Source organism: Streptomyces sp. Z423-1 (assembly GCF_013009255.1).
Taxonomy (GTDB): Bacteria; Actinomycetota; Actinomycetes; order Streptomycetales; family Streptomycetaceae; genus Streptomyces; species Streptomyces gossypiisoli.
This window is the reverse complement of the sequence record NZ_CP053109.1, coordinates 2445376-2501534: the sequence shown is the minus strand read 5'-3', so window position 1 is coordinate 2501534 and position 56159 is coordinate 2445376. Positions and strand designations below refer to the sequence as shown.

Here is a 56159-nt window from a genome sequence, read left to right as displayed (position 1 = left end):
AGCACCGCGCCAACCGCCTGCCAGGAACCGACCTTCTTGGGCTTCTTCGCCGTGTGCATGCGTGGACCTTTCCCCCGTACGCAGCAGAACTCCTCGTAGTGAACTCGTAGCAATCAGAACTACGACGTCACTCACTGATGCACGACAGTGACTCGCTGTGACAGTGGCCGCATGAACGCACAATCCCAACACCCCCGTACCCGCGAGGCGTTCTACCGCCGGGACCGCAGATCGGTGCGTCTGGCACGCGAGTTCACCGGCGAGGCGCTCACCGAGTGGGGCGTGACCGAACGCGGCGACGACGTGCTGCTCTGCGTCAGCGAACTTGCCACCAACGCGCTACTGCACGGCGTACCGCCAGGCCGCGGCTTCCTCGTCCGGCTCACCCTGTATCCCGACGGCGTGCTGCGCGTCGACGTCCACGACAGCGGCTCCGGCGAAGTCCGCACCCCCGACTCGTCCCCGGACGCGGAACCGGAACACGGCCGAGGCCTGCTCCTCGTCACCGCCCTCGCGGACAAGTGGGGGGTGGGGGAGCGGGACCCTGGCAAGATCGTGTGGTGCGAGTTCGCGGTGCAACGGTGATCCGGTCAGCAGACGGGTTACCGGCGGGCGCTTCGCTCGTTAGGGAAACGTACTTCCGGGAAATGAACTTCCCTAAACCGTCGCTGGAGCCGCCATGCCCCGTCGCAACCTGCCCAAGCCCCCTGACATGTTCGACCGTGACTGGGAGTGGAGCGAGCTGACCGCCTTCGCGGCCGACGAGGGGCCCGAGGCGGCCATGGCCGTCGTCTCCGGGCGGCGGCGGCAGGGGAAGTCCTTCCTGCTCGACTCGCTCGCCCGGGCCACCGGGGGCTTCTACTTCTGTGCGTACGAGGCCACGGAAGCGGAGTCGCTGCGGCGCTTCGGAGAGGAGCTCGCGCAGTACAGCGGCAGCATCGCCCCCATGCGATTCGACCGCTGGGAGCAGGCGGTCGACGCGCTGCTCGCCTTGGGCAAGGAGCGCCCCGTCCCCGTCGTCATCGATGAGTTCCCGTATCTGGCCAGGGCCACGCCCTCACTGCCCTCCGTCCTGCAAGTCGCTTACGGACCCAGGCGCCCGGAAAGGCTGAGCTCGCGCACCCGCCTGTTGCTCTGCGGAAGCTCCCTCTCCTTCATGGGCAAGCTGCTCAGCGGCACCTCGCCCCTGCGTGGCCGCGCCGGGCTGGAACTCGTCGTGCAGCCGCTGGACTTCCGTCAGGCCGCCGCCTTCTGGGGCATCGAGGATCCGCGCCTCGCGCTCCTCGTGCACAGCGTTGTGGGCGGTACGCCGGCCTACCGCAGGGAGTTCGTGCGCGACGACACCCCCGCCGACCTGGACGACTTCGACGCCTGGGTGTGCCGTACGGCCCTCTCGCCGCGCTCACCGCTCTACCGCGAGGCCCGCTACCTCCTCGCCGACGAGTCGGACCTGCGTGACCGCGCCCTCTACCACTCCGTGCTCGCCGCGCTGGCGTCGGGCAACGCCACGGCGGGACGCATCGCCGGTTGCCTGGAGCGTCCCGTCAGCGACATCACCCACCCCCTCACCGTCCTTCAGGACTGTGGACTGGTCCGCAGAGAGGTGGATGCCTTCCGCAAGAACCGGAGCGTCTACCGCGTCGGTGAGCCCCTCATCGCCTTCGACCACGCCATCTCCCGGCCGAAGCTCGCCCTCCTGGACCGGGGAATGGCGGAACACGTCTGGGAAAGCTCGCGGTCCCGCTTCCTCTCCGCCGTCGTGGGGCCGCACTTCGAGCAGATCTGCCGCGAGTGGGTGGCCCACTTCGCCGCTCCGGAGACCTTCGGTGGCATGCCGATCGATGTGTCGTACGGCACTGTTCCGGATCAGGCCGGGCGCACCAGCCATGAGATCGACGTGGTGGTGCGAGGGGCGGTGGGGCAGGACAACGGGGTGCTGTTGTCGCTGGGCGAGGCCAAGTGGGACCAGGTGATGGGCATCGGCCACCTGGACCGGCTGCGGCATGCGGCGGCGCTGCTCGCCCGGCGCGGGGTCGACACATCGGCCGTGAGGCCGGCCTGCTACAGCGGGGCGGGATTCACGCAGGAGTTGCGTGCTGCCGGGGAGCGGGGGGAAGTGGTGCTCGTGGACCTGGCGCGCCTCTACGAGGGCGATTGACGCCCGTCGTAGCGGCGCGCCGGCGGTGGCCATGACGAAGCTGACCGAGGCGGAACCTTACGCGTTCTTGATCGCCGAGACGTCGAAGACGAGCTTGATCTTGTCGGAGATCAGGAAGCCGCCCGTCTCCAGCGCCGCGTTCCAGGTCAGGCCCCACTCGGAGCGCCGGATCTCGGCCTTGCCCTCGAAGCCGACCCGGTCGTTGCCGAAGGGGTCCTTCGCGGCGCCGTTGAACTCCAGGTCGATGGTGATCGGCTTGGTGACACCGAGGATCGACAGGTCGCCGGTGATGCGGTAGTCGTCGCCGCCGAGCGCCTCCGCCTTCGTGGAGCGGAACGTCATCGTCGGGAACTGCTCCGTCGTGAAGAAGTCCGCGCTCTTCAGGTGGGCGTCCCGGTCGTCGTTGCCCGTGCTGATGCTGTCCATCTTCACGTCGATGGAGGCCGTGGACTTGGACGGGTCCGAGCCGTCCAGGTGCAGCGAGCCGGCGAAGTCGAGGAACTTGCCCTTGACGTTCGTCACCATGGCGTGCCGGGCGACGAAGCCGATCGAGGTGTGCGCGGGGTCGAGGGTGTAGTCGCCGGTCAGGGCGGCCAGCTGCGGGTTGCTGCTCATGACGTGCTCCTTGGGGACGGTGCTGCGGGATCGCCAGCGTGCTGTTGAATGTTCAACGATGCCAACGGGTTCGACCGTAGACCTATTCCGTTCAATTTTCAACATCATGGGTGTGGTGTCGCGATTGGATCATTCGCCGGGGTGGTAACCAGTGATCGTGTCCTCGGTCGCGGTCCTGGTCGAGCTGCTGCGCAGCAGCACGTCAGGCGGTCACGTCAAATGCTGGGAACGGTTCGCGGAGAGCGCCGCCCGGCTGCCCAGCGGTCCGGACGGTCCCGGACTGGACCTCACCGTGTACTTCCTCGGCGAGCGCGAGAGGGTCGAGGAGCTGGCCCCGCACGTACGGCTCGTCATGCTCCGCCCCGTGCTCAGCACCGCCGCGCTGATCTCCGCCGACGGTGCCGAGGACGCCTCCGACCTCACCCCGTATCACCCGCGCCTCGCCGCCCTGCTGCCCCGTCACGACGTCTGGCACCTCACCCACACCTTCGCCTACGCCGCCACCGCCACCCGCCTCGCCCGCAGGGCCGCACCGGCACCCCGTCTGGTGGCCTCCGTCCACACCGACGTCCCCGCCCTCGCCGCCGTCTACAGCCGCTACCTGGCCGAGCGCCGGCTCCCCGGCGCCCACGGCTGGGCGGGTGACTTCCTCGCGAACCGGGTCGAGCGCAGGCTGCGCAGACGGCGGGACCGGCTGCTGAGCGGCTGCGAACGCGTCCTCGTCCCCACCCCGGCCGGACGCGCCGAGCTCGCCCGCACCCTGGGTCCCGACCGTGTCCTGCCGCTTCGTCGCGGCATCGATCATCAGCTCTTCCGCACGGACGCCACCGCCCGGGCCCGCCTCGCTGCGGAGTACGGCGTCCCCACCGACCGGCCCCTCGTCCTGTTCGTCGGCCGGCTCGACGCCACCAAGGGGCTGCCGCTGCTGGCCGAGAGCGTGCGGTTGCTGCGCGGGCGGGGGAGCGGTGTGCATCTGGTGCTCGCGGGTTCCGGTGCGGAGGAGGCGGCGGTACGGCGGTCCTTGGGGGCGGACGTCACCTGCCTCGGGCCGCTCACCCAGGAACGGCTCGCCGCCGTGTACGCGGGCTGCGACATCTTCGCCTTCCCTTCCCGCAGCGAGACCTGCGGCAACGTCGTCGCCGAGGCGATGGCGAGCGGGCTGGCGGTGGTGCTGCCCGAGGGCGCGCGCACCACGCACTGGCTCGGCGCCCCGGGGCAGGACGGGATCGTCGTACGCCATGACGATCCTCGCCACTGGGCGGACGCCCTGGGCGCGCTCGTCGATCAGCCGCACGTCCTGGACGCCGTCCGCAGGCGGGCCGCGGCCACGGCGAGGGGCACCCACCCCTCGTGGGACCGGGTGCTGGAGGAGGACCTGCTGCCGGTGTGGACGCGGGCCGTTCCGGCCGTTCGGGTGGCGTGAGGGCGACGCCGGGGCGGCCTCGGTGAGCCGCCGGGGGCCGCCTCGGTCAAGGGCGCCCAGCACCTCGTACGAACGCACCACCGCGCCGCCCGTGCATGGCCGCCACCACCGGCGACGAGTCCAGGCTCACGATCCCGGCCGCCACCAGGGCCAGCCCGGTCACCGTGACGGCACTGACCGGCCACCCCGTGCGGATCATCTCGCCGAAGACCGTCATGCCCACAGTCACGGCGACCACCGGTTCCGTCGCGTCGATGACCGTCAGGCTCGCGGCCAGCGGACCCTGCTGGAACGCGCTCTGGATGAGCAGCAGGCCGCCCAGGCTGGCGGCGACGAGGGCGTAGGTCTGCCAGGCGGAGAGGGCGGAGCCGAGACCGTGCCGGAGGCGTTCCACGGTGGCGGCGAGCAGGACGGACTGCATGCCCATCACGGCGCCGGCCGCCAGCGCGGTGGCCGAGGCCCGCCAGGGGCCGGAGAGCAGTCGTCCGGTCGTGAGGGCGACGCAGACCAGGGCCGCCGTGGCGCCCAGGATCAGCAGCCAGGACCGCACGCCCGTCTCCGGGTGGCCGCCGTGCGGGCGGGCGGAGACGAGCGCGAGGGCGAGACCGGCGGCCACCGCGAAGGTGCCGAACCACTCCCGGCGGCCGAGGCGCAGCCGGTGCAGGCGCGCGGAGAGCGGTACGGCGAAGACGAGTTCGGTGACGATCAGCGGCTGGACCAGACTGAGCGGGCCGAAGGCGAGGGCCAGGGACTGGAAGCCGTACGCGAGCACCGCCAGCCCGATGCCCGACAGCCACAGCCGGTCCCGTACGAGATGGCGCAGCAGCCTCGGCCTCAGCGCCTCGTCGTCCGGGCGCGCGCCCGCCGCCCACTGCTGGAGCACGCCCGCGACGGCGAAACAGACGCCTGCGGCGAGCGAGGCGAGGACGGCGACCGGCATCGCGGCTAATCGGCGGCGTCCCGACCCGGCGCACCCTGTGTCGCCCCGCGCGTGTGGACGTACAGCTGACGGCGGTCGGCGACGTCGAGGTGCTGGGGGAGGGGGAGTTCGTAGCGGACGGGCCTGCCGTGGTCGGCGATCTGGCGGCGCGGGTTGTACACCTTGTGGAACTTCCAGAGCATGCGGGCGAAGTTCGTCTGCCCGTGCAGCAGGTTGCGGCCGAGGACGCGGGCCGCGCCGAACGCCGTGCGCAGGCCCAGGTGCTTGCGGTTGATGACGGCCTGCGTGCGCACCAGCTCCTCGTAGAAGCGCTCCAGCGGCAGCTTGGTGGGGACCACGGCGTGCTGGATGTCGAAGAGGCGGTAGTCGCGGGTGGTCAGGCGGCGCGACTCGGTGTGCCAGATCTCCGTGCCGGGGTACGGCGTCATCACCGTGAAGTGCACGATCTCCGGTACGGCCAGCGCGAACTCCCGGACGACCCGGAAGCGTTCCTCGTCCCACGCCGGATCGACGATCAGGTTGATCGCGACCTGGATGCCCAGCTTGCGGGCCGTCTGCAGGGCGCGCAGGTTCTCGTCGGGGCTGATCCGCTTGCGGAACAGGTCCAGGCCCTCGGCGTCGATGGCCTCCATGCCGAGGAACATGTAGCGCAGGCCCAGACGGGACCAGCGCTCGAACACCTCGGGGTGGCGCAGGAGTACGTCGCTGCGGGTCTCCAGGTAGTAGCGCTTGCGGATGCCGCGGCGCTCCACCTCGGCGGCGATGGCGTCGCCGTGCTCCGGCCGGATGAAGGCGACGTCGTCGACGATGAAGACGTTCGGCTCGCGGATGCTCGCCAGGTCGGCGGCCGCGGCCTCGGGGGAGGCCTTGCGGTAGCTGCGGCCGTAGAACGTCCACGCCGAGCAGAACGAGCAGTCCCAGGGGCAGCCCCGGGTGAACTCGATGGAGGCGCAGGGGTCGAGTTCGCCGATGAAGTAGCGGCGGCGGTGGCGCATCAGGTCGCGGGCCGGGAGGGGGGCGTCGATGCCGTGCAGCATCAGCGGCGCGGGCCCGCGTCCTTCGGCGGTGACGATGCCGGGTACGTCCGCCAGGTCGCCGCCGTCCCGGACCGCCGCGAGCAGCGGCGCCACCGCCGGCTCGCCCTCGCCGCGGACCACCGCGTCCACCGCGCCGTCCGCCTGCCGGATCACGTCCTCGGCGACGAAGGAGACGCTGTGGCCGCCGAAGAACACGAAACAGCCCGGTACGGTCCGCTTCACCGCGGCGGCCAGCTCGATCGCCTCCGGGATGTTGGCGAGGTAGTTCAGGGAGACGCCGAGGGCCTCCGGGCGGAACGACCGCACCTCCCTGCGCAGCTGCTCCCGGCTCATCACCTGGAGGTCCACCACGCGCACCTCGTGACCGGCGTCTCGGGCCGCGCCCGCCACCCGTTCCAGGCCCAGGGGTTCGAGCCGCAGGAAGATCTCGGAGTACATCAGGGCGCTGGGGTGGACGAGCAGCAATCGCACGGGGACCTCGTCACGGGAGCGGATGGATTCGGAACGGAGGGTTCCGGACTTCCCTTCGTGTCTTCGTATCTTCGTATCCCGGTGAGCCCGTGCCGCGTACCGCCGATACGGCCGCCTGGGTGCACCGCGCGGTCCGCAAGGGTGGTCCGGGGGCCTCGGTTCGGTGGCAGAACTGGCGCCCGGGAGTGCGGAAGCGTGTGCTGGATACGTGCCCGGCACACCGGACCCACAGCGCAGGGAGACCGACTCGTGAACCACACCGGCCCCGGCTCCACGCACACCCCACAGACGGGGCCGACTCCGATGCCGCCTGCGCCCCCTCCGGGCTCGTTCCCCCCGCACGACCCACCGACGAATCCGCCCGCCACCGCCACAGCCACCGACCACACCCCGCCCCCCACCCCGCAGGAATACCCGACCCCCAGCCCCCCGCTCGCCAACCCCGCGTCCGCCGACCCGCGTGCGGAGCCCGCCTCCACCGACCCGCTTGTGAAGCCAACCCCCGCTGCGGCCAACCGCAACCCCGGTCCTCCCCTCCCTCCCGACCGTCCCGTAGCCCTGATCACCGGTGCCTCGTCCGGGATCGGTGCCGCCGTTGCCCGGCGGTTCGCGGCTGGTGGCTGGCAGGTGATCGTCAGTGGCAGGGACCGGCCGAGGCTGGCGGAGACGGCCGCCGGGGCGGCGGCCGCCGTCGTGCTGCCGGCCGATCTCGCCACCCCCGGCGGCCCCCGCCTGCTCGCCGAGTCCGCGCTGCGGGCCGGCGGGCGGATCGACGTGCTGGTCGCCGGGGCCGGGATCGGGTGGGCCGGGCACTTCGTGAGCATGCCGTCCGCCGCCATCGACCGGGTGCTCACCGTGGACCTCAACGCCACCCTCCACCTCGTCCGCGAGGTCCTGCCCGCCATGGTCGCGGCCGGCCGGGGCCGGGTGGTGCTCGTCGGGTCGGTCGCGGGCTGCGTGGGCGTACGGGAGGAGGCGGTCTACTCCGCCGCCAAGGCCGGCCTCGCCGCGTTCGCCGAGGCCCTGCGCCAGGAGCTGCGCGGCACCGGGGTGGGCGTCACCCTCGTCGTGCCCGGCCCCGTCGACACCCGCTTCTTCGCCCGCCGCGGCGCCCCCTACCGGCGCTCCCACCCACGCCCCACGACCCCGGACCGGGTCGCCGGCGCCGTCTGGGACGCGGTCCTGCGCGGCCGGGACGAGTCCTACGTACCGGGCTGGCTCGCCCTGCCGGGGCGGGCGAAGGGACTCGCGCCCGCGGTGTACCGACGCCTGCTGAATCGGTTCGGCTGAGCCCGCGATAGCCTCACGTGTCACTCAAGAGATGGCATGGGCGAGACATGAATCCTGCATGGCTGTCAGCTGACCATTTTGTGTGACCTCTACAACACCGAAGCCCTCTGAGCGTCGGAACGCCTGCATGCCGCCCCGGTTCTGTTCAGTGGCACCAGGAAAACGCGCCGGAGACTGTACGGAGTCGACGGCCCGCTTTCCTTGGTGTCCTTCGTAAGGTCGCTACATGACCGTTTTGGATGAGGCGCCGGGTGAGTCCACGAGCGAGCCGACGGACGCGCGCGGACGAGTGGCCGAACTGCACGAGATCCGCGCCCAGGCGGTGGCCGGCCCCAGCGAGCGGGCGACCGAGGCGCAGCACGCCAAGGGCAAGCTGACCGCCCGCGAGCGGCTCGAACTGCTCCTCGACCCGGGCTCCTTCCGCGAGGTCGAGCAGTTGCGCCGGCACCGGGCGACCGGCTTCGGCCTGGAGACCAGGAAGCCGTACACCGACGGTGTGATCACCGGCTGGGGCACGGTGGAGGGCCGTACGGTCTTCGTCTACGCCCACGACTTCCGCATCTTCGGCGGCGCCCTCGGCGAGGCCCACGCCACGAAGATCCACAAGATCATGGACATGGCCATCGCGGCCGGTGCCCCACTGGTGTCGCTCAACGACGGCGCCGGCGCCCGGATCCAGGAGGGCGTCAGCGCCCTGGCCGGCTACGGCGGCATCTTCCAGCGCAACACCAAGGCGTCCGGCGTCATCCCGCAGATCAGCGTGATGCTCGGCCCGTGCGCCGGCGGCGCGGCCTACAGCCCCGCCCTGACCGACTTCGTCTTCATGGTCCGCGAGACCTCGCAGATGTTCATCACCGGCCCGGACGTGGTCAAGGCGGTGACCGGCGAGGAGATCACCCAGAACGGCCTCGGCGGCGCCGACGTGCACGCCGAGACCTCCGGCGTCTGCCACTTCGCGTACGACGACGAGGAGACCTGCATCGCCGAGGTGCGCTACCTCCTCTCCCTGCTGCCGCAGAACAACCGCGAGAACCCGCCCCGGGTGGAGTGCTCCGACGCCGCCGACCGCCGCTCCGACGTCCTGCTGGACCTGGTCCCGGCGGACGGCAACCGGCCGTACGACATGGCGAAGGTCATCGAGGAGATCGTCGACGACGGCGAGTACCTGGAGGTCCACGAGCGCTGGGCGCGCAACATCATCTGCGCGCTGGCCCGGCTGGACGGCCAGGTGGTCGGCATCATCGCCAACCAGCCGCAGGTGCTGGCGGGCGTCCTGGACATCGAGGCGAGTGAAAAGGCCGCGCGCTTCGTCCAGATGTGCGACGCCTTCAACATCCCGATCATGACGTTCCTGGACGTCCCCGGCTTCCTTCCCGGCGTCGACCAGGAGCACGGCGGAATCATCCGCCACGGGGCCAAGCTGCTGTACGCGTACTGCAACGCCACCGTGCCGCGGATCTCCCTGATCCTGCGCAAGGCCTACGGCGGCGCCTACATCGTCATGGACAGCCAGTCCATCGGCGCGGACCTCACGTACGCCTGGCCGACGAACGAGATCGCCGTGATGGGCGCCGAGGGTGCCGCCAACGTCATCTTCCGCCGCCAGATCGCCGATGCCGAGGATCCCGAGGCCATGCGGCAGAAGATGGTCAAGGAGTACAAGTCCGAGCTCATGCACCCGTACTACGCGGCTGAGCGCGGCCTGGTGGACGACGTCATCGACCCGGCCGAGACCCGCGAGGTGCTCATCCGCTCCCTGGCGATGCTGCACACCAAGCACGCCGACCTGCCGTCGCGCAAGCACGGCAACCCCCCGCAGTAACCCAGCGGACTTTCCGCGGCACCCCCGCGGAAACCTCATCCACGGAGACTGACAGCCATGGACCACCCTGACATCCGCGTCGAGAAGGGCCACGCCGAGCCCGAGGAAGTCGCCGCCATCACGGCCCTCCTCCTGGCCCGCGCGGCCGCCCACACCGCCACGTCGACCCCGGCCCACCGAGCCCGCGCCAAGGCCGGCTGGCGCCGCCTGGAACGCGAGCCGGGGTTCCGAGCCCCGCACAGCTGGCGCTGACACAAAGACAAAAAGAAAAAAAGAAGGGCCCCTCTCCGAGAGAGGGGCCCTTCAACGTCCCTGGACCTACCGCAGGCGCGCCATCAGCGCGTGCTCCACCAACGTGATCAGCGTCGACTTGGCGTCCGCCCGATGACGGGCGTCCGTCGTGATGATCGGGGTGTCCGGGCCGATCTGCAGCGCCTCGCGGACCTCCTCCGGCGCGTACGGCTGGTTGCCGTCGAAGCCGTTGAGGGCGATGACGAACGGCAGGCCGCTGTTCTCGAAGTAGTCGACCGCGGGGAAGCAGTCGGCCAGGCGCCGGGTGTCCACGAGCACCACCGCGCCGATGGCGCCGCGCACCAAGTCGTCCCACATGAACCAGAAGCGGTCCTGGCCGGGCGTACCGAAGAGGTACAGGATCAGGTCCTGGTCCAGGGTGATACGACCGAAGTCCATGGCCACGGTCGTCGTGGTCTTGTCTCCGGTGTGGGTGAGGTCGTCGATGCCTGCCGAAGCAGACGTCATGACGGCCTCCGTGCGCAGCGGGTTGATCTCCGAGACGGCGCCGACGAACGTGGTCTTGCCCACGCCGAAGCCGCCCGCCACCACGATCTTCGCGGAGGTGGTGGAGCGGGAAGGACCGCCGCTAGAGCTTGCGAAGTCCACTGAGCACCCTTTCGAGCAGTGTCACGTCTGGCTGGCCGCCGGCGTTCTCGTCGCCGCCGGGCTGATGGATGGCGACCAGGCCCGCCTCCGCCAAGTCGGCGACGAGGATCCTGGCCACGCCGAGAGGGATCGTCAGCAGCGCCGAGATCTCGGCCACCGACTTGATCTCCCGGCAGAGGTTGCAGATCCGCTGATGCTCGGGCAGCTGACCCTGCATCTGGTGCGGAGCCGCGGTGGTGTGCACCAGCGCCTCGATGGCGAGCTGGTACCGCGGCCTGGTGCGGCCGCCCGTCATCGCGTACGGGCGCACCAGGGGGTTGTTCGACGCCCCGGCGGGCGCCGGCTCAGGGGTGCGGCGCTGCGGCTGCACGGGCTGGATGCGCGGCGCGTTCGGCTGGTCGTACGGCGAGGGCCCGGGACCCTGCGGTGCGTACGGCTGCCGGTGGCTCGGTGCGGAGGGGAAGTTGTACCGGTTCGGGGAACCGTCGTTCTGCCCCTGGCCAGGGCCGTACGACCAGTTGCCTGATGAACCGCTTGGGGGTGTTGCCACTTTCTCCTCCTCCGACTGTGCCGGGCACCCATCGCTGTGGAGCCGCGTCCCGAAACCTTACGGCCACGGGACGCGAAATCGCACCGTCTGTCTCTTAGTTGAGAAGGCTTCCTTGGAGCTCCGCACGAAGATCCGGAGTCAGGACCGTGCCCGCACGGTCGACCAGCAGCGCCATCTCGTACCCAATGAGGCCGATGTCCGCTTCGGGGTGCGCCAGAACCGCGAGTGACGACCCATCGGAAATGGACATGATGAAGAGGAATCCTCGCTCCATCTCCACAACCGTCTGGTTCACGCTGCCGCCCTCGAAGATGCGCGAGGCGCCGGCGGTCAGTGAGGTCAGACCGGAGGCGACGGCCGCGAGCTGGTCGGCGCGGTCGCGGGGGAAGCCTTCGGACATCGCCAGAAGGAGTCCGTCGGCGGAGACCACCACCGTGTGGGACACCCCGGGGGTGTTGTCCACGAAGTTGGTGATCAACCAGTTCAGGTTCTGTGCCGCCTGGCTCATCGGGCTCACACTAACGCTCCTGGTTGTAGGTGCTGTCAGGACCGAAGCCCTGGCCGTTCGTTTCACTTCCTGCGCTGCGTCCCCGCTGGACACCCCGGCGCAGGTTGCTCAGCCTGCCCCGGACGTCCTCGGGAGCGCGGGAGACCTGTGGGCCGCCCTGCGGGGTCGACTCCGCGGCACCCTCGACCAGATTGGCCTTGGGCACCCGCCGCGGCAGGCCGGAGGAGGTAACCCCGCCCGCCTTGGGCTTGCGGAGCTGAGAGGCCTGCTGCCAGCGCTCGTCGTTCGCCGAGCGCCAGCTGTCGTCGGCGTTGCGCTCCGCCGAAGGGGCCGCCGCGTCCCGGTCCACGGGCCGGCCCGCCGCCTGGCCGCCACCGGTGGCTCCCCGGCGGGGAAGCCCGGCGTCGGTCAGCGCGTGCCCTGCGGTGTGGCCCGGTCCCGGACGGTCGAAGCCTACGCGGTCCCGCTCACTCGCGTCAGCGGCCTGCGCAGATTCCGTTTCGGGAGCGTACTGGTCGGAGTACCCGTTCTGGTAGCCGTCGCGCTGCTGCCAGTCGCCCTGGTAGGGCTGCTCGTCGAAGGCCGAGAAGCTCTCCGCCGCCCCGGACGGGACCGCCGCGGGCTCCTCCTGGGACGGCTCCGCATAACCGGGCTCCGGGTAGCCGCCGTTGGTCGCGAAACCATCGCCCTGCGGCATCCCGTTCGACGCGTAGTACTGCTCGTCGTACGACCCCTGCTGCTGGTCCTCGTACGACGTCTGCTCCTGGTACGCCGACTGCTGACCGTAGGCCGCGGCCTGGTCGGGGTAGGCGTTCTGGCCGTTGTCGTAGGGCTGTTGGCCGTTGTCGTAGGCCTGCTGGCCCGGCCGGCCGTCGTAGCCGCCGTCGGCGTACGCCTGCCCCTCGGTGTGCTCCTGACCGGGCTGCTGGCCGTGGGCCTGGGCCTCCAGGGCCGCGCGGCGCTCCTCGCGCATCAGGGAGCGGCCCACCGGGTCCAGCTCGCGGATGTCGTCGGGGACCTCGGTGTAGCGGCTGTCGTCGAAGCCGAGCTCGGCGGCCGTACGCATCGGCTGGTTGAAGCTCTCACCCTGGAACTGCTGCTCCGGGATGATCTGGGAGACGGTGAACTCCTCGCGCTCCGGCGCCTGCTCGCCGCCACCGCCGTGCGTGATGGCGTCGGGGAGCATGACCAGCGAGGTGGTGCCGGCCTGCTCGCCGGAGGGGCGCAGCTGGACGCGGATGCCGTGCCGGTCGGACAGCCGGCCGACCACGAACAGGCCCATGCGCTGGGAGATCGCGGCGTCCACGGTCGGCGGGTTGGCCAGCTTGTGGTTGATGTCCGCGAAGTCCTCGGCCGTGAGGCCGATGCCCTTGTCGTGGATCTCGATCATCACGCGGCCGTCGGGCAGCCGGGTCGCGGTGACGCGGACCTTGGTCTGCGGGGAGGAGAACGTGGTCGCGTTCTCCAGCAGCTCGGCCAGCAGGTGCACGAGGTCGGTCACGGCACGGCCGTGGATGTCGGCCTCCGGCACGCCGGATATCTCGATGCGCTCGTACTGCTCCACCTCGGAGGAGGCGGCGCGCACCACGTCGACCAGCGGGACCGGCTGGTCCCAGCGGCGGCCGGGCTCCTCGCCGGCGAGGACCAGGAGGTTCTCGCCGTTGCGGCGCATACGGGTGGCCAGGTGGTCCAGCCTGAAGAGGTTCTCCAGCTGGTCCGGGTCGGCCTCGTTGTTCTCCAGGTCGGTGATCAGGGTCAGCTGGCCCTCGATCAACGACTGGTTGCGGCGCGAGAGGTTGGTGAAGATCGCGTTGATGTTGCCCCGCAGCAGGGCCTGCTCGGCGGCGAGCCGGACGGCCTCGCGGTGCACCTGGTCGAAGGCCCGGGCGACCTCGCCGATCTCGTCGGTGGAGGAGATCGGGATGGGCGAGACACGGGTGTCGACGCGACCGGGGTCGGTGCGCGAGAGCTGGTCGACCAGCATCGGCAGCCGCTGCTCGGCGATGCCGAAGGCGGCGTTGCGCAGCTGGCGCATCGAGCGGCTCATCTGGCGGGCCACCATGCCGGCCAGGATGAACGCGGCGAGCAGGGCGACCACGACGGCGGCACCGACGATGATGGCGTCGCGCTTGGCTTCGTCGGCGATGCTCGACGCCTCGTTCACCGCGGTGTTGGCCAGATCCGACTCGATCTGGTGGTACGCGTTGTACTTGAGGGTGGTGACCGCCCACCAGTTCTCGGCGGTGATGCCCTGCTGGGCGAGCGCCTCACGGGCGCTGGCGTCGGTGGTGGTGATGCCCGCCACGGCCGCGACCAGCACGGTCGGGTCGGACGGCGGCGCCTTGTACTCCGGGTCCTTGGCCAGGGCTTCCTTGGCCTGCTGCTGGGCGTCCGCCTTGATCTGCTTCTCGGCGTCCTCCAGCTTCTGCGCGTCGGCCTCGGTACCGCCGCCGATGTACTCCTCGACGGCGATGCGCTCGAGGTAGGCGTACGAGGTGAGCGCCACGCGCTGCTTGGCCAGGTCGGTGTCCTTGGGGCCCGGCTTGACCAGCAGGTGCATACCGATGGAGCGCTCCAGCGACAGCGCGCCCTTGGTCAGCGTGATCGCGTAGACGGTCCGGCCGTAGCTGGTGATGTTTCCGGTGCCCAGGCCCAGCTCGTTGGCGAACTCCGTGAGCGGGTGGGCGACCTCGACGTAGCCCTCCTCCGTCTGCACGCCGGTGAGGCGGGAGGTGTAGGCGACCTCGCGCAGCTCCTGGAGCTTGGGCTCCACCTCGCGGAACAGGCTCAGCCGGCGCTCCAGGCCCGGCTTCTGCGGCATGTTCCGGGCGGCCTCGTCGAAGGCGTCGGCGGCCTCGTCGGTCTTCTTGCGGGCCTGCGTGACGGTGGCCTGGTCGCGGCCCAGCAGCAGCGGGGAGGCGGTGACGTCACGCTCGTTGTAGAGGGCGTCCGCGTAGGTCAGGGAGGCCCGGACCAGACGCGCGGTGTTCTCCGCGTCCTCGGCCTCCTGCCAGGTGTCGATCGAGCTCTTCACCTGGAAGCCGCCCATGACCAGGCCGACCAGCACGGGAATGAGCAGGATCGCGTTCAGCCGGGTCGCCACACGCCAGTTGCGCGGGGAGAAACGGCCGCCGCTCGGAGCGGGCGCGGCCACCTGCTCCGAACCGGGCACAGCAGGGGCCGGCGCCGCTCCGCGCGGCGGCGGGGTGAAGTTGCCCCGGGCGGGCGGCTCGGGACCTTTGTTGCTTCGCCTCACTCGACCAACAACCTCTCGGCGGCGGGCACCTACGTCGTGCCGCAGTGTCTCAGAGCCCAGTTCGCCATCGACCACTGAGTACGTCTTTGACCTTTGGGCAGTTCAGGCATTCCAGCACGTCGACCTGCGCTCTTCCAAACATGGGAATGGGCGGATTCCTCGCGAGGTAAGCCCCAGATAAAACGGTCATAAAGAGCGAGCCCCGTCAAAAGACGGGGCTTTTGTGCGCGCAGCGAGACCACATGACCGCGACGCGTGGCGGTGCCACTCGATTCCTCTGCCGAAACGTTATGAACACCGAAGCCGACCGTGTCAAAGGCCACAGCCGGCTCCGTTGCCACGCTGACGACACCTACGGCAACTGCCGTACTATGCCGCCAACTTGAGTGCTACTTCAGCCGCGCCATCAGAGCGTGCTCCACCAGCGTGATCAGCGCGGACTTGGCGTCGGACCGGTGCCGGGCGTCGGTGGTGATGATCGGGGTGTCCGGCCCGATCTGCAGCGCCTCGCGGACCTCCTCCGGCGCGTACGGCTGCTGTCCGTCGAAGCCGTTGAGGGCGACCACGAACGGCAGGCCGCTGTTCTCGAAGTAGTCCACCGCCGGGAAGCAGTCCGCCAGCCGGCGGGTGTCCACCAGCACCACCGCGCCGATGGCGCCCCGCACCAGGTCGTCCCACATGAACCAGAAACGGTCCTGACCCGGCGTACCGAACAGGTACAGGATCAGGTCCTGGTCGAGCGTGATGCGGCCGAAGTCCATCGCCACCGTCGTGGTGGTCTTGTCCCCGGTGTGCGTGAGGTCGTCGATGCCCGCGCTCGCGGACGTCATGACCGCCTCGGTGCGCAGCGGGTTGATCTCCGAGACGGCGCCCACGAACGTGGTCTTGCCCACGCCGAAGCCGCCGGCCACCACGATCTTGGCGGAGGTGGTGGCACCTCTCGGTTCAGAGCTTGCGAAGGCCACTGAGCACCCTTTCGAGCAGTGTCACGTCGGGCGCACCGCCGTTGTTCTCGTCGCCGCCCGGCTGGTGGACGGCCACGAGTCCGGCCTCGGCGAGGTCCGCGACGAGGATCCGGGCGACGCCGAGCGGCATGGCGAGCAGCGCCGAGACCTCGGCGACCGACTTCACCTCGCGGCACAGGTGGCAGATGCGCTGGTGCTCCGGGAGCAGTCCCATGAGCGCTGCCGGGTCGGCCGTGGTGCTGATCAGCGCCTCCAGGGCGAGCTGATAGCGCGGCCGGGTCCGGCCGCCGGTCATCGCGTACGGACGGACCAGCGGCTGGTCGCCCTCGTCCCCGTACGGATCTGTGTACGGATCATGAGAGGCGGTGGGCGGGGTCATGAATCCTCCGGGCGGGACAGCAAGTCGGTCAGTCGTGCCGTCTGACGGGGGCCGGTGGGGGGATTGTGGCGGCCGGACGGTGATTTGGTGAGGCGGGTGGATCCGGGGACGTTAGTGGAGCAGACTTCCTTGCAGTTCGGCGCGAAGGTCCGGCGTGAGCACTGCTCCCGCCCGGTCGACCAGCAGCGCCATCTCGTAGCCGACGAGGCCGATGTCGCACTCGGGGTGCGCGAGAACGGCGAGCGACGAGCCGTCCGAGACGGACATGAGGAAGAGAAATCCTCGCTCCATCTCCACGACGGTCTGCGCCACGTTACCGCCCTCGAAGATCCGGGACGCCCCGGCGGTCAGTGAGGTGAGCCCCGACGCGACCGCCGCGAGCTGGTCGGCGCGGTCGCGCGGAAAGCCCTCCGACATCGCCAGGAGGAGACCGTCGGCGGACACGACGACGGTGTGGGACACCCCGGGGGTGTTGTCCACGAAGTTAGTGATCAACCAGTTCAGGTTCTGTGCCGCCTGGCTCATCGGACTCAACTAACGCTCCTGCTGGTGAGTGGGGCTCGGGAAACTGCCCGTCTGGCCGGACCCGGCCTGACGGCCCTGTGCGATACCCCGACGGAGGTTGGTCAGCCGGCCGCGCACGTCCTGTGGGGCGCGCGAGACCTGCGGACCGCTCTGGTGCTGCTGTTGCTGTGCCGTGCCCGGGACGAGGTTGGCCCGGGGCACCCGGCGCGGCAGGCCGGAGGTGGTGACGCCGCCCGCGGCCGGCTGCCGTACGCGCTCGGCCTGCCGGACGAGGTCGTCGTTCGGCGAGCTGCGCCAGGCAGGGGCGGCGGGACGCTGCGGAGCCGAGGGGCCCTGCGGCTGCTGCGGGGCCGGCGCGGCGCCGTTGCCCTGCGGGCGCTGGGCCCGGCCCGGCTGGGACTGCTGACCGGGGTGGCCCGGCTGACCCGGCTGGCCTGCCTGGCCGCGGAACCAGTTCGTCTCCAGCGTGTCGTACAGCGGCGTACGCCCGTCACCGGGACCCGAGGCCGGCGGCAACGCCTCCGGCTGCGGGCGGCCGGGCCGCTGCTGCGGGGCCGGCGGCCGCGGGCCACCGAAGTCGCCCTGCGGGCGCTCGAACTGGCCCGTGCCGGAGGGGTTCTGGCGGCCGCCGGGCAGCGCGTGCTGACCCGTGGAGGAGCCGTCCCACCCGGAGTACTGGCTGGTAGCCCCGTTGTCGTGGCCCGACTGAGCCGGGAAGTGCCCCGTGGATCCGTTGTCGTAGCCCTGCGGCGCGGCGTACTGGCCGCTCGCGCCGTTGTCCTGCCGCTGCGGAGCGGGGAACTGGCCGGTGGAGCCGTTGTCGTACGCCTGCGGTACGGCGAACTGGCCCGTGTTGGACGGGCTGTTCGGGTTTCCCGGGGCGGAGGTGCTGCCGAAGACGTCCGAGCGGACGAACTGGCCGTTGTTCTGCGGCCCGTTCGCGCCCGGGCGCGGGAACTCGTCGGGGGCGCCGGGGCCCTGGCGGTCGTCCGTGCGGGCAACCGCCGGGAACTCCGCGGTCGAGCCCGGGCCGTGCCGTTCGTCGATCCTGGGCATCGGGGCCGTCTGGGACGGGTCCCGCTGCTCGTCGTGGCCGCGCGGGGTGTCCGGCGTGGCGCGCGGCACGGGCGGCTGCGCGTTCTCGTCGCTCCAGCTCGGGCGCTGCTGCGGCTCGTTGCCGCCCGGCAGCTCGGCCCGCGCACCGCCACGCGGCGGCAGCTGCGGCTGACGGCCACGCCGGCCGCGCTTGCCGCCGGTCTCCGCGTCGCCGCGCTGCGGGGTCACGGGGCCGCGGGTGTCCTGGCCCTGCGAGGGAACCGGCATCTGGGCGTTGCCCACACCGGCCGGCCGGCCCTGCGGGGCCGGGGGAGTCTGCGGTCCATGCGCACCCGGCCCACCCGGGGCACCGCCCGAGTCGCGGCCCGGCAGCGCGGCCCGCGGGCCCTGACCGGCGCCGAGCCGGCCACCGCCGGACGACGCACCGGCACCAAGGGCACCACCACCGGCCGGACCTGCCCCGAGCGCCCCGCCGCCCGGCGCACCGGCGCCCAGCGCGGAGCCGTTGCCACGCCGGGCCGCGGCCGCACCGGCGGCGGCCTGCGCGGCGGCCGGACCGCCACCGCCACCGGGGCCGCCCTGACCGGGCTTGCCCTGCGGCTTGCCGCCCTGGGCCACGTCGACCGGCAGCATGACCAGCGCCGTCGTACCACCGGAGTCGGACGGGCGCAGCTGGATGCGGATGCCGTGGCGCTGCGAGAGGCGGCCGACCACGAAGAGGCCCATGCGGCGGGAGACGGAGACGTCCACGGTGGGCGGCGAGGCGAGCCGCTCGTTGATCTGGGCGAGGTCCTCGGGGGAGAGGCCGATACCGGTGTCGTGGATCTCGATCAGCACCCGGCCGTCGGGCAGCGCGTGACCGGTGACCTTGACCTTGGTCTGCGGCGAGGAGAACGACGTGGCGTTCTCCAGCAGCTCGGCGAGCAGGTGCACGAGGTCGTTGACCACGCGGCCGGCCACCTGGGTGGTCGGCACCGACGCCAGCTCGATGCGCTCGTACTGCTCCACCTCGGACGCGGCGGCACGCAGCACGTCGACCAGCGGAACCGGCCGGGTCCAGCGCCGGCCGGGCTCCTCACCGGCGAGGACGAGGAGGTTCTCGCCGTTCCGGCGCATACGGGTGGCGAGGTGGTCCAGCTTGAACAGCGAGGCCAGCTGGTCCGGGTCCGCCTCACGGGACTCCAGTTCGGAGATCAGCGACAGCTGGCGCTGGATCAGACCCTGGGAGCGGCGCGAGAGGTTGGTGAACATCGCGTTGACGTTGCCCCGCAGCAGGGCCTGCTCGGCGGCGAGGCGGACCGCCTCGCGGTGCACGTCGTCGAAGGCCGCGGCCACTCGGCCGATTTCGTCCCGGGAGTGCACACCGACCGACTCCACGGACGTGTCGACGTCCTGCGGGTCGGACTCGGACAGCTGCTTGACCAGCTCGGGCAGGCGCTCCTGGGCGACCTTGGTCGCGGTGTCCTCCAGCCGGCGCAGCGAACGGATCATGGAGCGGGCCACCACGAAGGCGCCGACCAGCGAGACGCCGAGCACGAGGAGCACCAGCGCACCGGAGATGATCGCCTCTTGCTCCGACTCGCTGCGCAGCTCGCGCGCCTTCTGCTCCATGTCGTCGAGCAGCTGGCGCTCGATGTTCTTCATCTGCTGGATCTTGGTGGAGCTGTCGTCCAGCCAGTCCCGGTACGAGCGCTTCTCCAGGCCCTGCAGACCGGCCTCCCGGCCGAGCGCGCGGGCGGCGAACTTGTCGGTGGCCTCGATGGTCGCGTTGTTCTGGTTGATCGGCTTCAGCAGCTCCTCGGCGCCGTCGCCGTAGATGCTGGAGAAGCTGCGCAGCTCCGAGACCTGGCTCTCCAGCGCCGACTGGGCGTAGAGCCGGTCGTTCTCGGAGAGGTCGCCGAAGGTCTTGTTGTTGGCCGGCAGTGCCGCCGCCAGGACGGCGCGCTGGACCGACGCGTACTCCTTGGCGGAGGAGAACGCGGACAGGGCGCGGGTGCGCTGGATCATCTCGGGGTTGCTGGTCGCCTCGGCCATGTCCTGCGAGAGGTCCAGCAGGTGCTCGATGAGGCGGTGGTAGGCCTCCACCGTCTGCGTGGAGTTGCCCTCGGCCTCGTAGGCGTTGTTGCGGATCTCGTTGAGGCTGTTCAGGTCGCGGGCGAGACCGACCACGCTGTCGCGCACGCCCTGGAGGTTGCCGTCCTTGCTGGCGGTGTCGACCTCCTCGGACGAGTTGAGGAAGTTCTCCAGCGCCCGGTCCGTCTTGTCCTGGAAGCCCTTGACCGTGACCGCGCTGGTCGTCGAGCCGTGCGCCAGCGGACCGGCGGACTGGTCGCGCTCCTCCTGGAGCGCGGCGGCCAGCTCGGTGGCCTGCTTGGTCATCTCGGTGAGCAGCTTCATGTTGTCGAGCTGCTCGATGTCGTCCATGGACTGGCTGATGCGCAGCGCGCCGAGCGAGGTGGCCGCGACCACCGGGAGCGTGAGCAGCGCCACCAGACGGGTCGAGATGCGCCAGTTGCGCAGGGCTATTCGCGGCCCGGGGCCGGTCGCGCCCTGCGTCGACTTCACCGTCGGAGTGGGGTTGGAAGAGCCGGGGGCCGCCGAGGCGCCGGGGCGACCGGAGGCCGTGGACGCGCCGGGGCGCCCGGAGCGCGGACCGCCGTCGCCGGACGGGGCCGGGCCCGGGCCCTGGGCGTGCTGGGGCGAGGAGCTGCCGGCCATGGGGCCAGTCCCGCCGTGCGGCTCCGGCTCCGCCGAAGCGCTGCCATCCCTCTTGAAACGTCCCTGCACTAGCGTCGCAACCTCTGGACCAGGCGCCCCTCCGCGTGAACGGAAGGACGGTGTCGGCGTCGTCGGGCACGCCCTGAATACGCACCCGGGTGGTCGTGAGTGACCGGCGCTGGACTCCCCTTCTCGCCGCCCACTCGTCAGGAGCGACGGTGTTTCGCGCCCCCTGCGCGCCGGCTCGATCCTGCGGCGGTCCGTGGAATTCCAGCACAGTGCAGGATCTCCAACAAGGCCAGTTGGTCAGGCTGTGACCTCCGTGACGCCACGTGAGGGTGACGTCACGACATGTAGAGCGGGCTCCGCCTTATAGCGGACATACCCGAACGAGTTACCGGGGTGTGCGTGGTGTCCCAGTCGCCATGATCAGGAGCGGAATGAGGCCTTCAGTGGGCCATTGTCCGTTTCGTTGGCATGAGTTGTGAGCCTGAATTGACCGATTTGGGTGCGAGTTCGTGAGCAAACTCACACGACACCCACGTGCGCTTCGTGCCGTCGGCGGGGAACCGGATGTTTAGCCTGACGCTTTACAAGAGGCAACATTCTGCCAACCGGCGCTTCCGGCGCCCCGTACATGACAGGGTTCAGTACAACCGTGAAGACGACGATGATGTTCCGCACGATAGCCAACCCGCAGCGCACCACGCTGGCGCACCTCAAGGACGCCGACGAGCTGCGGACCCCGGACCACCCGGAGCACTCCGTCGACCTCCCCGCCCAGACCGCCAACCCCCGGCGCACGGTCCTGATGGACGTCCCGGCCGGGGCCGTCGCGGCCGAATAGGGCCCAGTACGCCACCGGGCGCCCCGCACGTCAGTGCGTCGGGCGCCCGCGTCGTGCCCGCGACCTGACCCGCCGGGCAGGCCCTGCCGCGTTAGCCTGGAGCGTCAGACTCCAGCCAGCTCAGGTAAGGGGCACAAGGATCCCGTGCGCATCGCCAGGTTCTCCATCGACGGGAACGTCGCCTTCGGCGCGGTCGAGGGCGACAAGCCGGACGAGCTCGTCCTCGACATCATCAAGGGCATCCCGTTCGCGGACTTCGAGCTCTCCGGCACCAAGGTGCCGCTGAGCAAGGTACGGCTGCTGCCGCCGGTCCTCCCCAACAAGGTCGTGGCCTTCGGCCGCAACTACGCCGAGCACGCGCGCGAGCTGGGCAACGAGGTGCCGGACGCCCCGTTCGCCTTCTTCAAGCCGTCCACCTCGGTGATCGGCCCCGGCGACGAGATCCAGTACCCCTCCTTCTCCGAGGAACTCCATCACGAGGCCGAGCTGGCCGTCGTCATCGGCCGCATGTGCCGCGAGGTCCCCCGCGAGCGGGTCCGGGACGTCATCCTCGGCTACACCTGCGCCAACGACATCACCGCCCGTGACGTCCAGCGGCGCGAGAAGCAGTGGGCCCGGGCCAAGGGCTTCGACACCGCCTGCCCGCTCGGCCCCTGGGTGGAGACCGACCTGGAACCGAGCGACCTGACCATCCAGCTGACCGTCAACGGACAGCAACGCCAGCTCGGCCGCACCAGCGAGATGATCCACCCGATCGAGGATCTGATCGTCAACATCTCCGAGGCCATGACGCTGCTCCCCGGCGACGTGATCCTCACGGGCACCCCGGCAGGGGTCGGCCCCCTCGCTGTCGGCGACGAGGTCTCCGTCAGCATCGAAGGCATCGGCACTCTCACCAACAAGGTTGTCAAGCGTGGCTAGCGCACCCGGCTCCCCCGTACGCGTCCGTTTCTGCCCCTCGCCCACCGGTAACCCGCACGTGGGCCTGGTTCGCACCGCCCTGTTCAACTGGGCGTTCGCCCGGCACCACGGCGGCACCCTGGTCTTCCGCATCGAGGACACCGACGCGGCCCGCGACTCCGAGGAGTCCTACGAGCAGCTGCTCGACTCGATGCGCTGGCTCGGCTTCGACTGGGACGAGGGCCCCGAGATCGGCGGCCCGCACGCGCCGTACCGCCAGTCGCAGCGCATGGACGTCTACAAGGAGGTCGCCCAGAAACTGCTGGAGGCCGGCCACGCCTACCGCTGCTACTGCTCCCAGGAGGAGCTGGACACCCGCCGCGAGGCCGCCCGCGCCGCCGGCAAGCCCTCCGGCTACGACGGCCACTGCCGCGAGCTGACCGCCGAGCAGGTCGAGCAGTACCGGGCCCAGGGCCGCGAGCCGATCGTCCGGTTCCGCATGCCCGACGAGACGATCACCTTCACGGACCTGGTCCGCGGCGAGCTGACGTTCACCCCCGAGAACGTCCCGGACTACGGGATCGTACGAGCCAACGGAGCCCCGCTCTACACGCTCGTGAACCCGGTCGACGACGCCCTGATGGAGATCACCCACATCCTGCGCGGCGAGGACCTGCTCTCCTCCACCCCGCGGCAGATCGCCCTGTACAAGGCGCTGATCGAGCTGGGCATCGCCCAGCGGATCCCGGAGTTCGGCCATCTGCCGTACGTGATGGGGGAGGGGAACAAGAAGCTCTCCAAGCGTGACCCGCAGTCGTCGCTCAACCTCTACCGCGAGCGCGGCTTCCTGCCGGAGGGCCTGCTCAACTACCTCTCGCTCCTGGGCTGGTCGCTCTCGGCCGACCAGGACATCTTCACGATGGACGAGATGGTCGCGGCCTTCGACATCGCGGACGTGAACCCCAACCCGGCCCGCTTCGACCTCAAGAAGTGCGAGGCGATCAACGGCGACCACATCCGGCTGCTGGATGTGAAGGACTTCACGGAGCGCTGCCGCCCGTGGCTGCAGGCCCCGTTCGCCCCGTGGGCCCCGGAGGCCTTCGACGAGGTGAAGTGGCAGGCCATCGCGCCGCACGCGCAGACCCGCCTGAAGGTGCTGTCCGAGATCACCGACAACGTCGACTTCCTGTTCCTGCCGGAGCCGGTGTTCGACGAGGCCAGCTGGACCAAGGCCATGAAGGAGGGCTCCGACGCCCTGCTGCGCACGGCCCGCGAGAAGCTGGAGGCGGCCGACTGGACCAGCCCCGACTCGCTGAAGACGGCCGTCCTGGAGGCCGGCGAGGCCCACGGCCTCAAGCTCGGCAAGGCCCAGGCCCCGGTCCGCGTCGCCGTCACCGGCCGCACGGTCGGCCTGCCGCTGTTCGAGTCCCTGGAGGTCCTGGGCAAGGACAGGACCCTGTCCCGCATCGACGCGGCGCTGGCGAGGCTGGCGGCGTAGCACACGCGTGCGTGGGGCGGCTTCCGGCGACGGGGGCCGCCCTTTTGCGTTGTCAGACGGCGTCGGTCTCGTCGATCAGGTAGGCGCTCTCGTCGAAGATCTCAAGCACCACCACGACCATGATCGCGCCTGCCACCATGTACTCCAGCACTACACCTGGGGCCACGTAGGCCTTGCGCAGATGCTCGTCCGGGCCCAGCTGCGCGGTTGAGTTCTTGCGGAACGGATCACGCGCCAGTATCCGCACGGCCCTGTCCAGCTGGGCCCGGCGCTCTCCGGGCAGAGCGTCGTAAGCAGCTCGGGCCTCGACGGTGAACTGGACGCGGTACTCGGTCATGACTGTGGCTCGGTCCTTCGCTCGTCGGTCCTCCCACGTTACGACAGTCGAAGGCACCCGACTCCGGAAACCCACGGACGAAGCAACGGACTCCGGGTTACCGTCGGGCCATGAGTATTCGGGCCGTGGTCTGGGACGTCGACGACACGCTGTTCGACTACACGACCGCGGACCGCGCGGGCATGCGCGCACACCTGGCGGCCGAGGGCCTGCTCGACGCGTACGACAGCGCCGAGCAGGCCCTCGCGCGCTGGCGGGCGATCACCGACAGCCAGTGGGCTCGGTTCGCGGCCGGTGAGGTGTCCTTCGAGGAGCAGCGGCGGGACCGGGTGCGGGTGTTCCTGGGCCAGGAACTCACCGACGCCGAGGCGGAGGCCTGGTTCGAGCGGTACATCGGGCACTACGAGGCCGCCTGGGCGCTCTTCCCCGACGTACTGCCCGTCCTGGACGCCCTCGCCGCCAGCCACCGGCACGCGGTGCTGTCCAACTCCAGCCTCCACGTCCAGGACCGCAAGCTGCGGGTGCTCGGTGTGCACGACCGCTTCGAGGCCGTCCTGTGCGCCGCCGAACTCGGTGTCTCCAAGCCGGAGGCCGGCGCCTTCCTCGCGGCGTGCGAGGCGCTGGACCTGCCGCCACGCCGAGTGGCGTACGTCGGCGACCACCCGGAGATCGACGGGCGGGGCGCCGCGGACGCCGGACTGGTGTCCGTGTGGATCGACCGCAACGGCGCGCAGACCTGGGCCGACGCCCCCGCCGGCCCGCACCGGATCGCCTCGCTCGCCGAACTCCCCGCGATCCTCGGCTCGGATACTCGTTTTGGAGCCCCGTCCACCTTCAGGTAATGTTCTTCCTGCGCCGCCGGGGAGCGGGCCGAGAGGCCGGAAACCGGAAGCGCGAACTAGAACGAGATCCCCACAGGGGCTTGCGTTCCAGTGGCCTATGGTGTAATTGGCAGCACGACTGATTCTGGTTCAGTTAGTCTTGGTTCGAGTCCAGGTAGGCCAGCTCGCAGAGCTCATCTGCAAAGCCCCCGTTGTGTAGCGGCCTAGCACGCTGCCCTCTCAAGGCAGTAGCGCCGGTTCGAATCCGGTCGGGGGTACGGATCCTCGCAGGGAATCCCTGAAGGGATCAAGGCCCCCGTTGTGTAGCGGCCTAGCACGCCGCCCTCTCAAGGCGGTAGCGCCGGTTCGAATCCGGTCGGGGGTACTGACTGGTCTAAACCACATTGGTCTATGGTGTAATTGGCAGCACGACTGATTCTGGTTCAGTTAGTCTTGGTTCGAGTCCAGGTAGACCAGCTCGGACCTGCGGAAACGCAGCGTCCAGGCCCCCGTTGTGTAGCGGCCTAGCACGCCGCCCTCTCAAGGCGGTAGCGCCGGTTCGAATCCGGTCGGGGGTACGCGATCGATGGGCCTCCACTTCGGTGGGGGCCCATCGGCATGTCCGGCGTCACTGCCTGCCGAACCGGCGGCGTGACTCCTCCGCCTCCGCCAGCCTGCGCAGCGCCAGCAGCACCGGCTCGTACAGCACGGTCAGCGCCACGGCCGCCTCCACCTGTTCGTCCGCCGTCCGGCCGTACCGCTCCACCAGATCCAGATCGTGGACGGCGAGCTGCCCCAGGGCGCGGGTGTACGGCGCCAAGTCCTCGACGGTGCAGGGATATCCGAGTCGCTCCAGCGTGGCGATCGAGGTCACCAGCATCTCGTATGCGGGAGGTGGCGCGTCGGTCAGAGGGCCGTAGCCCCAGCCGAGCAGTTCCATCAGGCGGTCCGCGCGCTGCCGGGCCGTCTCCGTCGCCGGGTCGTCCGGGTCGGCGGGCCTGCCGTGGGGGAGGGCCCAGACGGCGGTGCCCAGGCGTTCGTTGTGGTCCAGGGAGTCGTCGTCCAGTGCGGCGAGCACCTCGCGGGCGGCTGCCACGGACACCCCGCCCACCTGGATCAGCGCTCGCACCAGACGCAGCCGGCGCAGGTGCTCCTCGTCGTACTCGGCCTGGGTGGCGGTGATCCGGCGGCCCGGCGGCAGCAGTCCCTCGCGCAGGTAGTACTTGATCGTGGCCGTGGAGACGCCGCTGCGCTCACTCAGCTCCGCCAGTCGCATGTCCGTCCCGTGTTCGCGTTTCCGCTTGCGCCCCCTCTTGGGGAGTGCCACTATCCAAGCATGGATAGTGACGCTATCCAATGACGTTGACGGACGACGGATGGGGGACATCATGAGCAAGCCGGTCGAGGGGCACATGACCGCCGCGGGTGAGGGCGAGATCGTCGTCTTCCTCATCGGGATGCGCATCAACAGCTTCGCGGCGCTGCGGAGTTGGTGGCCGGTCGCCAGGGCCATGCCGCCCATGCTCGCGGAGCTCTCGCGCGAGAAGGGCAGCGGACTGCTGGGGTACCAGTCCCTGCTGGGCTTCCCGCGGGTGCTGTACGTCGTGCAGTACTGGGACTCGAAGGAGAAGCTCCTCGCGTACGCCTCGGCGCCGGACAGGCAGCACCGCCCGGCCTGGGCCGCCTTCAACCGGCGGCTGCGCGCGGGGAAGGGGAAGGTCGGCTTCTGGCACGAGACGTACATCGTGCCCGCCGGGTCCCACGAGTCGGTCTACGTGAACATGCCCGAGTTCGGCCTGGGCCGGGCCACCGGGGTGGTGCCGGTCGCCCGGCGCGGCGACCGTGCGGCTGATCGGCTCACGGTGAAGTGAGCGGGGCGGACGTCGGGGGACGGGCCTGCCGCGGCGTTGAGGCGGGCCCTCTTCCCGATCAACCGGCCGCTGGTCAGCCGGAGCGGCGCAGGGCCTCGGAGAGGCGGGCCGCGGCGTCGATGACCGCCTGGGCGTGCATCCGGCCGGGGTGGCGGCTCAGGCGCTCGATGGGGCCGGAGACCGAGACGGCGGCCACCACGCGGTTCGACGGGCCGCGCACGGGCGCGGAGACGGACGCCACGCCCGGCTCCCGCTCGCCGATGGACTGGGCCCAGCCCCGGCGTCGTACGCCGGACAGGGCCGTCGCCGTGAAGCGGGCGCCCTGCAGGCCGCGGTGCAGGCGCTCAGGCTCCTCCCAGGCCATGAGGATCTGGGCGGAGGAGCCCGCCTTCATTGTGAGCGTCGAGCCGACCGGGACCGTGTCCCGAAGGCCGGACAGGCGCTCCGCCGCGGCGACGCAGATGCGCATGTCGCCCTGGCGGCGGTAGAGCTGCGCGCTCTCGCCCGTGACGTCCCGGAGGTGGGTGAGCACCGGCCCGGCGGTGGCGAGGAGACGGTCCTCGCCGGCGGCCGCGGCCAGTTCGGCCAGCCGCGGGCCGAGAATGAAACGGCCCTGCATGTCGCGCGCCACCATACGGTGGTGTTCCAAAGCCACGGCCAGGCGGTGAGCCGTGGGTCGTGCCAGTCCGGTGGCCGCGACCAGACCCGCGAGGGTGGCCGGACCGGACTCCAGAGCGCTCAGGACGAGGGCCGCCTTGTCCAGAACGCCGACGCCGCTACTGTTGTCCATGAAACGATACTTGCGTCTCACTCTGTGAAACGCAAGTTCAATTTTCCGTGGAACGCGCCACTCTGGATGGCACGAAGTCACAGCGGCCCGGTGGACGAAAGGGCCTGGCGGCGGACGCCCGGAACCAGGGCGCGCACGCGCCGCTCCTCAAGATCTCTAGTTGGGTCGGCGCAACCTTTGCCGGCCGGAGGGAAAGCGATGGGTAGGACACTCGCGGAGAAGGTCTGGGACGACCATGTCGTCCGGCGCGCCGAGGGCGAGCCCGACCTCCTCTACATCGATCTGCACCTGCTGCACGAGGTGACCAGCCCGCAGGCCTTCGACGGCCTCCGCAAGAGCGGCCGCGAGGTGCGCCGCCTCGACCTGACCATCGCGACCGAGGACCACAACACCCCCACCCTCGACATCGACAAGCCCATCGCGGACCCCGTCTCCCGCGCCCAGCTGGAGACCCTGCGCAAGAACTGCGCCGAGTTCGGCGTGCGCCTGCACCCGCTGGGCGACGTCGAGCAGGGCGTCGTCCATGTCGTGGGCCCGCAGCTGGGACTGACCCAGCCCGGCACCACCGTGGTCTGCGGTGACTCCCACACCTCCACGCACGGCGCCTTCGGCGCGCTGGCGTTCGGCATCGGCACCTCGCAGGTCGAGCACGTGCTGGCCACCCAGACGCTGCCGATGGCCCGCCCGAAGACCATGGCGATCACGGTCAACGGCGAGCTGCCCGAGGGCGTCACCGCCAAGGACCTGATCCTGGCGATCATCGCGAAGATCGGAACCGGTGGCGGCCAGGGCTACATCCTGGAGTACCGCGGCGAGGCCATCGAGAAGCTCTCGATGGAGGCCCGGATGACCATCTGCAACATGTCGATCGAGGCCGGCGCCCGCGCGGGCATGATCGCCCCCGACGAGACCACGTTCGCCTACCTCAAGGGCCGCCCGCACGCCCCCGAGGGCGCCGACTGGGACGCGGCGGTGGAGTACTGGAAGACGCTGCGCACTGACGACGACGCCGAGTTCGACGCCGAGGTCGTGATCAACGCCGACGAGCTCTCGCCGTTCGTCACCTGGGGCACCAACCCCGGCCAGGGCGCGCCGCTTTCGGCCTCGGTCCCCGACCCCGCTTCGTACGAAGACGCTTCGGAGCGGTTCGCCGCCGAAAAGGCCCTGGAGTACATGGGGTTGGAGGCCGGGCAGCCGCTGAAGTCCATCAAGGTGGACACCGTCTTCGTAGGCTCCTGCACCAACGGCCGCATCGAGGACCTGCGCGCCGCGGCGGACCTGCTGCGGGGCCGCAAAGTCGCCGACGGCGTACGGATGCTGGTCGTTCCGGGCTCCGCGCGCGTGGGTCTGCAGGCCGTCTCCGAGGGCCTGGACGTGGTCTTCAAGGAGGCCGGCGCCGAGTGGCGGCACGCGGGCTGCTCGATGTGTCTGGGCATGAACCCCGACCAGCTGTCCCCCGGTGAGCGCTCGGCGTCCACCTCCAACCGCAACTTCGAGGGCAGGCAGGGCAAGGGCGGCCGTACGCACCTGGTGTCTCCGCAGGTCGCCGCCGCGACCGCGGTCCTGGGGCACCTGGCCTCCCCGGCCGACCTGTCCGACGTCGAGACCCGTACGCCCGCTGGAGTCTGAGGATCATGGAAGCATTCACCACGCACACCGGCCGGGCCGTCCCGCTGCGCCGCAGCAACGTCGACACCGACCAGATCATCCCCGCCCACTGGCTCAAGAAGGTGACCCGGGACGGGTTCGAGGACGGGCTGTTCGAGGCCTGGCGCAAAGATCCGGAGTTCGTGCTCAACCGGCCCGAGCGGCAGGGCGCGACCGTGCTGGTCGCCGGCCCCGACTTCGGTACCGGCTCCTCCCGTGAGCACGCGGTCTGGGCGCTGCAGAACTACGGCTTCAAGGCCGTGATCTCCTCCCGCTTCGCCGACATCTTCCGCGGCAACTCGCTGAAGAACGGCCTGCTCACGGTCGTACTGGAGCAGAAGGTCGTGGACGCGCTGTGGGAACTCACCGAGCAGGACCCCACTGCTGAGGTCACTGTGGACCTTGAGGCACGTGAGGTTCGCGCCGAGGGCATCACCGCCTCCTTCGAGCTGGACGAGAACTCCCGCTGGCGGCTGCTGAACGGGCTGGACGACATCTCCATCACGCTGCAGAACGAGGACGACATCGCCACGTACGAGGCGGGGCGTCCCGCCTACAAGCCGCGCACGCTGAAGGTCTGAACCTTCTACCCCGCGCGGCGGTCGACTTTCGGCCACCCCAACACCCCGGCTGCCCCCCGATCGGCCCGATCGGGGGGCAGCCTTTTTTCACACCCGGATGGCCGCACCCGGCACCGGGCGTTCCTCCAACTTCCCACGTTACGACCGCTGTTGTTGGGGTACGCGAGCCTTGACAACGCGGCTTCGGCAGCGTGCCGGAGGGCCGTTCGAGGCGCCAGTTGCCCCCCGGGCAGGCGACAACTCGCCCCAGATGGCACAATCTGTGCATGGAACACGACGGCCAACTCGAGCTCTATGCGGCAGTCGCGGACCAACTCAAGGAAGCGCACGCAAGGGTGCGCGCACTGCAAGTCCCGGAGGGCGTACGGATGGCGCTGACCCGGAAGCTGCTGGTCATCACGGCCGCGGCCAAGCACGACCTCGCCGACGCGACAAAGCGCCTGGAGCGGTTCACCGCCGACCTCGACGCGGGGCGATTCCCCGAAGAGGAAGGCTGAATCACGTCAGGGGCAGCCGAGTCGGTTGCGGCACAAGGGTGATTAGCCCGTTTCGTGTTTGATTTGCGGTATATATCTGCCTAACGTGCGAAAAAGCTTGAACACTTTCGTTCTGGCGATGTCTCCGAAGGGGAAGACGTGAACAAGGCGCAGCTCGTAGAAGCGATTGCCGACAAGATGGGCGGCCGTCAGCAGGCCGCCGATGCTGTCGACCATGTACTGGACGCCATCGTCCGCGCTGTCGTCGCAGGTGAGCGGGTCTCGGTCACCGGCTTCGGCTCTTTCGAGAAGGTCGACCGCCCGGCTCGCTACGCCCGCAACCCCCAGACCGGCGAGCGGGTTCGGGTCAAGAAGACCTCGGTGCCGCGGTTCCGCGCGGGCCAGGGTTTCAAGGACCTGGTGAGCGGCTCGAAGAAGCTCCCGCGCGGCGGCGAGGTGGCCGTCAAGAAGGCGCCCAAGGGCAGCCTGACCGGCGGTGCCGCGGCCACGGTCAAGAAGGCCGCGGCCAAGAAGACCACCAAGGCGGCCGCGAAGAAGACGACGGCGAAGAAGGCGGCGCCGACCAAGAAGGCCGCCGCCGCCAAGAAGACCACGGCGAAGAAGGCGCCCGCCAAGAAGACCACGGCGGCCGCCAAGACCACCGCCGCGAAGAAGACCACCGCCAAGAAGGCGACGGCCAAGAAGGCGCCGGCCAAGAAGGCGCCGGCGAAGAAGGCCACGGCCAAGAAGGCCCCGGCCAAGAAGACGACGGCACGCAAGACCACCGCCAAGAAGACCACCGCCCGCTCGTAGACGAGGGCGCTGGGTACTCACGCGCAGGGCCGGACTCCGTTCGAGGAGCCCGGCCCGCGGCGTGTTCAGGGGCAGGTCAAAGGCGTCTTGTCCACACGCAGGTCACAGCGTCTGCAGCGTCACCAGCGTGATCCTCGGGCTCTCCTTCGGTCCCTCCACCTCGATCCGGACCCGCTGACCGGGCCGCAGCAGCCGCAGCCCGCCCGCGTCGAACGCGGCGGCGTCGAAAGGCACGGGAGTGCCGTCGTCGAGCAGGACCTGCCCGCTGCGCGTCTCGGCGTCGTACGTGTATGCGGTGGCGTGCATGTCGGCAGCCTACTGCCCGGGGATCAGCAGTCGCGCGGTCGCCGCCGCCGTGCGCGGCCCCACTCCGAGCGCCAGTGCCGCGCGCAGATCGTCGGCGGTGTCCACGTCCTGACGTACGGAATCCACGCCCGCGAGACGGAGTTCCACCGCTCCGCCGGTGCGATGGCGGGCGCGTGAATCCCTACCGAATGCCGGGAGCAATTCCCGGCCCGGACCGGCCGCCAGCAGGGTCGTGCCGATTGCCGCGGCGTCCGGGAGAAAAGCGCGCGGGAATTCCGCGGCCGCGTCCAGGACCCGGGCCAATTCCGCGGGCCGCAGCGCCGGAAGATCGGCGTTCAGGGCCGCGACCGGGCTTTCGGGGCGCTCGGCCCGTACGGCCGCCGCTCCGTGCGCCAGAGCCGCGTTCAGCCCGCCGCCCGGCTCGTCGTCGACGATCCGGGCGCCCAGCGCGGCCAGCTCCCGGCCCGCCAGGGCGTCGTCCGTGACGACTGCCACATCCCGCACCGCCGGGCTGGCCAGCGCCGCGGCCACCGTGTCCTGGGCGAAGGCGAGGGCGAGACCCGGGCGCAGCCCGTCGGCGGCGGCGTCCGCGAGCCTGCTCTTGGCCCGCGCCAGAGGCTTCACGGGTATCACCAAGGTCCACTGCACGAGCGTTCGTCCCTCTCTTGTCGCGGCCATTGTCACCCGGCCCTCCCGGCGCGCGCGGACTCGGGGCGTACGGTGTCCTCGACAGACCGGCGGCCTGGGGCGACACTTGTGCGGCCCCCAGGCCCTAGAAGGAAGGTGTCCGTGTGCCCCGCCGCAGAATCGGCTTCTGGTACCGCTTCGCCGCGGTGATCTGTAAACCGCCGCTGGTGGTTCTGCTCAAGCGGGACTGGCGCGGAATGGAGCACATTCCGGCCGAGGGCGGCTTTATCACCGTGGTGAACCACAATTCGCACGTCGACCCCTTCGCGTACGCGCACTTTCAGTACAACACCGGACGGGTTCCGCGATTCCTGGCGAAGAGCGGGCTTTTCAAGAAGGGATTCATCGGCGCCGCGATGCGCGGCACCGGGCAGATCCCCGTCTACCGGGAAAGCACGGACGCGCTGAGCGCCTTCCGGGCCGCGATCGACGCCGTGGAGCGCGGCGAGTGCGTCGCCTTCTACCCGGAGGGCACCATCACCCGGGACCCGAACGGCTGGCCCATGACCGGCAAGACCGGTGCCGCGCGCGTCGCGCTGAAGACCAAGTGCCCGGTCGTCCCGGTCGCCCAGTGGGGCGCCAACGAACTGCTGCCGCCGTACGCCAAGAAGCTCAACCTCCTCCCGCGCAAGACCCACCACGTGCTCGCCGGCCCGCCGGTGGACCTCTCGCGCTTCTACGGCAAGGACATGACCGCGGAGGTCCTCAAGGAGGCCACCGAGGTCATCATGGCCGCGATCACCCGCCAGCTGGAGGAGATCCGCGGCGAGCGGGCCCCCGAGACGCCGTACGACCCCAAGCGCGAACGCATCGAGCAGCGGCGCCGGACGGAGGCGCAGAAGCCGGGCAGGGTGCCGACCGCCGGGGTGGGCCGCGAAGAAGCAGGGCAGTCGGGTCGGGAAACAGCCGGGCAGGCCGGTGGGGAAGAGGGGCTGGGCAAGTGAGCAAGCCGGTCAAGGCGGCGGTCTTCGGCGCCGGTTCGTGGGGCACGGCCTTCAGCATGGTGCTCGCCGACGCGGGGTGCGAGGTCACCCTGTGGGCGCGTCGCGCGGAGGTCGCCGAGGCCATCAACTCCGGCCGCACCAACCCGGACTACCTCCCGGGCTTCGAGCTCCCCGAGAACCTGCGCGCCACCACCGACCCCGCCGAGGCGGCCGCCGGCGCCGACTTCACGGTCCTGTCCATCCCCTCGCAGACCCTGCGCGGCAACCTCGCGGACTGGGCGCCGCTGCTGGCCCCCGACACCGTCCTGGTCTCGCTGATGAAGGGCGTGGAACTCGGCTCCGCCATGCGGATGAGCGAGGTCGTCACCGACGTCGCCAAGGTCCCCGCGGAGCGGGTCGCCGTGGTCACCGGGCCCAACCTCGCGCGTGAGATCGCCGCCCGGATGCCGGCCGCCTCCGTGGTCGCCTGCACCGACGAGGCGGTCGCCCAGCGGCTCCAGGCCGCCTGCCACACGCCGTACTTCCGCCCGTACACCAACACCGACGTCGTCGGCTGCGAACTCGGCGGCGCGGTCAAGAACGTCATCGGGCTCGCCGTCGGCATCGCGGACGGCATGGGCCTCGGCGACAACGCCAAGGGCTCGCTCATCACGCGCGGCCTCGCGGAAACGACCCGGCTGGGACTGGCGATGGGCGCGGACCCGCTGACCTTCTCCGGACTCGCGGGCCTCGGCGACCTGGTGGCCACCTGCTCCTCGCCGCTCTCCCGCAACCACACCTTCGGCACCAACCTCGGCAAGGGCATGACCCTGCAGGAGACCATCGCGGTCACCAAGCAGACCGCCGAGGGCGTCAAGTCCTGTGAGTCGGTGCTCGATCTGGCCCGGCGGCACGGCGTCGACATGCCCATCACCGAGACGGTGGTCGGCATCGTGCACGAGGGCAAGCCTCCGGTGGTCGCCCTCAAGGAGCTGATGTCGCGCAGCGCGAAGCCGGAACGACGCTGAGCGACGCGGCCGTACGGACGCTGTCTTGGGCTCCTACCACCGGGTACTCTCAACGCGATATGAGCACCGAGAACCTCCCCCAGAGCCCCGAGCAGCCGTCCCGCAAGCCGCGTGTGGCCGTCGTGTTCGGCGGGCGCAGCTCCGAACACGGGATCTCCGTGGTCACCGCCGGCGCCGTACTGCGGGCCATCGACCGGACCAAGTACGAGGTCCTGCCGATCGGCATCACCCAGGACGGCCGGTGGGCGCTCACCGCCGACGAGCCGGAGCGGATGGCGATCACCGACCGCCGTACGCCCAGCGTCGAGGACCTCACCGACTCGGGCGAGGGCGGCGTCGTGCTCCCCGTGGACCCCGCCAACCGTGAAGTCGTCTACAGCGAGCCGGGTTCCGTGCCCAAGGCGCTGGGCGAGGTCGACGTGGTCTTCCCGGTGCTGCACGGCCCCTACGGCGAGGACGGCACCCTCCAGGGCCTCCTGGAACTCTCCGGCGTCCCGTACGTGGGTTCCGGCGTGCTCTCCTCGGCCGTCGGCCAGGACAAGGAGTACATGAAGCGGGTGTTCGCCTCGTTCGGGCTGCGGGTGGGCCCGTACCTGGTGATCCGGCCGCGCGAGTGGCAGCAGGACGAGTCGGCCGCCCGCAAGAAGATCATCGACTTCGCGGGCGAGCACGGCTGGCCGCTCTTCGTGAAGCCCGCGCGCGCGGGTTCGTCGATCGGCATCACCAAGGTCGACGACCTGTCCGGCCTCGACGAGGCGATCGCCGAGGCCCAGCGGCACGACCCGAAGATCATCGTCGAGGCGGCGGTGCGCGGCCGCGAGATCGAGTGCGGCGTGCTGGAGTTCGAGGACGGCCCCCGGGCCTCCGTCCCCGCGGAGATCCCGCCGCCGGACACGCACGCCTACTACGACTTCGAGGCCAAGTACATCGACTCGACCCCCGGCATCGTCCCGGCCCCCCTGACGCCGGAGCAGACCGCCGAGGTCCAGAAGCTGGCCGTCCAGGCCTTCGAAGCGGCGTCCTGCGAGGGCCTGGTCCGGGCGGACTTCTTCCTCACCGAGGCCGGTGACTTCGTGATCAACGAGATCAACACGATGCCCGGTTTCACGCCGATCTCGATGTATCCGCAGATGTGGCAGGCGAGCGGAGTGACGTACGGGGAACTGGTGGACCGCCTGATCCAGGCGGCACTGCACCGCCCGACGGGACTGCGCTGAGCCAGGGACCCGGCGATCAGTCGGCGATCCCTTCCGGGATCGCCTTCTTGATCGCCGGAGCCAGGTCGATGAGCGTGGCGGACGTGTCATGGCCCTCGGGCACGGCGACCTCCACATAGGCGCGGCGATTGGCGGTGGTGAAGCGGTACGCCCCGTCGCCCGCCTTCTCCATCAGCCAGTCGACCCCGTTCACCCCACCGGCCACCGCGTCGGGATCCGCGCCCTTCGCCACCCTCGGGTCGATCATCTTCGGCGGTCGTTCGACCCCGCAGCGCAGTATGATCTCCGGGTTTCCCCAGCCCGCCGTCAACGCGGACCGGGGCTCGGGGTCCCGGCGCTCCAGCCCGGCGACCTCGCGCGGCAGCGCGTCGTCCAGGTTCCGGCACAGCTTCGTGACGGCCGGAGACGGACTGGGAACCGCGACGCTCGCGCTGTCGTCTGCTGAGGAGCAGCCCGCGACAGTGATCAGCAGGGCGAGCGCGGGCAGACCGATGGGCCGGTGACGGAGAAACCTCACCGGCCAAGGGTAGACGGGGACTACAGATGGACGACCGGGCAGGTCAGTGTGCGGGTGATGCCGTCCACTTGCTGGACCTTCGCAACCACCATGCGGCCCAGGTCGTCGACGGTGTCGGCCTGGGCGCGCACGATGACGTCGTACGGTCCTGTCACGTCCTCGGCCTGGATCACCCCAGGGATCTTGCTGATCGTCTCGGCGACGGTCGACGCCTTGCCGACCTCAGTCTGGATCAGGATGTACGCCTGTACCACGGAACCTCCAGGGCGGCCACGAGGATCATGTGGGGAAAAGGAACGCCACGGTATCGCGTCGCCGCTCGCCGCGGGGAGACCTGCGGAAACCGGGGCACGTGTGCCGGGGTGCAGGCACGACGGATGTTGACGGACACGGCGACCGCCTCGGCGGTCGTGGGGGACCGGTCGGCGGTCTTCAGGGACCGCCTCGGCGGTCATGGGGGACCGGTCGGCGGTCCCTTCGACCGTATCGAGGACACTGATGTCCCGCGACCGGGAACGCACAGGGACAGAAGGGGCGTAGGGCAATGAAGGGCACTGTTGGTGAGCTCGGGGAGTTCGGGCTCATCAGGGAGCTCACCTCCCGTCTCACCACCACCCCGGCGGTGCGGGTCGGCCCCGGCGACGACGCCGCGGTGGTCGCCGCGCCCGACCGCCGGGTCGTGGCCAGCACCGACATCCTGCTGGAGGGGCGGCACTTCCGCCGGGACTGGTCCACGGCGTACGACGTCGGGCGCAAGGCGGCCGCGCAGAACCTCGCGGACATCGCCGCGATGGGCGCCGTACCGACCGCGCTGCTGCTCGGCCTGGTCGTGCCGGCCGAACTCCCGGTCACCTGGCCGACCGAGCTGATGGACGGGCTGCGCGACGAGTGCCAGGTGGCGGGCGCGTCCGTGGTCGGCGGCGATGTCGTACGCGGGGACACCATCACCGTGTCGATCACCGCGCTCGGCGATCTGCGCAACCAGGAGCCCGTGACGCGGGCCGGCGCGCAGCCCGGTGACCTCGTCGCGGTGACCGGCTGGCTGGGCTGGTCGGCGGCCGGGTACGCGGTGCTCTCGCGTGGGTTCCGTTCGCCGCGCGCCTTCGTCGAGGCCCACCGGCGCCCGGAGCCGCCGTATCACGCGGGTCCGGCGGCGGCCGCGCTGGGCGCGACGGCGATGTGCGACGTGAGCGACGGGCTGATCGCCGATCTGGGGCACATCGCGGAGGCCAGCAAGGTCCGTATCGATGTCCGTTCCGGCGCCATCGACATCCCCTCACAGATGCACGACATCGGGCAGGCGGTGGGCGTCGACCCCCTCCAGTGGGTGCTGACCGGGGGAGAGGACCACGCGATCGTGGCGACCTTCCCGCCGGACGTGAAGCTGCCCGCCCGCTGGAAGGTGATCGGCGAGGTACTGAACCCGTCGGCGCTGCCCCAGGTGACCGTCGACGGGGCGCCCTGGACCACCAAGGGCGGCTGGGACCACTTCGGCGGGGAGATCGAGTCATGAGCGCGCCGCCCCGGGTGCTGACGGTCGCGGGCTCCGACTCCGGTGGGGGCGCGGGCATTCAGGCCGACCTGAAGACGATGCTCGCGCTCGGTGTGCACGGCATGAGCGTCCTGACGGCGGTCACCGCGCAGAACTCCCTCGGTGTGCAGGGAGCCTGGGAGCTTCCGGTGGAGGCGGTGCGGACCCAGTACCGCAGTGTCGTCGACGACATCGGCGTACAGGCGATCAAGACGGGGATGCTCGCTTCGACCGAACTCGTCGAGGTGGTGGCCGAGTTGATCGGGGGCACGGACGCGCCCGCCGTGGTCGACCCGGTGGGGGTCTCGAAGCACGGGGATTCACTGCTGGCGGCCTCCGCGCTCGATTCGGTGCGGACGAAGCTGCTGCCGGTCGCGACCGTGGCGACGCCGAACCTGGACGAGGTGGCGCAACTGACGGGCGTGCGTGTCGAGTCGGAGGAGCAGATGCGGGGGGCCGCGGCGGCGGTTCTGGCGTACGGGCCGCGGTGGGTGCTGATCAAGGGCGGGCATCTGCCCGGGGATGCCGTGGATCTGCTCACCGACGGCTCGGAGGAGCACTGGCTGCGGGCGCCTCGGCATGACAACCGGCACACCCATGGCACGGGCTGCACGCTCGCCTCCGCGATCGCTTCGGGGCTCGCGAAGGGACTGGCTGTGCCGGAGGCGGTGGCGGCGGCCAAGGAGTATGTCACCGGCGCGATCGAGGCGGGCTTCGCGCTCGGTGGGGGGATCGGGCCGGTGGATCATGGGTGGCGGTTCCGCCTCTGACTGTCCTGGGTACAGCGGCTGACTGTCCTGGGTGCAGCAAAAAGCCGGTCCACCTGAGGTGGACCGGCTGATGCAGCGAACCAGCAGTGGCCGCGCGCTTAGCTGTGCGTCAGCGCGAGACCTTGCCGGCCTTGATGCACGAGGTGCAAGCGTTCACGCGCTTCGGCGTCCCGCCGACCACGGTACGCACACGCTGGATGTTCGGGTTCCAGCGGCGGGACGTACGGCGGTGCGAGTGCGAGATGTTGTTGCCGAAGCCCGGCCCCTTGCCGCAGACGTCGCAGTTGGCAGCCACGGGTCACTCCAAAGACTTCAGATGCACTTACGGTTGATCCCGGCATGCCGGGATCGAGATCTTATGCTCTTGCGAGCGATCTGAGATCTGAGTGGCGTTGCCAGGGGAATGGCCCGATCAGGATCGGGCAACCGGAGCAGCATACAACGGCTGCGTCCGTACAACGAAATTACCATGGCTGCTCAGGGGCCCGCCCCGCCCTCTTCCGGTGGGTACCGGCTCCGGGGCTACGCTGCGTCCGACGTCCAGCAGTCCGAGGAGGCGCAGGTGGCGCAGGTGCCGCAGACATTCTTCGATGCTCTCGCGGTGCGCACCTGGTGCGGTCTCGCGCTGGAGGCGCTCGGACGTGCGCGTGAGGAGATCGACGCGATCAACGTGTACCCGGTCGCGGACGGGGACACCGGCACGAACCTGTATCTGACCGTCGAGTCGGCCGTGGCCGCGGTCGAGGCGGTCTTCGCCGCCCACGAGGTCGAGGCGTCCAGCCCCGGGCGTCCCTCGCTGGCCGAGGCCGCGCGGGCGATGGCCCACGGGGCGCTGATCGGGGCGCGGGGCAACTCCGGGACGATCCTCGCGCAGCTGCTGCGCGGCATGGCGCAGGTGCTCGCCGCCGACGGTGACAACGCTCACACCGACGGACAGGGCCTGCGGCTCGCGCTGCGCCGCGCGGCCGACGCCGCCCGCCAGGCCGTGGCGCACCCCGTGGAGGGCACGGTCCTGTCGGTCGCCTCCGCCGCCGCCGACGCGGCCGGGGGAGCGGACGGCGACTGCGGGACCGTCGCGCGGGCCGCCTACGACGGGGCGCGGGCGGCTCTCGCCGCGACCCCGGGGCAGCTGGCCGTCCTGGAGCGTGCCGGGGTGGTGGATGCCGGCGGGCGGGGGCTGGTGGCGGTGCTGGCGGCACTGGTGGAGACGTTCACCGGGGAGGTGCCGGGGAGGGTGGCGGTGGCGGCCGTGGTGGGGCACGCGCGCGTTGAGGCGTCTCAGGGGGCCCAGGGCGTCGCGGGTCCGACGGACTGCGTGGGCGGCGCCGTGGAGGTGTCTCATGGCGGCCAGGGCGTCGTGGGTGGGACGGATTGCGTGGGCGGCGCCGAGGAGGTGTCTCACGGCGGCCAGGGCGTCGCCGGTGCGACGGACTGCGTGGACGGTGCCGAGGGCGGCGGTCCGGCGTACGAGGTGATCTACCTGCTGGAGGCCGACGACCTCGCCGTGGCCCGGCTGCGGGAGCGGCTCGACGCCCTCGGGGACTCGCTCGTCGTGGTCGGCGGTGACGGGCTGTGGAACGTCCATGTGCACGTGGACGACGCCGGCGCCGCCGTGGAGGCGGGCGTCGAGGCCGGGCGGCCGTACCGGATCAGGATCACGCACTTCGGTGCCCACGACGTGCACACGGTACGGGGGGCGGGGCGCCCTCGGGAACGCGTCCAGCGGGCCGTGGTGGCCGTCGTGCCCGGTGAGGGGCTGGCCGGGCTGTACACCGAGGCGGGCGCCACGACCGTGCTCGCGCGTCCCGGGGAGCCGCCCGCCAGCGGGGAGCTCGTCGAGGCCCTGCGGCGGGCCCACGCGCGCGAGGTCGTGCTGCTGCCCAACGATCCCGAGCTGCGCCACACCGCCGCCGCGGCGGTGGACCAGGTCCGCGCGGAGGGCATCCGCGTGTCCCTGATCCCCACTCGCTCCGCGGTCCAGGGCATCGCGGCGCTCGCGGTGCACGCGCCGGAGCGCCGCTTCGACGAGGACGTCGTGTCCATGACCGCGGCGGCCGGCGCCACCCGCTACGGCGAGGTCGCCGTCGCGGAACGCCAGGCCTGGACCATGGCCGGCATCTGCCAGGCCGGTGACGTCCTCGGGCTCATCGACGGGGACGTGGCCGTGATCGGGGCCGACGTCACGACCGTCGCCGAGACCGTGCTGGACCGGATGCTCGCGGCCGGTGGGGAACTGGTGACCCTGGTCCTCGGCGACGAGGCCCCGGAGTCGGTCGCCGAGCGCTTGGAGGCGCGGGTGCGGGAGGCGTATCTCGCCGTCGACACGGTGGTGTACCGGGGTGGGCGGCAGGGGGCGTTGCTGCTGATCGGGGTGGAGTAGGCGCCGGGGCCGTTGTTCAACAATCCTCCGGTTCCCGCACCACCCGCAGCATCTGCTCCGCCTCCGTCCGCCGTTCCTGCGCCGCCTCGTCGTCCTCGGTGGCGTCGGCGTACGCCTCCAGTACCGCACGTGCGCGTGTCGCCGCCTCGGCGCTGCGGCCCAGGTCGGCCGCCAGCCAGCCCGCGGCGAGTTCGGCGCCGGTGCGGGCGTGCCGGGCGTCGGCACCGAGGGATGCGAACACCGAGACGGCCTCCTCCACTTCGGTCAGGGCCTCCTCGAACGTGGCCCGGATCGAGCCGTCCTCGGCGTCCTCGGCGGACGACCGGGCGAGCAGGTCGCCGAACTGGCGATGGGTGTGTCCGAGTTCGGCGATGAGCCGCTGCCGCGACTCCTCGTCGGCCGCCGTGCTCAGGGCGCTCTCGCACTCGCGGACGGCGGCCGCCATCAACTCCCGTGCCGGCTCCGTACCGTCGTCCGTGCGCAGGGCGAGCCACGCGCGGGCGCGCAGGGAGCGGACGAGGCCGTGGACGTTGCCCAGGGAGCGCCACAGCTCGCCCGCGCGCGCGTAGGCCTGGTCCGCCTCGGTGGGCAGCCCGGCCTGGCCCAGGGACTCGGCGGCGAGGTGGGCGAGGGTGGCGTGATCGTGCTGCTCGGGCCAGTGCCGGGCGATCTCGGCGGCCTGCAACCGGCGTTCGGCGGACGCCCGGTGCTCCCCGAGCTCGCTGAGGCAGTCGCCGAGCCACCACTGGGTCTGGACGATCGCGCCGTCGCCGTGCGTCTCGGCGCTCAGGTCGAGCAGCGCCGACTCCAGCACCTCCGCGGCCTCGGCCCACCGCCCCTGCCGCAGCAGGAACCCGCCGAGCAGGTGCCGCGCCCAGGCGCCGAAGGTCGGCCCCTCGCCCGCCTCGTCGGCCCAGTGGGCCGCGTCCAGGGCGTGCTCGGCGGCCTCCGCGGACTGTCCCCGGCCCCCGAGCACCTCGGCCAGCTGAAGGTGCAGCTGGGCCCGTCCGGTGGCCTCCAGGTGCGGTCCGCCGTGCTCCAGAGCGGCCTTCAGGGCCAGCTCGGCCGCCGCGGTGTCCCCGAGGTGCTGGGCGAGGCCGGCCAGCCGGGCCTCGTACTCCACCGCGAACCACGGCAGCCCCGCGTCGACGTACGCCGCCGAGGCCCCCGCGAACAGCTCGGCGGCCTTCTCGACGTCCCCGTGGTGCACGGCCAGCTCGGCGAGCATCGCCCGCGCCTCGGCCGCCCGTGAGGCGAGCCGCACATCGTCCCCGGTGTGCCCCTCGACGAGCGCCAGCACCTCCCGCGCGGCGCCCTCGGCCTGCGCCAGGACGGTCTCCTGCGAGGCGCCGCCCCCGGTGGAGTCGTCGGCCTTGTGCACCCGCCGCATCAGGATCCGCGCCCGCCCCATCAGCACGGACGCGGTCTGCCGTACGCCGGTGCCGTCCTCGGCGTAGAGGGCGAGGACCTCGTCGTAGGGCCCGGCGACCGCCTCGGCGGCCTCGTCGACCTGACCGGCGAGGGCGCGGACGTACGCCGCACGCGCGCGTGCCGCCAGGGCCTCGCCCGGGTCGCCCGCCTCGGCGTACAGCTCGGCCGCCCGTTCGAACAGCTCGGCGCCGTCGGGGCCCAGGCCCATCGCCTCGTGGTCGGCGATCTCCGCCCGGTCACGGGCGTCCAGGTCGACGCCCTCCGCGGCCCGTGCGACGGCCGCCCAGGCCTCGACGGCGTTCGGCTGCAGGGTGTCCGACAGCCGCCGCGCCTCGGCCAGCAGCGCGGCCAGGTCCGGCTCTTGCCCGGCCGACGCGGACGCGGGCGTCACGGGGGCCGGGGCGACCGGACGCACCGGGTGCGCGAGCCGCTCCGAGCGCACCCCCAGGGCGAGCCGCTCCACCAGCGGACGTTGCCCCATACGCCTGCGTACCCGCTCGCTGATGTGCGCCGTGCCGTTGCGCCGGTCGAACCGGGCCGCCAGGGCGAGAGCCTCCCCACGCGCGTGGGCGGCGAGTTCGCGCGCGGTCCACGACCGGCCCGCCGGGCCCGGCACCTGCTGGTCGCCGAGGCCCAGCTCGGTCAGCCGGTCCATGAGCAGGGTCACCACGCTCATGAAGTGCATCCGGCTGCGCGGGTGTCCGGTGTCCGTGAAGTACGCCGGCCGCTCCGCCAGCAGCTCCAGGCCGCGCGCCTCGTTGCCGGTCAGCGCGCAGAACTCGACGTGGTCCGCGTAGGCGCCGCGCATGCTCTCCATGGCCCGCACCAGCCGGAAGCCCCGCAGATGGTGGGCGCGCGCCTCGTCGAGGCGGCCCAGCCGCAGCAGGGGCACCAGGGAGGACGCCAGGACGGCGTGCGGCTCGTGGGCGCACGTGAACTCGCCGCTCAGCACCGGCGCCCACAGCTCAAGGGCCTGCGCGTCCCGGCCGCGCTCCGCCTGCCACCAGCCCTGCCTGTCCAGTTCGCACGCGTGACAGTCGGCCATGCTGTCCCGGTCCGCCGCCAGCCACGCCGTGTACGCCCGCTCCGCGCGGTCCACGTCCCCGATGTGCGCGGCCACGCTGAACTCGGCGCTGCGCACGGCCCGTTCGGAGTGCCCGGCGAGGCGGTAGCGGTGCTCCATCTCGCCGAGCCACTTCTCGATCGAGGCCAGCGGGATGTGCGGCTGGTCGAGCATCCCGGAGGACATCCACTTGAAGACCCAGTGCAGCGAGTGCGTCTCGTACTCGTCGAAGTCCTCGGGGCGTTCGTCCCACATGCGCAGCAGGCGCGCGAACGGGACGAACATCTTGTCCTTCTCGGAGCTGTAGTTGTAGACCTTCAGCTGGTGTCCGAGCGCCTCGATCACGGCGAGCGGGATGTTCAGCTGCTCGGCCTGGGCGAGCAACTGCTCCGCGCGCGCGTTGCGGGCGGGCCCCTCCGGCTGCTCGGAGTTCTCCGCCATCGCCCGGCGCAGCGCGTCGAAGTCCGTGATCTCACTCATCGGTGACCGTCCCCCGGGGAGTCGGAGTCGCTGTGGGTGGCCCATTCCAGCAGGCCGATGAACGCCCGGTTGAGCAGGGCGGAGTCGGCGGGCCGCAGCGGACGCTGCGCCATCAGCAGGGCCTGGCCGTACAGCGACTCCGTGGCGGTGCCGACGAGTTCCGGATCGTTCAGTGAACTGATCCTGCGGATCAGCGGGTTGAGGTGGTTGAGCACCAGACGCGCGCGGGGGGCGCTGCCGCGCAGCGAGCCCAGGATGCCCGCCCACAGGTCGTCGGCCTCCTCCTCGGCCGCCGCCCGGGCCTGCTCGTGCCGGGCAGCACGGTCGTCCAGATGCAGCGCGGGCACGGACAGCGGGTGGAAGGCCCGCAGCACCACATCGCAGCCCAGCGGGTCCAGCGTGGCCCGCGCGGCCGCCAGGAAGCCCGTCAGAGCCAGTTCCTCGGCCGGGTCGACGGCGTCGAGATGGGCGGTCACGGTGTCCGCGTCGAGTTCGGCGACGACCGTGCCCGCCCGCACCGACGGCAGGGCCTCGACCAGCTCGCTGTCGTACGTGTAGCCGCCGTTGACGACGCCGATGCCCTGCGCGGACGCGATCGGGGCGACCTGCCGGTACTCCTCGACCGTGCGCGTGAAGTGCACCACGGGGTGGCGCAGCGCGAACTCCTCCAGGGACAGCTGCCCGGCCGTCGTCTCGAACGGCAGCCACGGCAGCATCGTGCGCAGCATCTCCTTGTCGTGCCGCGCCAGCGACTTCACACCCAGGTGGTGCACCGACAGGAAGGCCGCCAGCCGCTCCGGGTCACCGGCCGCGAGACCGGTGAGCCAGGACCGAATCCTTTCGCCCAGTGCCTCCCGTACGGCGGCCAGGGTCTCGTCCTCGTACAGCGACTCGCGCGACGCCGTGGGCCGCAGACTGTCGGTGTCGAGCACACAGCGCACGAAGAACGCCCAGTCGGGCAGCAGCTGTTCGGCCCGCTCGGTCAGCAGCATGCCCTTGAGGTGGACGCGGTGCCGCGCGCGCTGCGCCGGGCTGACCGCGGCGGGCAGGACGTACGCCACCCCGCGGATGCCCGCGAGCGGCACGTTCAGCTCGATCGAGTCCAGCGGGGTGAAGCCGAACAGCTCATGGCAGTGCCGGGCCAGCGCCACCCGCCGGGTGGCGGGGGAGGGGTAGGGCCGGTCCCAGGGCGCCGGCAGGTCGGTGACCTCCTCGTCGCCCACCCGCACGTCGTACGGCAGCAGCGAGCCGAAGTCCCGCGCCAGCGCGAGCACCCGCTCCTCGGTGAGCCACTCACCGGCATCCGCCCGCGCCTCCAGATACACGGTGGTCCCCGGTTCGGGCCGGGCCGCGTCCGGCAGGGTCCGTACGGTGTACGAGCCGTCGTCCGTCGCCGTCCACTCCACAGGCCGGGCGTCCGGCGTACGGGCGCTGCGGCTGACGACCCGGATCCGCTCGGCCACCACGAAACAGGCCAGCAGCCCGATGCCGAACTGCCCGAGGAACTCCGAGCGCGCCTCCTGGAGACCGTCGGCCCGCTTGGAGCTGCGCCCGATGGTGGCCAGCAGGTTGTGCACGTCGGACTCGGTGAGGCCGACGCCGGAGTCCTCCACCCGCAGGCCGCCGTGCTCGGCGTACAACCGCACCCGCGCCGGGGCCTCGGGCTGCTCGGCCCGGCGGGCGGTGATGGCGTCGACCGCGTTCTGCAGCAGCTCGCGCAGGTAGACCTTGGGGCTGGAGTAGAGGTGATGGGAGAGCAGGTCCACCAAGCCACGCAGGTCGACCTGGAACGTATGAGGTGCGGAGGATGCCTGTGATGCCGCTGAGATCTGGGAGTCCATCGTCACAGCGCCGGTGGGGGGAAGCGCGTCGGCGCGGGGTCGGGCGGTCCCGGTGAGGCGGTGACCGCGAAAGGATGGCCGGAGCGCGTCATCCTAGGGCTCGAACCAGCCGTCTGACCAGGGGCTTCGAAGACGTATACGGATCTTCCGCCGGGACGTCTGCGCCATTGTCAGTGCCGTGGTGTGCAATGGATCTCGTGCCCGCACTGGACGAACCACTCAAGAAGGTGCTCGGCCCCGCCACCGCGAAGGTGATGGCCGAGCATCTCGGCCTGCACACCGTCGGCGACCTGCTGCACCACTACCCGCGCAGATACGAGGAGCGGGGCCAGCTCACCCACCTCGCCGACCTCCCCCTGGACGAGCACGTCACGGTGGTCGCCCAGGTCGCCGACGCCCGTCTGCACACCTTCGCCTCCGCCAGGGCGCCCCGCGGCAAGGGCCAGCGCCTGGAGGTGACGATCACCGACGGCAGCGGCCGGCTCCAACTGGTCTTCTTCGGCCACGGCGTGCACAAACCCCACAAGGAACTGCTGCCGGGCACGCGCGCGATGTTCGCGGGCAAGGTCTCCGTCTTCAACCGCCGGCTACAACTGGCACACCCGGCGTACGAGTTGCTGAAGGGCGACGCCGAGGAGGCGATCGACACCTGGGCGGGCGCCCTCATCCCGATCTACCCGGCCACCGCCAAGCTGGAGTCCTGGAAGATCGGCAAGGCCGTCCAGACCGTGCTGCCCAGCGCCCAGGAAGCCGTGGACCCGCTCCCGGACTCCCTGCGCGAGGGCCGCGGCCTGGTCTCCCTCCCCGAGGCCCTGCTGAAGATCCACCGCCCGCACACCAAGGCGGACATCGCCGGCGCCCGCGACCGCCTCAAGTGGGACGAGGCCTTCGTCCTCCAGGTCGCCCTCGCCCGCCGCCGGCACGCCGACGCCCAGCTCCCGGCGGTGCCCCGCAGGCCCAGGCCGGACGGCCTCCTCGCCGCCTTCGACGACCGGCTGCCGTTCACCCTCACCGGGGGCCAGCAGAAGGTCTCCGAGGAGATCTTCGCCGACTTGGCCACCGAGCACCCCATGCACCGGCTGCTCCAGGGCGAGGTCGGCTCCGGCAAGACCCTGGTCGCCCTGCGCGCCATGCTCGCCGTCGTCGACGCGGGCGGGCAGGCCGCGATGCTCGCGCCCACCGAGGTGCTCGCCCAGCAGCACCACCGCTCGGTCGTGGAGATGATGGGCGAGCTGGCCGAGGGAGGGATGCTCGGCGGCGCCGAGCACGCCACCAAGGTCGTGCTGCTCACGGGCTCGATGGGCGCGGCCGCCCGCCGCCAGGCGCTGCTCGACCTGGCCACCGGCGAGGCCGGGATCGTGATCGGCACCCACGCGCTGATCGAGGACCGGGTGCAGTTCCACGACCTCGGCCTGGTCGTCGTCGACGAGCAGCACCGCTTCGGCGTCGAGCAGCGCGACGCCCTGCGCGGCAAGGGCAAGCAACCGCCCCACCTGCTGGTCATGACCGCCACACCGATCCCGCGCACGGTCGCCATGACGGTCTTCGGCGACCTGGAGACCTCGGTCCTCGACCAGCTCCCGGCCGGCCGCTCCCCGATCGCCAGCCATGTCGTCCCCGCAACCGACAAACCCCACTTCCTGTCCCGCACCTGGGAGCGGGTGCGCGAGGAGGTCTCCCAGGGCCATCAGGCGTACGTCGTCTGCCCGCGCATCGGCGACGAGGAGGACGACCCCAAGGCGGCGAAAAAGCAGAAGTCCCCCGAGGACGAGGCCGACAAACGCCCCCCGCTCGCCGTCCTCGACATGGCCGACCAACTCGCGAGCGGCCCACTCCAGGGACTCAAGGTCGAGGTCCTGCACGGCCGTATGCAACCCGACGACAAGGACGCCGTCATGCGCCGGTTCGCCGCCGGAGAGACGGACGTCCTGGTGGCCACCACGGTCATCGAGGTCGGCGTGAACGTGCCGAACGCCACCGTGATGGTGATCATGGACGCCGACCGCTTCGGCGTCTCCCAGCTCCACCAGCTGCGCGGCCGCGTCGGCCGTGGCTCGGCGCCCGGACTGTGCCTGCTGGTCACCGAGATGCCCGAGGCCAGTCCCGCCCGCCAGCGGCTGAACGCGGTGGCGGCCACGCTCGACGGCTTCGAACTCTCCCGCATCGACCTCGAACAGCGCCGCGAGGGCGACGTCCTGGGCCAGGCCCAGTCCGGCGCCCGCACCAGCCTGCGCGTGCTCGCCGTCATCGAGGACGAGGAAATCATCGCGGAGGCCCGCGAGGAGGCGGCCAACGTGGTCGCCGCCGACCCCGAGCTCACCGGCCTGCCGGGCCTACGCACGGCGCTGGACGCCCTTTTGGACGAGGAAAGGGAGCAGTACTTGGAAAAGGGCTGAGCGATTTCATCGCCGGGTGGGGCAGCGCCCCCAGGGGCGCGGGGAACTGCGCGACCAGCCCCCACGAACCCGCAGCCGCCCACGACGGAACGCACCCCCACCTCCGCCTGCCAAACTGAACCTAAAGGCACCCACGACAAGGACCCAAGATGACCCGCGTGATCGCCGGCGCAGCCGGCGGACGCCGCCTAGCCGTCCCGCAGGGATCCCGCACGCGCCCCACCTCGGACCGCGCCCGCGAGGGCCTCTTCTCCACCTGGCAGTCCCTCCTCGGCGGCCCCCTGGACGGCGAACGCGTGCTCGACCTCTACGCCGGTTCCGGCGCCGTCGGCCTGGAGGCCCTCTCGCGCGGCGCCGCCCACACCCTCCTGGTCGAGGCCGACCCCCGAGCCGCCCGCACGATCCGCGAGAACGTCAGAAACCTCGGCCTGCCCGGCGCCGAGGTCAGATCGGGCAAAGCGGAACAGATCATCCGAACCCCACCGCCGGGCGAGCCGTACGACCTCGTGTTCCTCGACCCGCCGTACGCCGTCACGGACGACGATCTTCGGGAGATTCTGCTCACACTCCGCGCGGAGGGGTGGCTCGCCGCAGAAGCCCTCGTCACCGTGGAGCGCAGCACCAGAGGCGGCGAATTCGGGTGGCCGGAAGGCTTTGAGGCACTCCGTACCCGCCGGTACGGCGAGGGAACGTTTTGGTACGGTCGCGCCGCCTCCACGTGCGAAGACGCACCATGACCGGACCTGAGAGCGAGGGATCTCAAGTGCGCCGAGCCGTCTGTCCCGGGTCGTTCGACCCCATCACCAACGGACACCTGGACATCATCGCCCGCGCCTCCCGCCTCTACGACGAGGTCTACGTCGCGGTGATGATCAACAAGTCCAAGAAGGGCCTCTTCGAGATCGACGAGCGGATCGACCTGATCCGCGAGGTCACCGCCGAGTACGGCAACGTCCGGGTCGAGTCCTTCCACGGCCTCCTCGTCGACTTCTGCAAGCAGCGCGACATCCCTGCCATCGTCAAGGGCCTGCGCGCGGTCAGCGACTTCGACTACGAGCTGCAGATGGCTCAGATGAACAACGGCCTGACGGGCGTCGAGACCCTCTTCGTGCCCACCAACCCCACCTACAGCTTCCTGTCGTCCTCCCTGGTCAAGGAGGTCGCACAGTGGGGCGGCGACGTCTCCCACCTGGTGCCGCCGGCTGTCCTGGACGCTCTCAACAAGCGTCTGCGCCAAGCCTGAACGGCTCCACCTCAACGGGCTACAGTCGTCCCGTCCGTCTCCAACACAGCTGTAGAGAGTGGCGAGCAACCGGTGGACGTACAGAAGAAGCTCGACGAGATCGTCGCGGCGGTCTCCAGTGCCCGGGGCATGCCCATGTCGGCCTCGTGCGTGGTCAACCGCGCCGACCTGCTTGCCCTGCTGGAAGAGGTCCGCGCGGCGCTGCCCGACTCCCTCGCCCAGGCCCAGGAGCTGATCGGCGACCGAGAGCAGATGGTCGAGCAGGCCCGCCAGGAGGCCGAGCGGATCATCCAGGGCGCGCACGCCGAGCGGGGCTCGCTGATCTCCGACACCGAGGTCGCCCGCCGCTCCCAGGCCGAGGCCGACCGGATCCTGGCCGAGGCCCGCCAGGAGGCCGAGGAGATCCGCGCCGAGGCCGACGACTACGTCGACTCCAAGCTCGCCAACTTCGAGGTCGTCCTCACCAAGACCCTCGGCTCCGTCGGCCGCGGCCGCGAGAAGCTGCTCGGGACCGGACCCGGCCTCGACGAGCAGGGGTACGAGGACGAGGACGCCCCCGAGCGCAGCCACGACCCGGAGACGCTGCGCCGCACGGCCGACGAGTACGTCGACGTCAAGCTCGGCGCCTTCGAGGCGGTCCTGGCCAAGACCCTGGAGGCGGTCGGCCGCGGCCGGCAGAAGCTGCACGGCCGGATCGCCACCGACGATCTCGGCTCCCTCGACACCACCACCGTCCAGCACAGCAGCGACGCCGACTACCTCGCCGGCCTCGCCGCCATGGCCGACACCCCGGCCGAGCCCGCCCAGCCCCCGGCGGTCCCGGCCCAGCAGTCGTACGCCACCCAGGACGCCAACGCCTACGCCTACCACCAGCAGCCTCTGCAACAGCAGCAACACAAGCAACAGACGCAACAGGACCCCTACGGCTACCAGCAGCAGTACGCCCAGCAGGACCCGTACGGCTACCAGCAGGCCGACCCGTACGCGGCGTACCCGCAGCAGCCCGCCTACGATCCGCAGCAGCAGACGTACGAGCAGTCCCAGGCCCTCGACGAGACCAGCCTCTTCGACACCAGCATGATCAGCGCGGAGCAGCTGCGGGCCTACGAACAGGGCCGCGGCAACGGCTGACGCCGCCGATTGGGCCGTCGGCGAAAGGTCCAGTATCCTGGCTCTTCGGTCGCGCGTACGTCCGCGATCAGCGCTGCCCGGGAACACCGAAGGGCGGCGTCCGCCGAGCTCACAAGATCGAAAGCAGGAATGGCTCTGAACGCCCGCCTCGACCACCGCAACCCTCTCGTGTTCGACACACACGAGCTGGGACGGCGGCCCGGTGCGCTGCAGCGCCTGACCCGCACGGTCGACGCCCCGAAGGACCTCGGTCTGAAGGACGTCATCGGAGTGCCGGAAGGCGCCCCGGTGGAGCTCGAACTCCGCCTGGAGTCGGTCATGGAAGGTGTCCTTGTCACAGGCACCGCCCGTGCACGGGCCGAGGGGGAGTGCGTAAGGTGTCTGGAGCCGGTCGAGCTGGAGCTCGAAGCGGACTTCCAGGAGATGTTCTCGTACCCTGACGCCGACGACCGGGGCCGCGTGCACCACGCGGAACCCGGCGACGACGCCGAGGACGACGAGGACAGGCTCTTCCTCGAGGACGGCATGTTCGACCTCGAACCTCTGCTGCGCGATGCGGTGGTGCTCGCACTGCCGATGCAGCCGGTGTGCCAGGAAGACTGCCCAGGACTGTGTGCCGAGTGCGGCGCACGCCTCGCGGACGACCCGGACCACCACCACGACGCCGTCGACATCCGTTGGGCGGCACTGCAGGGACTCGCCGATTCACTCGAACCCGGCGATAAGGACGAGAAGAGCGGCGCCGAAGCGGGCGTCGACGAGAAGCAGGAGAAGTAGCCGTGGCTGTTCCGAAGCGGAAGATGTCGCGCAGCAACACGCGCCACCGCCGGTCGCAGTGGAAGGCTGCGGTCCCCACCCTGGTTGCGTGCGAGCGCTGCCACGAGCCCAAGCAGCAGCACATCGCGTGCCCGTCGTGCGGCACCTACAACAAGCGCCAGGTCCTCGAGGTCTGAGCGGCTGGTGAGAGGCACTGTGTCCACACCGAAGAAGCAGTCTTCCCGCGCGAGCGGGGGTGGACCGGACAACCAGGCCTCGTCCCACACGCTTCTGGAAGGGCGGCTCGGCTACAAGGTCGAGTCCGCCCTTCTGGTGCGAGCGCTGACCCATCGTTCCTACGCGTACGAGAACGGCGGTCTGCCGACGAACGAGCGGCTGGAGTTCCTCGGGGACTCCGTGCTCGGTCTCGTCGTCACCGACACGCTGTACCGCACCCACCCCGACCTGCCCGAGGGCCAGCTGGCCAAGCTGCGGGCCGCGGTGGTGAACTCGCGTGCGCTGGCGGACGTGGGCCGGACGCTGGACCTCGGCTCCTTCATCCGGCTCGGCCGCGGTGAAGAGGGCACGGGCGGCCGGGACAAGGCATCGATCCTCGCCGACACCCTGGAAGCGGTGATCGGCGCGGTCTATCTCGACCAGGGCCTGGACTCGGCGGCGGAGCTGGTGCACCGCCTGTTCGACCCGCTGATCGAGAAGTCCTCCAACCTCGGAGCCGGCCTGGACTGGAAGACGTCCCTCCAGGAGCTCACCGCGACCGAAGGGCTCGGCGTGCCCGAGTACCTGGTCACGGAGACCGGCCCCGATCATGAGAAGACCTTCACTGCTGCCGCCCGCGTCGGAGGCGTCTCGTACGGCACCGGCACCGGCCGCAGCAAGAAGGAGGCGGAGCAGCAGGCCGCGGAATCCGCCTGGCGGTCCATCCGCGCGGCAGCGGACGAACGCGCCAAGGCCTCCGCCGCCGTGAACGCCGTCCCGCTGGCGGACGGTTCGCCGTCCACCGGGGCGACGGCCGTGGAGGCCACCAAGGCGGCCCCGGCCACCGGGCCTGCCGCGGACGGCGACGGCACGGACGCCGCCCCGGCGTCGGGCTGACCGCCGTAGCGACTCCGCTGCGAACAGAACAGCACACCCGAGCGCCCGCCCCAGCCCCGGGGCGGGCGCTCGGCTCGTACGACGGTTTGGGGGAGGGGGAGACGCGATGCCCGAGTTGCCCGAGGTGGAGGTCGTCCGGCGCGGACTGGAGCAGTGGGTTGCCGACCGGACCGTCGCCGACGTCGAGGTGCTGCACCCGCGTGCCGTACGCCGTCACCTCGCCGGCGCCGACGACTTCGCGCACCGCCTGAAGGGCCACCGCGTCGGCACCCCGAGCCGGCGCGGCAAGTACCTGTGGCTGCCGCTGGCGGACACCGGCCAGGCGATCCTGGCCCACCTCGGCATGAGCGGCCAGCTCCTGGTCCAGCCGCACGCGGCGCCCGACGAGAAGCACTTGCGTATCCGCGTCCGGTTCGCCGACGCCCTCGGCACCGAGCTGCGCTTCGTCGACCAACGCACGTTCGGCGGCCTGTCGTTGCACGACACCACCCCCGACGGCCTGCCCGACGTCATCGCGCACATCGCCCGCGACCCCCTCGACGCCCAGTTCGACGACGAGGCGTTCCACCAGGCGCTGCGCCGCAAGCGCAGCACCATCAAACGCGCTCTGCTGGACCAGTCGTTGATCAGCGGCGTCGGCAACATCTACGCGGACGAGGCCCTTTGGCGCGCCCGCCTGCACTACGACCGCCCGACCTCCACCTTCACCCGCCCCCGCACGCTCGAACTCCTCGGCCACATCAGGGACGTACTGAACGCGGCCCTGTCGGTGGGCGGCACGAGTTTCGACAGCCTGTACGTCAACGTCAACGGCGAGTCGGGCTACTTCGACCGCTCGCTCGACGCGTACGGACGGGAGGGACTGCCGTGCCGGAGGTGCGGTACGGCGATACGCCGGCGCCCGTGGATGAACCGGTCCAGCTACTACTGCCCGAAGTGTCAGCGACCGCCGCGCATCTCGTCGTAGCGCACGCGCGGAGAGCGCTGACCAATAGGTTGCGCTTACTGATGGAAAGCGCGCTTTCTAGTACCCGAAGTTCTGCGTCCACCACGGGCCACCCGACCCGTAGTGCACACCGACGCCGAGCGTCTTGAAGTCGCAGTTCAGTATGTTGGCGCGGTGGCCGGGGCTGTTCATCCAGGACTCCATGACGGCCGCCGCGTCGGCCTGGCCCCGGGCTATGTTCTCGGCAGCGAGGTTGGTTATGCCGGCCGCCTCCGCGCGGTCCCAGGGGGTACGGCCGCTGGGGTCGGTGTGATCGAAGAAGCCCTGCTCGGCCATGGCCTCGCTGAAGTTCCCGGCCAGCTCCGCGAGCGCGCTGTTCGCGGCCAGTGGGCTGCACCCGGCCTTGGCGCGCTCGTCGTTGACGAGCTTGAGCACCTCGGCCTCGGCGGCGGTCTCCGGGGAGATCGTCACCGGCGGGGTGGTCCGCTGCGTCGGCAGCTTCGAGGGGGTACGGGACGGGGTGGGCGTCGGCTTCTCCGACGACGGGGTGGCCGTCGGCTTCTTGGAGGGGGCCTTGGTGGCCGGTGCCTCGGTGGTGGGCTTGGCCGAGGGGGCCGAGGGGGACGGCGACGCGGAAGTGGAGCGCTGGGCGTCGCGGCCGGTCGACGGGCTGCTGCTGCCCGCCTCGGCGGTGCCGGACGTGCCGCCCTGCTGGGCCTCGGCATTGGTCGGCGTGTCGCCGGCCTGCACCTTGTCGGAGCCGCCCCCACCGAGCGTGTAGGTGTCGCCGCCGGGCAGGACGCCGGTGGCGACCGCGACCGTGCCGATCGCGACCGCGGCCGAGACACCGAGCAGACCGGTGCGGACGGGCGTCATGCCCTTCTTCTTGCGGCGGCGCGAGCGGCCGCGCCGGGAGGCGCCGTCGGGGCCGAAGCCGTCGGGGCCCGAGCCGTCGTAGCCGAAGCCGTCGGCCGCCGGGAACGTCGCGGTGTCGCCGGACGGGTCCGTGCCGCGGGCCCCCGCGTGGACGTTGTCCGGGGCGAAGAGGTAGGCGTCACTCTTCGAGACCGCCTCGGCGTACGCCTCCGGGCTCACGTACGGTGCGGTGCCCGGCGCGGCCGGGTGGCCCGGGTGCGAGTGCTGCGGGGTGCGGCCCTCCACGGCGGGGCCGTGCGGCTCGTTGCCCCCCGTGGCGCGGCCCGTGGCGGCGCGGCCGGCGGCGGAGCGTCGGTGGCGTCCCATGTAATGGCCTTCCTCGTCCTGGCGGTCCACTCGTCCGTTTTGATCAACAAAACTCACTCAATCGGATGAGTTTCATATGAGATTCATTGGGGCTGGACGGTACCGCATGGCGCTGGGTGAGGAAGTGTCCCGAGTGACATTGGCCGGTTAGGTTGCACCCATGAGTGACGACGTGCGACTGGTCGCCTGGGTGCGAGGACGCGTCCAAGGTGTGGGTTTTCGCTGGTTCACCCGGGCCAAGGCCCTGGAGATCGGCGGCCTGAGTGGTTTTGCTCTCAATTTGGACGACGGCCGGGTGCAGGTGGTCGCGGAGGGCTCACGCGAGGGCTGTCAGGGGCTTCTGGACTGGCTCCAGGGCGACGACACGCCCGGGCAGGTGGCCGGCGTCACCGAGATCTGGGACACACCTCGCGGCGGCTACGACGGCTTCGCCATCCGCTGACATCACGCGGCCGGCCGGCCTCGCGGCGGGCCGGGACATGCCGCAGGCAGCTGCCCGGAGCGGAAACGAGCAGGTGATTGCCAAGAACCGCTTGCCGTGGCAGGCTCCAGACGCAAGGATGATCGCCACGCCCTGAGGGTCCCGCGTCAGTCGCCGCGCCGCCGTTTCCGGCCGCGTGCCACCGGGTTACCCGCCAATACGGGGCGTGATCGTGTTGACCGTCAAACTTTTTGGTGAGACGCTGAAAGCCCCGCGCACCTTAGCTGTTTGGCATGGATGAACGGCAGCACAACTCCACAGTGCCAAGCGGCCGCGGGTGCGAATCCCTCACGACCCACACCGCATCGGTCGGTCACTCAGTGTGGAGGACCATCCATCATGGCAAAGGCGCTTCTCGGTTACGTCGGCGGCTCCGACCCTCGACTCCTCGCCGAGATGCGACGGCTCCAGCAGCGCGTACAGGACCTGGAATCCGAGCTCGTACGGATCCAGGCGGAGAACGACGCGCTGACGGCTGCCGCTTCTCACCACGACAGGATCATGGAGAGCGTCGACGCACACCAGGCGGAGCCTGCGCTCACCTGATCACTGCATCGAACAACGACACGCAGTGGTTGGGCCGCCCGTATCAACCGCTAAGTTGTCAGAAGTTGCAAGGGACGCTTCGGCGTCCCTTCTTTCTTTCCCCCGCGCATCCTTTCAGCATCTTTAACGTTTGGTGTGCCCTGCGCGTTCAGGGGCGAAACCGCGGGTTCATGGAGTGAGACACGCCCGGAAGGTAGAGTCCGGCGGCGTGCACCTCAAGGCCCTGACCCTCCGCGGGTTCAAGTCGTTCGCCTCGGCGACCACACTCCGGTTCGAGCCGGGCATCACGTGTGTCGTCGGACCGAACGGCTCGGGCAAGTCCAATGTCGTGGACGCGCTCAGCTGGGTCATGGGCGAGCAGGGCGCCAAGTCGCTGCGCGGCGGCAAGATGGAGGACGTCATCTTCGCCGGCACCACCGGGCGGCCACCGCTCGGCCGTGCCGAGGTGTCGCTGACCATCGACAACTCCGACGGGGCGCTGCCCATCGAGTACGCCGAGGTCACCATCACGCGGATCATGTTCCGCAACGGCGGCAGCGAGTACCAGATCAACGGCGACACCTGCCGCCTGCTCGACATCCAGGAGCTGCTGTCCGACTCCGGTATCGGCCGCGAGATGCACGTCATCGTCGGCCAGGGCCAGCTCGACTCCGTCCTGCACGCCGACCCGATGGGCCGCCGCGCCTTCATCGAGGAGGCCGCCGGCGTCCTGAAGCACCGCAAGCGCAAGGAGAAGGCGCTTAGGAAGCTGGACGCGATGCAGGCCAACCTCGCGCGCGTGCAGGACCTCACCGACGAGCTGCGCAGACAGCTCAAGCCGCTGGGCCGCCAGGCCGCTGTGGCGCGCAGGGCCGCCGTCATCCAGGCCGACCTGCGCGACGCCCGGCTCCGTCTGCTGGCCGACGATCTCGTACGGCTGCGGGAGGCGCTCCAGGCC

At 70.9% G+C, this 56159-nt stretch carries 54 protein-coding genes and 5 tRNA genes (1 of these 59 running past the window's edge); 37 read left to right on the top strand and 22 right to left on the bottom strand.

The genetic code is table 11. The annotated features are described in order from the left end of the window. Positions 1-171: 171 nt before the first annotated feature. Positions 172-585, top strand: coding sequence for an ATP-binding protein (locus HJD23_RS11235; protein WP_171114387.1), 414 nt, complete (start codon positions 172-174; stop codon positions 583-585). Positions 586-679: 94 nt separating this feature from the next. Beyond that, positions 680-2158 carry an ATP-binding protein gene (locus HJD23_RS11230; protein WP_232108103.1) on the top strand — a complete coding sequence of 493 codons (1479 nt, stop codon included), beginning with the start codon at positions 680-682 and terminating at the stop codon, positions 2156-2158. Positions 2159-2215: 57 nt separating this feature from the next. Here the strand turns inward: HJD23_RS11230 and HJD23_RS11225 are convergent, their stop codons facing one another. Beyond that, on the bottom strand, positions 2216-2773 hold the full coding sequence (locus HJD23_RS11225; protein WP_171114388.1) for a YceI family protein: 558 nt from the start codon (positions 2771-2773) through the stop codon (positions 2216-2218). Positions 2774-2930: 157 nt separating this feature from the next. On the opposite strand from HJD23_RS11225, the gene HJD23_RS11220 reads away from it, so the two are divergent. Continuing rightward, positions 2931-4196: a glycosyltransferase gene (locus HJD23_RS11220; RefSeq protein ID WP_171114389.1), complete on the top strand. Its 1266-nt coding sequence runs from the start codon at positions 2931-2933 to the stop codon at positions 4194-4196. Between the two features lie 46 nt (positions 4197-4242). Here the strand turns inward: HJD23_RS11220 and HJD23_RS11215 are convergent, their stop codons facing one another. Both HJD23_RS11215 and hpnR read right to left on the bottom strand, forming a co-directional pair. Continuing rightward, positions 4243-5136, bottom strand: a complete 894-nt coding sequence (locus HJD23_RS11215; protein WP_171114390.1) for a DMT family transporter — start codon at positions 5134-5136, stop codon at positions 4243-4245. Positions 5137-5141: 5 nt separating this feature from the next. After that, on the bottom strand, positions 5142-6644 hold the full coding sequence (hpnR, locus tag HJD23_RS11210; RefSeq protein WP_171114391.1) for a hopanoid C-3 methylase HpnR: 1503 nt from the start codon (positions 6642-6644) through the stop codon (positions 5142-5144). A 249-nt stretch (positions 6645-6893) separates the two neighbouring features. Here hpnR and HJD23_RS11205 point away from each other — a divergent pair, with 249 nt between their 5' ends. From HJD23_RS11205 to HJD23_RS11195, 3 genes are all read left to right on the top strand, one after another. After that, positions 6894-7934 (top strand): SDR family NAD(P)-dependent oxidoreductase, encoded by a 1041-nt coding sequence (locus tag HJD23_RS11205; RefSeq protein WP_240980684.1) that lies wholly within the window; start codon positions 6894-6896, stop codon positions 7932-7934. Between the two features lie 226 nt (positions 7935-8160). Then, positions 8161-9756 carry an acyl-CoA carboxylase subunit beta gene (locus tag HJD23_RS11200; RefSeq protein WP_197973314.1) on the top strand — a complete coding sequence of 532 codons (1596 nt, stop codon included), beginning with the start codon at positions 8161-8163 and terminating at the stop codon, positions 9754-9756. Between the two features lie 57 nt (positions 9757-9813). Beyond that, positions 9814-10008, top strand: a complete 195-nt coding sequence (locus tag HJD23_RS11195) for an acyl-CoA carboxylase epsilon subunit (RefSeq protein WP_171114392.1) — start codon at positions 9814-9816, stop codon at positions 10006-10008. Between the two features lie 66 nt (positions 10009-10074). Here the strand turns inward: HJD23_RS11195 and HJD23_RS11190 are convergent, their stop codons facing one another. The 8 genes from HJD23_RS11190 to HJD23_RS11155 all read right to left on the bottom strand — a co-directional run bounded on the left by HJD23_RS11190 (position 10075) and on the right by HJD23_RS11155 (position 20682). Next, a complete protein-coding gene (locus HJD23_RS11190; RefSeq protein ID WP_171114393.1) occupies positions 10075-10656 on the bottom strand; it encodes an ATP/GTP-binding protein in 582 nt (193 codons plus the stop codon). Continuing rightward, complete coding sequence (locus HJD23_RS11185) at positions 10637-11206, bottom strand: DUF742 domain-containing protein (RefSeq protein ID WP_141311560.1); 570 nt, start codon at positions 11204-11206, stop codon at positions 10637-10639. Before HJD23_RS11185 ends, HJD23_RS11190 begins: the two co-directional genes overlap by 20 nt. 94 nt (positions 11207-11300) lie before the next feature. Beyond that, entirely contained in the window at positions 11301-11714 is a 414-nt protein-coding gene (locus HJD23_RS11180) for a roadblock/LC7 domain-containing protein (RefSeq protein ID WP_004983065.1), read from the bottom strand. 10 nt (positions 11715-11724) lie between these two features. Then, on the bottom strand, positions 11725-14970 hold the full coding sequence (locus HJD23_RS11175) for a nitrate- and nitrite sensing domain-containing protein (RefSeq protein WP_171114394.1): 3246 nt from the start codon (positions 14968-14970) through the stop codon (positions 11725-11727). Positions 14971-15359: 389 nt separating this feature from the next. Further along, positions 15360-15935: an ATP/GTP-binding protein gene (locus HJD23_RS11170; RefSeq protein ID WP_171114395.1), complete on the bottom strand. Its 576-nt coding sequence runs from the start codon at positions 15933-15935 to the stop codon at positions 15360-15362. Next, positions 15916-16314, bottom strand: a complete 399-nt coding sequence (locus tag HJD23_RS11165; protein WP_073941118.1) for a DUF742 domain-containing protein — start codon at positions 16312-16314, stop codon at positions 15916-15918. The genes HJD23_RS11170 and HJD23_RS11165 overlap by 20 nt, the downstream gene beginning before the upstream one ends. A 111-nt stretch (positions 16315-16425) precedes the next feature. Beyond that, complete coding sequence (locus HJD23_RS11160; RefSeq protein ID WP_003973453.1) at positions 16426-16839, bottom strand: roadblock/LC7 domain-containing protein; 414 nt, start codon at positions 16837-16839, stop codon at positions 16426-16428. Positions 16840-16848: 9 nt separating this feature from the next. Then, positions 16849-20682 carry a nitrate- and nitrite sensing domain-containing protein gene (locus tag HJD23_RS11155; protein WP_171114396.1) on the bottom strand — a complete coding sequence of 1278 codons (3834 nt, stop codon included), beginning with the start codon at positions 20680-20682 and terminating at the stop codon, positions 16849-16851. A gap of 589 nt (positions 20683-21271) precedes the next feature. Between HJD23_RS11155 and HJD23_RS11150 the strand changes: the two genes are divergently transcribed. From HJD23_RS11150 to gltX, 3 genes are all read left to right on the top strand, one after another. Next, positions 21272-21460 (top strand): hypothetical protein, encoded by a 189-nt coding sequence (locus tag HJD23_RS11150; RefSeq protein WP_171114397.1) that lies wholly within the window; start codon positions 21272-21274, stop codon positions 21458-21460. Positions 21461-21604: 144 nt separating this feature from the next. Next, complete coding sequence (locus HJD23_RS11145) at positions 21605-22381, top strand: fumarylacetoacetate hydrolase family protein (protein WP_171114398.1); 777 nt, start codon at positions 21605-21607, stop codon at positions 22379-22381. Next, positions 22374-23858: a glutamate--tRNA ligase gene (gltX, locus tag HJD23_RS11140; protein WP_171114399.1), complete on the top strand. Its 1485-nt coding sequence runs from the start codon at positions 22374-22376 to the stop codon at positions 23856-23858. The genes HJD23_RS11145 and gltX overlap by 8 nt, the downstream gene beginning before the upstream one ends. 52 nt (positions 23859-23910) lie before the next feature. Here the strand turns inward: gltX and HJD23_RS11135 are convergent, their stop codons facing one another. After that, positions 23911-24195, bottom strand: coding sequence for a hypothetical protein (locus HJD23_RS11135; RefSeq protein WP_171114400.1), 285 nt, complete (start codon positions 24193-24195; stop codon positions 23911-23913). 110 nt (positions 24196-24305) lie between these two features. Here HJD23_RS11135 and HJD23_RS11130 point away from each other — a divergent pair, with 110 nt between their 5' ends. From HJD23_RS11130 to HJD23_RS11105, 6 genes are all read left to right on the top strand, one after another. Further along, the gene (locus HJD23_RS11130; RefSeq protein WP_171114401.1) at positions 24306-25037 is read left to right on the top strand and encodes an HAD family hydrolase; all 732 of its coding nucleotides are present in this window, start codon (positions 24306-24308) and stop codon (positions 25035-25037) included. Between the two features lie 91 nt (positions 25038-25128). After that, positions 25129-25200, top strand: a tRNA-Gln gene (locus HJD23_RS11125). Between the two features lie 21 nt (positions 25201-25221). Next, positions 25222-25294, top strand: a tRNA-Glu gene (locus HJD23_RS11120). 34 nt (positions 25295-25328) lie between these two features. Continuing rightward, a tRNA-Glu gene (locus HJD23_RS11115) sits at positions 25329-25401 on the top strand. Between the two features lie 20 nt (positions 25402-25421). After that, positions 25422-25493: transfer RNA gene (locus tag HJD23_RS11110), tRNA-Gln, on the top strand. Positions 25494-25521: 28 nt separating this feature from the next. Then, positions 25522-25594: transfer RNA gene (locus HJD23_RS11105), tRNA-Glu, on the top strand. Between the two features lie 50 nt (positions 25595-25644). Here HJD23_RS11105 and HJD23_RS11100 read toward each other — a convergent pair. Continuing rightward, positions 25645-26292, bottom strand: coding sequence for a MerR family transcriptional regulator (locus tag HJD23_RS11100; RefSeq protein ID WP_171118810.1), 648 nt, complete (start codon positions 26290-26292; stop codon positions 25645-25647). Between the two features lie 112 nt (positions 26293-26404). Between HJD23_RS11100 and HJD23_RS11095 the strand changes: the two genes are divergently transcribed. Next, entirely contained in the window at positions 26405-26887 is a 483-nt protein-coding gene (locus HJD23_RS11095) for a DUF4188 domain-containing protein (protein WP_232108105.1), read from the top strand. 73 nt (positions 26888-26960) lie between these two features. Here HJD23_RS11095 and ndgR read toward each other — a convergent pair whose 3' ends face one another. Further along, the gene (gene ndgR / locus HJD23_RS11090) at positions 26961-27677 is read right to left on the bottom strand and encodes an IclR family transcriptional regulator NdgR (RefSeq protein WP_171114402.1); all 717 of its coding nucleotides are present in this window, start codon (positions 27675-27677) and stop codon (positions 26961-26963) included. Between the two features lie 198 nt (positions 27678-27875). Here ndgR and leuC point away from each other — a divergent pair, with 198 nt between their 5' ends. From leuC to HJD23_RS11070, 4 genes are all read left to right on the top strand, one after another. Continuing rightward, positions 27876-29306 carry a 3-isopropylmalate dehydratase large subunit gene (gene leuC / locus HJD23_RS11085; RefSeq protein ID WP_171114403.1) on the top strand — a complete coding sequence of 477 codons (1431 nt, stop codon included), beginning with the start codon at positions 27876-27878 and terminating at the stop codon, positions 29304-29306. A gap of 5 nt (positions 29307-29311) precedes the next feature. Next, a complete protein-coding gene (leuD, locus tag HJD23_RS11080; RefSeq protein WP_141311570.1) occupies positions 29312-29905 on the top strand; it encodes a 3-isopropylmalate dehydratase small subunit in 594 nt (197 codons plus the stop codon). A gap of 266 nt (positions 29906-30171) precedes the next feature. Then, the gene (locus HJD23_RS11075) at positions 30172-30402 is read left to right on the top strand and encodes a hypothetical protein (protein WP_141311571.1); all 231 of its coding nucleotides are present in this window, start codon (positions 30172-30174) and stop codon (positions 30400-30402) included. Between the two features lie 138 nt (positions 30403-30540). Then, positions 30541-31194: an HU family DNA-binding protein gene (locus tag HJD23_RS11070; protein WP_171114404.1), complete on the top strand. Its 654-nt coding sequence runs from the start codon at positions 30541-30543 to the stop codon at positions 31192-31194. Between the two features lie 102 nt (positions 31195-31296). Here the strand turns inward: HJD23_RS11070 and HJD23_RS11065 are convergent, their stop codons facing one another. After that, complete coding sequence (locus HJD23_RS11065) at positions 31297-31500, bottom strand: hypothetical protein (protein WP_141311573.1); 204 nt, start codon at positions 31498-31500, stop codon at positions 31297-31299. A 9-nt stretch (positions 31501-31509) separates the two neighbouring features. Continuing rightward, positions 31510-32148 (bottom strand): 2-phospho-L-lactate guanylyltransferase, encoded by a 639-nt coding sequence (gene cofC / locus HJD23_RS11060; protein WP_171114405.1) that lies wholly within the window; start codon positions 32146-32148, stop codon positions 31510-31512. 143 nt (positions 32149-32291) lie between these two features. Between cofC and HJD23_RS11055 the strand changes: the two genes are divergently transcribed. The 3 genes from HJD23_RS11055 to HJD23_RS11045 are packed head-to-tail and all read left to right on the top strand — an operon-like array spanning position 32292 to position 35355. After that, positions 32292-33131: a lysophospholipid acyltransferase family protein gene (locus tag HJD23_RS11055; protein ID WP_171114406.1), complete on the top strand. Its 840-nt coding sequence runs from the start codon at positions 32292-32294 to the stop codon at positions 33129-33131. Beyond that, entirely contained in the window at positions 33128-34138 is a 1011-nt protein-coding gene (locus tag HJD23_RS11050; RefSeq protein ID WP_171114407.1) for an NAD(P)H-dependent glycerol-3-phosphate dehydrogenase, read from the top strand. Before HJD23_RS11055 ends, HJD23_RS11050 begins: the two co-directional genes overlap by 4 nt. A gap of 59 nt (positions 34139-34197) precedes the next feature. Then, positions 34198-35355: a D-alanine--D-alanine ligase family protein gene (locus HJD23_RS11045; protein WP_171114408.1), complete on the top strand. Its 1158-nt coding sequence runs from the start codon at positions 34198-34200 to the stop codon at positions 35353-35355. Between the two features lie 16 nt (positions 35356-35371). Here HJD23_RS11045 and HJD23_RS11040 read toward each other — a convergent pair whose 3' ends face one another. Both HJD23_RS11040 and HJD23_RS11035 read right to left on the bottom strand, forming a co-directional pair. Further along, positions 35372-35872 (bottom strand): DUF3515 domain-containing protein, encoded by a 501-nt coding sequence (locus tag HJD23_RS11040; protein WP_171114409.1) that lies wholly within the window; start codon positions 35870-35872, stop codon positions 35372-35374. A gap of 20 nt (positions 35873-35892) precedes the next feature. Further along, entirely contained in the window at positions 35893-36126 is a 234-nt protein-coding gene (locus HJD23_RS11035) for an Lrp/AsnC ligand binding domain-containing protein (RefSeq protein WP_003997603.1), read from the bottom strand. 290 nt (positions 36127-36416) lie between these two features. Between HJD23_RS11035 and HJD23_RS11030 the strand changes: the two genes are divergently transcribed. Next, positions 36417-37385, top strand: coding sequence for a thiamine-phosphate kinase (locus HJD23_RS11030; RefSeq protein ID WP_141311578.1), 969 nt, complete (start codon positions 36417-36419; stop codon positions 37383-37385). Beyond that, positions 37382-38173 carry a bifunctional hydroxymethylpyrimidine kinase/phosphomethylpyrimidine kinase gene (gene thiD / locus HJD23_RS11025; RefSeq protein ID WP_171114410.1) on the top strand — a complete coding sequence of 264 codons (792 nt, stop codon included), beginning with the start codon at positions 37382-37384 and terminating at the stop codon, positions 38171-38173. The genes HJD23_RS11030 and thiD overlap by 4 nt, the downstream gene beginning before the upstream one ends. 109 nt (positions 38174-38282) lie before the next feature. Here thiD and rpmB read toward each other — a convergent pair whose 3' ends face one another. Then, positions 38283-38468, bottom strand: coding sequence for a 50S ribosomal protein L28 (gene rpmB / locus HJD23_RS11020; RefSeq protein ID WP_003993230.1), 186 nt, complete (start codon positions 38466-38468; stop codon positions 38283-38285). 267 nt (positions 38469-38735) lie between these two features. Here rpmB and HJD23_RS11015 point away from each other — a divergent pair, with 267 nt between their 5' ends. Further along, on the top strand, positions 38736-40553 hold the full coding sequence (locus HJD23_RS11015) for a DAK2 domain-containing protein (protein WP_171118814.1): 1818 nt from the start codon (positions 38736-38738) through the stop codon (positions 40551-40553). A gap of 16 nt (positions 40554-40569) precedes the next feature. Here the strand turns inward: HJD23_RS11015 and HJD23_RS11010 are convergent, their stop codons facing one another. Both HJD23_RS11010 and HJD23_RS11005 read right to left on the bottom strand, forming a co-directional pair. Then, complete coding sequence (locus HJD23_RS11010; RefSeq protein ID WP_171114411.1) at positions 40570-43527, bottom strand: tetratricopeptide repeat protein; 2958 nt, start codon at positions 43525-43527, stop codon at positions 40570-40572. Next, the gene (locus tag HJD23_RS11005; RefSeq protein ID WP_171114412.1) at positions 43524-45368 is read right to left on the bottom strand and encodes an HSP90 family protein; all 1845 of its coding nucleotides are present in this window, start codon (positions 45366-45368) and stop codon (positions 43524-43526) included. The genes HJD23_RS11010 and HJD23_RS11005 overlap by 4 nt, the downstream gene beginning before the upstream one ends. 188 nt (positions 45369-45556) lie before the next feature. Between HJD23_RS11005 and recG the strand changes: the two genes are divergently transcribed. The 8 genes from recG to mutM all read left to right on the top strand — a co-directional run bounded on the left by recG (position 45557) and on the right by mutM (position 52974). Further along, complete coding sequence (gene recG / locus HJD23_RS11000; RefSeq protein WP_171114413.1) at positions 45557-47764, top strand: ATP-dependent DNA helicase RecG; 2208 nt, start codon at positions 45557-45559, stop codon at positions 47762-47764. Between the two features lie 149 nt (positions 47765-47913). Then, positions 47914-48501, top strand: coding sequence for a 16S rRNA (guanine(966)-N(2))-methyltransferase RsmD (gene rsmD / locus HJD23_RS10995; protein ID WP_171114414.1), 588 nt, complete (start codon positions 47914-47916; stop codon positions 48499-48501). Further along, positions 48498-49007, top strand: a complete 510-nt coding sequence (coaD, locus tag HJD23_RS10990) for a pantetheine-phosphate adenylyltransferase (protein WP_141311584.1) — start codon at positions 48498-48500, stop codon at positions 49005-49007. Before rsmD ends, coaD begins: the two co-directional genes overlap by 4 nt. Before the next feature lie 72 nt (positions 49008-49079). After that, complete coding sequence (locus HJD23_RS10985) at positions 49080-50138, top strand: cell division initiation protein (RefSeq protein ID WP_171114415.1); 1059 nt, start codon at positions 49080-49082, stop codon at positions 50136-50138. A 129-nt stretch (positions 50139-50267) separates the two neighbouring features. Next, the gene (locus HJD23_RS10980; RefSeq protein WP_171114416.1) at positions 50268-50915 is read left to right on the top strand and encodes a YceD family protein; all 648 of its coding nucleotides are present in this window, start codon (positions 50268-50270) and stop codon (positions 50913-50915) included. A 2-nt stretch (positions 50916-50917) separates the two neighbouring features. Next, positions 50918-51091, top strand: a complete 174-nt coding sequence (gene rpmF, locus HJD23_RS10975) for a 50S ribosomal protein L32 (protein ID WP_003951102.1) — start codon at positions 50918-50920, stop codon at positions 51089-51091. A 19-nt stretch (positions 51092-51110) separates the two neighbouring features. Next, the gene (gene rnc / locus HJD23_RS10970; RefSeq protein WP_171114417.1) at positions 51111-52007 is read left to right on the top strand and encodes a ribonuclease III; all 897 of its coding nucleotides are present in this window, start codon (positions 51111-51113) and stop codon (positions 52005-52007) included. A gap of 106 nt (positions 52008-52113) precedes the next feature. Beyond that, positions 52114-52974: a bifunctional DNA-formamidopyrimidine glycosylase/DNA-(apurinic or apyrimidinic site) lyase gene (gene mutM, locus HJD23_RS10965; RefSeq protein ID WP_171114418.1), complete on the top strand. Its 861-nt coding sequence runs from the start codon at positions 52114-52116 to the stop codon at positions 52972-52974. Between the two features lie 57 nt (positions 52975-53031). On the opposite strand, the gene HJD23_RS10960 is transcribed toward mutM, so the two are convergent. Further along, positions 53032-54195, bottom strand: coding sequence for a CAP domain-containing protein (locus HJD23_RS10960; RefSeq protein WP_171114419.1), 1164 nt, complete (start codon positions 54193-54195; stop codon positions 53032-53034). A 160-nt stretch (positions 54196-54355) separates the two neighbouring features. Here HJD23_RS10960 and HJD23_RS10955 point away from each other — a divergent pair, with 160 nt between their 5' ends. The 3 genes from HJD23_RS10955 to smc all read left to right on the top strand — a co-directional run. After that, positions 54356-54637, top strand: a complete 282-nt coding sequence (locus tag HJD23_RS10955; RefSeq protein WP_171114420.1) for an acylphosphatase — start codon at positions 54356-54358, stop codon at positions 54635-54637. Positions 54638-55015: 378 nt separating this feature from the next. Continuing rightward, positions 55016-55222, top strand: coding sequence for a hypothetical protein (locus HJD23_RS10950; RefSeq protein ID WP_053762838.1), 207 nt, complete (start codon positions 55016-55018; stop codon positions 55220-55222). 208 nt (positions 55223-55430) lie between these two features. Further along, a protein-coding gene (smc, locus tag HJD23_RS10945) for a chromosome segregation protein SMC (RefSeq protein WP_171114421.1) crosses the window boundary here: on the top strand, positions 55431-56159 show its start. Its footprint extends 2871 nt past the window's final position; 729 of the gene's 3600 nt are visible here — the first part of the coding sequence; the start codon lies at positions 55431-55433; its stop codon lies off the right edge, out of view.

Coding starts and splice junctions, on each gene's coding strand:
- coaD (WP_141311584.1), top strand. CDS start 48,498: ATGACCGGACCTGAGAGCGAGGGATCTCAAGTGCGCCGAGCCGTCTGT.
- HJD23_RS11200 (WP_197973314.1), top strand. CDS start 8,161: ATGACCGTTTTGGATGAGGCGCCGGGTGAGTCCACGAGCGAGCCGACG.
- HJD23_RS11165 (WP_073941118.1), bottom strand. CDS start 16,314: ATGACCCCGCCCACCGCCTCTCATGATCCGTACACAGATCCGTACGGG.
- HJD23_RS11160 (WP_003973453.1), bottom strand. CDS start 16,839: ATGAGCCAGGCGGCACAGAACCTGAACTGGTTGATCACTAACTTCGTG.
- HJD23_RS11195 (WP_171114392.1), top strand. CDS start 9,814: ATGGACCACCCTGACATCCGCGTCGAGAAGGGCCACGCCGAGCCCGAG.
- HJD23_RS11065 (WP_141311573.1), bottom strand. CDS start 31,500: ATGCACGCCACCGCATACACGTACGACGCCGAGACGCGCAGCGGGCAG.
- HJD23_RS11215 (WP_171114390.1), bottom strand. CDS start 5,136: ATGCCGGTCGCCGTCCTCGCCTCGCTCGCCGCAGGCGTCTGTTTCGCC.
- HJD23_RS11045 (WP_171114408.1), top strand. CDS start 34,198: ATGAGCACCGAGAACCTCCCCCAGAGCCCCGAGCAGCCGTCCCGCAAG.
- HJD23_RS11010 (WP_171114411.1), bottom strand. CDS start 43,527: ATGAGTGAGATCACGGACTTCGACGCGCTGCGCCGGGCGATGGCGGAG.
- HJD23_RS10960 (WP_171114419.1), bottom strand. CDS start 54,195: ATGGGACGCCACCGACGCTCCGCCGCCGGCCGCGCCGCCACGGGCCGC.
- HJD23_RS10950 (WP_053762838.1), top strand. CDS start 55,016: ATGGCAAAGGCGCTTCTCGGTTACGTCGGCGGCTCCGACCCTCGACTC.
- HJD23_RS11100 (WP_171118810.1), bottom strand. CDS start 26,292: ATGCGACTGGCGGAGCTGAGTGAGCGCAGCGGCGTCTCCACGGCCACG.
- HJD23_RS11235 (WP_171114387.1), top strand. CDS start 172: ATGAACGCACAATCCCAACACCCCCGTACCCGCGAGGCGTTCTACCGC.
- leuC (WP_171114403.1), top strand. CDS start 27,876: ATGGGTAGGACACTCGCGGAGAAGGTCTGGGACGACCATGTCGTCCGG.
- leuD (WP_141311570.1), top strand. CDS start 29,312: ATGGAAGCATTCACCACGCACACCGGCCGGGCCGTCCCGCTGCGCCGC.
- HJD23_RS11180 (WP_004983065.1), bottom strand. CDS start 11,714: ATGAGCCAGGCGGCACAGAACCTGAACTGGTTGATCACCAACTTCGTG.
- HJD23_RS10955 (WP_171114420.1), top strand. CDS start 54,356: ATGAGTGACGACGTGCGACTGGTCGCCTGGGTGCGAGGACGCGTCCAA.
- HJD23_RS11095 (WP_232108105.1), top strand. CDS start 26,405: ATGAGCAAGCCGGTCGAGGGGCACATGACCGCCGCGGGTGAGGGCGAG.
- rsmD (WP_171114414.1), top strand. CDS start 47,914: ATGACCCGCGTGATCGCCGGCGCAGCCGGCGGACGCCGCCTAGCCGTC.
- recG (WP_171114413.1), top strand. CDS start 45,557: ATGGATCTCGTGCCCGCACTGGACGAACCACTCAAGAAGGTGCTCGGC.
- HJD23_RS11130 (WP_171114401.1), top strand. CDS start 24,306: ATGAGTATTCGGGCCGTGGTCTGGGACGTCGACGACACGCTGTTCGAC.
- mutM (WP_171114418.1), top strand. CDS start 52,114: ATGCCCGAGTTGCCCGAGGTGGAGGTCGTCCGGCGCGGACTGGAGCAG.
- HJD23_RS11230 (WP_232108103.1), top strand. CDS start 680: ATGCCCCGTCGCAACCTGCCCAAGCCCCCTGACATGTTCGACCGTGAC.
- HJD23_RS11030 (WP_141311578.1), top strand. CDS start 36,417: ATGAAGGGCACTGTTGGTGAGCTCGGGGAGTTCGGGCTCATCAGGGAG.
- HJD23_RS11075 (WP_141311571.1), top strand. CDS start 30,172: ATGGAACACGACGGCCAACTCGAGCTCTATGCGGCAGTCGCGGACCAA.
- thiD (WP_171114410.1), top strand. CDS start 37,382: ATGAGCGCGCCGCCCCGGGTGCTGACGGTCGCGGGCTCCGACTCCGGT.
- HJD23_RS11135 (WP_171114400.1), bottom strand. CDS start 24,195: ATGACCGAGTACCGCGTCCAGTTCACCGTCGAGGCCCGAGCTGCTTAC.
- HJD23_RS11225 (WP_171114388.1), bottom strand. CDS start 2,773: ATGAGCAGCAACCCGCAGCTGGCCGCCCTGACCGGCGACTACACCCTC.
- HJD23_RS10980 (WP_171114416.1), top strand. CDS start 50,268: ATGGCTCTGAACGCCCGCCTCGACCACCGCAACCCTCTCGTGTTCGAC.
- HJD23_RS11005 (WP_171114412.1), bottom strand. CDS start 45,368: ATGGACTCCCAGATCTCAGCGGCATCACAGGCATCCTCCGCACCTCAT.
- ndgR (WP_171114402.1), bottom strand. CDS start 27,677: ATGGACAACAGTAGCGGCGTCGGCGTTCTGGACAAGGCGGCCCTCGTC.